A 56,281-nucleotide genomic window follows, 5' to 3' on the forward strand; every position below is an offset into this window, starting at 1 on the left:
ACGCTGCGACAGAATGATCGCGTCCTCGTAGTTGTGGCCTTCCCACGGCATGATCGCGACGAGCAAGTTCTTGCCCAGCGCCATCTCACCGTTCTCGGTGCAAGGGCCGTCGGCCAGAACCTGGCCGGCCTCGACACGCTGTCCCTCGTCCACGATCGGACGCTGGTTGGCGCACGTGCCCTGGTTGGAACGCGCGAACTTGCGCATCCGGTACGTCTTGCGGCTTCCGTCGTCAGCCATCACCGTGACGTAGTCCGCGGAGATCTCCTCCACGACACCGGTCTTCTCGGTGATGATGACGTCGCCGGCATCCACAGCTGCACGCAGCTCCATGCCGGTACCAACGAGAGGTGCCTCGCTGCGAACCAGCGGGACAGCCTGACGCTGCATGTTCGCGCCCATCAGGGCACGGTTTGCATCGTCGTGCTCGAGGAACGGAATCATCGCGGTTGCGACGGACACCATCTGACGCGGCGAAACGTCCATGTAGTCGATATCCGAGGACGCGACGAACTCGACCTCGCCACCCTTACGGCGGACGAGAATCTTCGAGTCGGTGAAGCGACCCTCGCGGTCGATGGCCGAGTTGGCCTGCGCGACCACGTGGCGGTCTTCTTCGTCAGCGGTCAGGTAGTCGACCTCGTCGGTCACCTGTCCGTCGACGACGCGACGGTACGGGGTCTCGATGAAACCGAACGGGTTGACGCGGGCGTAGACCGACAGCGAACCGATCAGGCCGATGTTCGGGCCTTCCGGGGTCTCGATCGGGCACATGCGGCCGTAGTGCGACGGGTGAACGTCGCGTACCTCGAGGCCGGCGCGCTCACGGGACAGACCACCCGGGCCGAGGGCGGACAGACGACGCTTGTGCGTCAGCCCCGACAGCGGGTTGTTCTGGTCCATGAACTGCGACAGCTGGGAGGTTCCGAAGAACTCCCTGATCGCAGCGACGACGGGACGGATGTTGATCAGCGTCTGAGGCGTGATTGCCTCGACGTCCTGTGTGGTCATGCGCTCACGAACCACACGCTCCATGCGGGACAGGCCCACGCGGATCTGGTTCTGGATGAGCTCGCCGACGGTACGCAGACGACGGTTGCCGAAGTGGTCGATGTCGTCGACCTCGACGGGAACCTCGACGCCGCCCGGAGCCGTCATCGAGGTGTCACCTGCGTGCAGACGCACGAGGTACTCGACGGTGGCGACGATGTCTTCTTCGGTGAGCGTGGATGCAACGATCGGCTGACCCGCGTTCAGGCCGAGCTTCTTGTTGATCTTGTAACGACCCACGCGAGCGAGGTCGTAGCGCTTGTCCTTGAAGAACAGGTTCTCCAGCAGGGTCTGCGCGCTCTCCTTGGTGGGGGGCTCGCCCGGACGCAGCTTGCGGTAGATGTCGAGCAACGCCTCATCGGTGCCGGCGGTGTTGTCCTTCTCCAGCGTGGCCATGAGGATCTCGGAGAAGCCGAAGCGCTCCGTGATCTGCTCGGTGGTCCAGCCGAGTGCCTTGAGCAGGACGGTGACAGGCTGACGACGCTTGCGGTCGATACGGACACCAACGGTGTCGCGCTTGTCGACGTCGAACTCGAGCCATGCGCCGCGACCCGGGATCACCTTGACGCTGTGCAGATCCTTCTCGGTGCTCTTGTCGACGCTCATGTCGAAGTACACACCGGGGGAACGCACGAGCTGCGAGACGACCACACGCTCGGTGCCGTTGATGATGAAGGTGCCCTTGTCGGTCATCATCGGGAAATCTCCCATGAAGACCGTCTGGCTCTTGATCTCACCAGTGTTGTTGTTGATGAACTCCGCGGTGACGAACAACGGCGCCGCGTAGGTCATGTCCTTGTCTTTGCACTCGTCCGTCGAGGCCTTGACCTCGTCGAATCGAGGGTCGGAGAAGGACAGCGACATAGTGCCGTTGAAATCCTCGATCGGAGAAAGCTCCGCGAGGATGTCCTCGAGACCACCGGACACTGCATTGTCGCCGAGTGCCGCTGCTCGTTCACGCCAACTCTGCGCGCCGATCAGCCACTCGAACGAATCTGTCTGTACGTCAAGAAGCCCGGGAACTTCGAGGGGTTCGCGAACTTTCGCGAACGAAACCCTCTTCGGGGCTCCGGGGATTCCGGAAACTGCCTTGGTCTGGCTAGAGACTGCCAAGATGCGTCCTTCCAGCACCTCACGCGGGCCGCTCCGTGCTGTTGCGACCGCCGCTGTATCTGCTTCGAATTTCGCTGGTTACAACCCGAACGAAACCCGTCGCAGAAAGCAAGAAGTACTTGACTTCGCAGCGGTTGAGACGAGGGGTGGACAGGAGGCAGCCAGCGCAACGTCCAAAAGTACACCCTTACTCTGGAAATGTCGAGTCGGGTGTAACTGAGGGTCGAATTCAGATACTGACGTGAGACTGCCGATCACTCGTCCGTGCATGTTCACCGATCAGAGTGGACCTTGCGGACCGCTCCGTCAAGGGCGAGAGCGCGTGTCGCAGCATTCGAACATTCGTGACGCGCATTCGAACACTGCCACCGGGAGTGTAGCCAGCAACGGCGTCACATACGAAAAATCTGGACCGACATCGTGCGTCGATCCAGATCTTCGCGCTGGTGCGCAGGTGCTACTGGTCGCGAATCTCCGAGCTACTGGTCGCGAATCTCCGAGATCAGCCAGTTTCCGTCCTGCTTCTCCAGACTCACGATGACCATTCCGGAGCGAGAGTCTGCCGCCACGCCGTTCTGCGTCGAGCTGACGTTCAGTTGGGCGAGCAACTGCGCCCGGTCCTTCTCGAGCCGTGTGATCCCGATCAGCGGGACATCAGCGGTCGTTGCCGTCTGGGTTTGTTCGACGCCGGCCTTCTGCGTGTCCTTGTACTGCGTCAGCTGATCGCGCATCGACTGGTTCAGGCCCTGGACACCCTTGTCGAAATCGGCGTCGAAGGTGTCGGGAGAAAACGTGAAGACTGCAGCCAACGCCGACGGCGTCACACGAAGAACTTCAGCCGTGGCGCCTTCGTCCACCCAGGCGATGTCGTCCGTCTTCGCGCCGACTTTGAAGAAGGCGATGCCGGCGAGGATCGCGACGATGACCGCTGCGGCCCCCAGGATCGCGACCAGGCGCCAACCGGCCTTGGATTGTGTAGGTGTTGTCGCCGACTCCCCCGCGCCCGTCTCCGGGGTAGCAGGGGCCTTGGGCTCGTCTGCGACGGTTTTCGCCGGTTTGGTCAGATCGGGGCCCGGTGTGGATTCCGGAGCGTCGGTTTCCGTCTTCGGCGGCTCGATGTCTCCGGACTCTGCCTTCGTGAGCGTCGGCTTCGCAACCTCCGGCTTCGCAACCTCCGGCTTCACAGCCTCCTGTGTTTCCTCTTCCGGCTGTTCGATCGTGGGCTCGACCGGATCCGAATCGGACGTCCCCGCGGGGACGTTGAGCGAGCGAGCGCTTCCGGCGATCTTCGGCCGACGGTTCTGCGGGGAGGACGGTCCGCCGGTACGACGTTTGGGTGGCATTACGCGCTTCTCCTTCGAGGGATGTCGGTGTGCAGGTTCGACGAACTACTGGCCACCGGAATCACCACCCTCGGTTGTCGGTGCGGGAGCACCGGAGGCAGGTGCCTCGGTCCCCGAACCGGGTGCGGGCGTTGCGTCAGGAGCAGGCGTGGAGCCGTCGGTGGCCGGCAGGGTGCCGGAGCCGAGATCGAGCCGAGAGCCGATCGGATCAGCCGACTGAGCCTTCCAGACCCCGTCGACCTCGACCATGCCCAGCCGCATGCCGAGCTGATTCTTGACGAACTGGTTGCCCTGGGTCGTGGTGACTCGAACGACGACCAGTGCCGTGGCGGTTCGGTCATCGGTATTGAGCTCGGTCAGCGCGGACTGAACGACTTCGGTGTCAGCCTTCGAGCCCGAGTTACGCAACTCGTCTGTGATGGAATCCTGAACGGTCTGCAGATACGTCGTCATCTCGTCACCGGTCACCGAAGAACGCATGTTCTCGATCGACTGGTCGAGATTGGCCGAATCCGCGTTGTTGAGGTTGATCGCGACTTGCTGCGCACCGATAAGCGCGTCGTCACGCATCTCGGCGGTGGTGCGGTCGGTGGTGAGCGCCCGAACGTACGGGACGCCGAACACACCGAGCGCAACCACGGCCGCCAGAAGCAAGACACCGAGCGCAATCAGAGACGCTGTCAGCCCCTTCGGTCTACCGGTTGTCGGCGCTCCCGATTCCACTTGCTCGGGCCCGCCGGACTGCGGGGAACTGTTTCTCTGAATCACACTCACTACCCTACTTACCTGTTTTGCCCAGCCTCTGGCCGCGAATCGTCAACTGCCACAACTCAGTAGCCTGAACTGCACAAACTCGACCACATTCGGATCGGTCTACTTCGGTGTCACTCCGAGCAACGGCGCCAACTGCGTCGCGATCGGGTTGAGGTTCAACTTGTCCGGATCGACCTTCGGCTTGAAGTCCCAAGGCTGGATCGTGTCGGGATCGGCGTACACCACGCGGTTGGCACTGCGGACGCCCGTCTCGCTGCCCAGCGGCGTCTCACACGACGCGGCGGTGTTGAGCGGGAAGTCCTGCTGGGTGTCGTCGAAATTGGGATTCTGACGCTTCATCTCGTCCAGGATCGCCATGGTGCCTTCGTAACCCACCGTGCACGAGAGCGGATTGTTGGTCTCCAGCACCAAGCCCTGATGGACCGTTCCGTCGCCGGGAGCAACCGTCGGTGCGGCAGCGGCCAGACCGGGAAGGAAGATCAGGAACGGCTGCAGCGCGATCGTTCGCGGCGCAAGCGTCTTGGTGGTCGCGGCAAGATTGGTCAGGTCAGTCGTCAGGCTCGGGCCCGCCTCGTTGATGAGAGCACCGATCTGATCGCTGGCCGGGATGCCGTTGTCGATCAAGCGACGGATGTCCGGATCACTGGTCCGCAACTGCGCCGTGACAGCATCGAGATCGGTACTGAACTGCTTGATCGCGGAGGACTGATCCGACTGCGTCGTCAATACCGTCTCACTGTTCCGAATCAGCGCGAGCGTCTGAGGCAGAGTGTCGAGCCCGGACTGCGAGAGGCCGGACAGCGAATCGGCCAGGACCTGAATGTCCTCGCCCTTGCCGTTGAACGCTGCACCGAGTTCGACGGCGACGGTGTGGAGCGCGTCGACGGGCACGGACTTGACCAAGCCGTTGGCACTGGTCAGCACATCCTCGATCGGGATCGGAGTTGTGGTGTCCCCCACCGCGATCACCGAGCCGTCCTCGAGAAACGGTCCCTGGTCGGTATCGGGCTGAAGGTCGACGTACTGCTCACCGATGGCGGAGCGGTTGGCCACGACGGCACGGGCCGACGCGGGAATCTCCGGAGCACTGTTGTCGATCTTCAGGTCGACCTGAATTCCGTCCTCGGTCAACGACATGTCGCCCACTCGCCCGACCGGCACGCCGCGATACGTCACCTCGGCGTTGGTGAAAATTCCACCGGACGTGGCCAATTCGGTCTTGACCGTGTACTGACCGAACCCCATGAGGTTGTCCAGGCGCACGTACTTGGCGCCGACGTAGATGAGACCCAGGAGCGCAACCACGACAAAGCCGACGAGCTGCCATCTGACCAGAGCTGATCTCACTGTCCATCACCGCCGATTCCGAACTGTTCCAGCATTCCCTGGATGGGGTTGAGTGGGTTCGCCGCGGGCGCCGGCGTTGCCGGGTCACCCGCTGTTGTGGCGGGAAGGCCGGCGACAACGGGAACCTGCGGCAGGATCGGAGCGATCGGCAGCAGTGACACTGTCGGCCACCCCGGTCGCGGCCCGTTGCCGTTGTAGTACGGGTTGGAGGGGTCGACCACCGGCTTGGGATTGCCGAACTTGGGCTGGCGGTATTCCGGTTCTCCCTGCCCGACACCGAGACCCGAGAGTGTATTGCCGATCTGCAGGTCGACACTCAGGAAGAGGTTGACGGAACCACCCTGTGCAATCTTCTCGACACCGTCCGGGAACGGGAACGTCGGAAGGAACGGAAGTGCCCCCACGAAGTCGTCACCGGAGTCTGCGAGCGCCTGCAGCGTCGGACGCAGAGCCTGAAGATCAGCGATCAGATCGTCCTTGGACTGTGTGAGGACGTCGGTTCCCACTGTTCCGAGTCGATCCACCTGAGCGAGCATCTGCGTCAGCTGCGGACGCTGCTCGTTGAGAACCTGTGTCGCAACGGGGAGTTCCTCGAGAATCTTCCCGATCTTCTCGTTCTGATCGTTGACGCGAGTCGAGAGCACATCCAGGCCGTCGAGGGCGCGTGTGATGTCGTCACGCTGCTCGTTGAGTCCACCGATGAGTGTGTTCGCCTGCTCCAGAAGACTTCTCGTCTTGCCTTCGCGACCGTCGAACGCGGCACCGAGTTCTTCGACGATGGGCTGCAACTGGCCCACACCGCCGCCGTTGAGCAGCAGCGACAATGCGCCGAGAACCTGCTCGATCTCCGTGGCGTGGCGAGTGCGATCCAGCGGAATGAGGTCACCGTCGGCCAGCTTCGCAGAGTCCGGTCCGGACGGCGGGGCCGACAGCTGGATGAACTTCTCGCCGAGCAGGTTGGTCTGCTCGACCGCGGCAATTGCGTTGGCGGGCAGATCAACCGACGAGTCGAGGATGATTCCGACGTCCGCGGTCCATCCGTCCGGTCCGACCGACACGTCGTCGACTCGACCGACGGGAACGCCGTCGACCTTCACAGCGGACTGCGGAACCAAGTCGAGCACGTCGTCGAACTGAATGGTCAAGTGCATCGGATCGGAACCCACATCAGGACCGCCGGGAAGCGGGACAGCGTAGATCCCCTCGGACGAGCAGGCGGTTGCCGAGATCAGGACGGCGCACAATCCGGCGCCGACTATCAACGAACGCTTCACTCGCCCTCCCCGTTTCCACTGGTCAGTCGCGGTGACACGACGCCGGGCACAGTGCCCGGAACTACCTGCATCTGTCGTTCGGAACCGGCAAGGATGCCGAAGGGAAGGTTCAGGCCTGCAGCCTGATTGGCTGCGTCGGTCATCGCTGCGACGTTTGCGCACTGGTCGATGGCCGGTTGCATCTGCCGTCCCAACGCCTCGAACCGCGGATCACCGGGCAACAGTTTGCCGAGGTCCATCAACTTGCAGAGAACTCCGGCCGGGTTCTGAAGATCAGGGAACGCCAGACGTGAAGCCAGCACACCTGATTCGGCGTCGTACGAGTTGACCAGGTTGGAGATCGCCAACGGAAGCATGGTGAGCGTGTTGGCCAGGGCTTCCTTGTTGTTCGCCAATGTCTGTGTCGGTTCGACGAGACCTTCGGTTGTCTGGACCAGTTGATCGCGGTTGTCGGCCACGAACTTCGCGACGTCGCCGAGCGCAATCGAGAGCTGGTTCAGAGCGGCACCGAGATCGTCGCGCTCACCTGCCAGGAATCCGGTCAGGTCCGACAACTGCGTGTTGAACTGGCGCACCTGCTGATCGTTGGCCGCGAGAGCGCCCACAAAAGTATCCAGGTTCTTGATGGTGAGCGAGATGTTGTCACGCGAATCGTTGAGCGTCCGTGCGGCATCCGAGAGGTTGGTGATGCTGTCTCCCAACGCTTCACCGTTGCCCTCGAGGTTGGCCGCACCTGTCTCGACGAAATCGGACAGTGCTCCGTTCTTGTTGGCACCTTCAGGACCGAGAGCCGACGCGAGTTCGTCGATGCTGGAGTACAACTGGTCGACCTCGACAGGCGTCGCCGTCTTCTCGATCGGAATTACTGCACCGCTGGCCATCTTGTCGCCGCCGGTGAAGACCGGTGTCAGCTGGATGTAGCGGTCGGCAACCACCGACGGCGTGATCTGAGCGGCACCGGCACCCGCGGGAATGTCGATCCCACGATCGACACGCAGCTCGACCTTGACCTGATCTCCCTGGGGTTCGACGGATTCGACGGTGCCGACCTTGACACCGAGAACACGAACGTCGGAACCGTCGTAGATACCCACCGACTTGTCGAAGTAGGCGGTGATCTTGGTGGTACCGGCGCGAGTGAACACCCACCACAGCGCGCCACCGATTACGAGTAACCCGATCAGAACAGCGGCGATGATCGCGACCGAGCGCTTCTTGGAGCCGCTTCCGGCTTCGGCAGTATCAGCCATCAGTTGCCTCCCAACGTACGAACGGGGTCACGGTAGCCCGGAATGTCCGGCAGACCCGGCGGAAGGAGGTTCACGACGACCTGGTCGAACCAACGGCCGTTGCCGACCACGTTGGCATACAAGCGAATGAAGGGTTCGTAGAGCTTCAGTGCCTTGTCCAGGTTCTCGTTGTTTGCCTTCAGGATGTCGATGACGCCGTTGAGCTGCGTCAGCGCCGGCCCGATTGCCGCCTCGTTGTCACGAACGAGACCGGTGAGCTGCTGAGAGACGCGCTGGGTTCCGGTGAGCAGCTGCGAAATCGCTTGCTGGCGATTGTTGAGCTCCTGCACCAGTAGTCCACCGTCTCGGATCAGCTGGGTGAATTCCTTGTTGCGGTCAGCAAGAATCTGCGACGTCTTCCCGGTGGCGGCGAAGAGCTTCTGCAAGTCCTGATCGCGGCTCGCGATCGTCTGCGACAGCCGACTGACGCCGTCGAGCGAAGCGCGGACATCGCCAGGTGTCTCGGAGAATGCCTGGGACAACGTCTCCATGCTCTTCGCCAACTGGTCGGTGTCGATGTCGCCGACGGTGTCCGCCGCGGCCGAGAAGGCCTGAACGACGTCGTACGGAGAGGTGGTGCGCTCGAGCGGAATCCGATCCTTGGGATCGAGGTTGTCGGTTCCGCGCGGATCTAGGGCGAGGTACTTCTGTCCCAGAATGGTCTTGATCTGAATGGACGCAGAGGTTTGATCTCCCACCCACGCGTCACTGACCTTGAAGTCGACGAGAACACGGTCACCGTCGAGATCGACGGAAGTGACCTTGCCGACCTTCACGCCGGCGATACGAACCTCGTTACCAGGCTTGAGACCCGCGGCTTCGGAGAATTCGGCGGAGTAGGACGAGCCTGCTCCCACGAACGGAAGCGAATCGAGGAAGAACGCGGACAAAGTGGCCAGCAGCACCACGAAGATACCGATGGCTCCGGCCATTGCCGGACTGCGACGTTTACTCATCGACCTTGCAACTCCCTCATACCGTCTTGAGTGCATCGCGTGGCCGCGTTGGTGTAAATCGGCTGATTGACCGTCGGCAGGCCGGTGGGCAGATTCAGCGAGGCAGACTGTCCTGGACCGGCAACGATGTCGATTCCGCACAGATAGAACTGGAACCAGGAACCGTAGCTCGCTACGCGTGCGAGCTTCTCGAGCTTGACCGGCAAGGTCTCGAGCACCGCGTTGACGTCGTCACTCCGACGATTGAGTGTGGTCGCCAGCGTGTTGAGTGCCGTGATCGAGCCCTGAATCGACGGCCGCGTCGGCTCGAGCAGGTCTGCCGTCGCGTCGGTCAGGCCGGCGAGTGAGGTGACGGCCGAACCGACCACCCCACGCTCGTTGGCCAACCCGGTGACGAGTTGCTGGGTGTTGACGATCAGTGAATCGAGGTTCTTGTCGTTCGCGTTGACGGTGTCGAGAACGTCGTTGAGGTTCTTGATCACCGCGCCGATGACCGCGTCCTTGTCCGCGACGGTGTTGGTCAGGCTCGCGGTGTTGCGCACGAGCTCACTGATGGTGCCCGATTCGCCTTGGAAGACCTGGATGATCTGGTACGACAGCTTGTTGACGTCGTCCGCGCTCAGGGTGGTGAACAGCGGCTTGAAGCCGTTGAAGAGTGTCGTGAGGTTGACTGCCGGGCGCGTCTGAGACAGCGGCAGGGTATCGCCGCCGGTGATCTTCTTGCCTTGGCTGCCTTCACCCTGCGAGAGCGAGATGTACCGCTGCCCCACCAGGTTGCGGAACCGGATGGTGGCGATGGAACTGGCCGGCAACCAATCACGGTCGGATACCGAGAACTGGACCTCGGCCTGGTTGTCGTTGACGATGGCAATCTTCTCGACCTGGCCGACACGAACACCGGCAATGCGAACCTCGTCGCCCTCGTTCAACGAAGTGACGTCGGAGAAGACGGCGTTGAACTTGGTGCCGCCACCGCCGCCGAGGTTGGCGATACTGGCTGCCAGCAGTCCTGTCGCCAGGACCGTCACCACAACGAAGATGATGAGCTTTGTCAGCGGAGCTGCGAGTCCTCTCATTGGACGCTCACCTCCGCACCTGCGAATGCCGGAGCGCTGACCATCGTGGTCCACGCCGGAACATCGTCCGGCGCAACACCGTTGGCCTGTCCGTAGATCACCTTCAACGTATCCTCTTCGAGTTTCGAGCCCGCGTAGCCGGCCTGCTGAGCCGGACCGCTGTTGTTGGTCGAGAACAACTGAGGTCCGGAGCCCTCAGGTGCAGGCAGGAATTCCATGGTGGCGGGACCTGGATTGCGGGAAGGAACCTGGTAGGAACCGTCACCGTACGAACCGCCGGGGTACTGCGGGAACGGACGACCGGGCTCGGTGACGTTGTCGTAGCAAACCGGGCCGCGGTTGTCGACGAGCCGTGGCTCGTCCTGGTTGGGCAGGTAGCGACCCTTGGGGTTCACGATCTGAATACTCGCACGCACACCAGGATTGGGCGCGTCGGTGGACAGGATCTTGGCAGCTTCCGGAGCGGTGTCCGAGAAGCCCTTGAACGTGCACCCGAAGGTCGGAGAGTACTGGGCCAGAAGCTGGAGAGCTTCCTTCGAATCCGCAGCGAGCGTGATGATCGAGGACGAGTTCGCTTCGAGGAAGGCTGCGGTGTCCGACGATGTCACGGTGAGCGACGCCAGCAGTGTCCGCAACTGGTCCTGCTTCTGCACCACCGTGTTACCCGTGGTCCGCAGATTGTCGAGAGCGTTGATCAGATCGGGCGCAGCGTCCGAGTACGTCTGGGAGAAGTCCGCGAACTTGCGCAGATCCTCTTGCACCGCGGGCAGTTCGGTATTGACGCCGCGGAAGATCTCCTCGAGACGATCGACCGTCAGACCGAGCTCGGCGCCGCGTCCCGTCAGACCCTGCGCGAGAGAACCGAGAGTGTTCGCCAGATCCTGCGGCGGAATCGCCTGCAGAAGTGGGAGCAGTCCGTCCAGAACGTCGCCGACCTCGACAGCATTGCCGCTCTTGTCCTGGTGGATCACCGTTCCCGCGGAAATCGGGGTCGCGGTGGTTCCCTCCGGAATGATCAGGGAGACGTAGCGCTCACCGAAAAGCGTCTTCGGGAGCAGACGCGCCGTGACGTTGGACGGAATGAGATCAGCCTTGTCCGGCTCGATCGCGAGGACCGAGGTGACCTGGCCGTCTTTCGTCGACGCGGATCGCACCTCGCCGACCAGCAGCCCACGGACCTTGACGTCCGCGTTGGGTGGCAACGCATTTCCGACTGTGTCGGTCACGAGGTCGATCTTCACGACGTCCTTGAACGTCTTGTTGAAGGTTCCGATGGTGAAGGCCAGGAACAATGCCAACACCACGAAGAACACGAGTCCGAGCACACGGCGGCGCAGGACTGACGGAGCCTCGATCATCCGGCCACCCTCACTGTCGTCGTGGTGCCCCAGATTGCGAGGCTGAGGAAGAAGTCGAGAACGGCGATCGTCACGATTGCGGCGCGAACAGCGCGGCCGACGGCCACGCCGACACCTGCGGGACCACCTGAGGCATGGAACCCGTAGTAGCAGTGGATCAGGATCAGCACGAAGGCGAATACCAGGACTTTCGCAAACGAATACAGCACGTCCTGCGGTGGCAGGAACAGGTTGAAGTAGTGGTCGTAGGAACCCGTCGACTGCCCGTTGAAGACCGTGCTGATCACTCTCGAGGCGAGGTACGCCGCAAGCAGACCCACGATGTACAGCGGGATGACGGCGACGAAGCCGGCGATCATGCGCGTCGTGACCAGGAACGGCACCGACGGAACTGCCATGACCTCGAGCGCGTCGATCTCTTCGGAGATTCGCATGGCACCGAGTTGAGCGGTGAAACCACAACCCACCGTGGCCGAGAGCGCAAGAGCCGCAACGATCGGAGCGATCTCACGGGTGTTGACGTATGCGGAGAGGAAGCCGGTCAGGACCGAGCTACCCAACTGCTCCAGAGCGGCGAAGCCCTGGAGGCCGACGACGACACCCGTGAATCCGGACATCATCGCGATGACGCCGATGGTTCCGCCGATCACCGCGAGCGCACCGCTACCGAAGGTCACTTCGGCGAGTAGTCGAAGCGTCTCCTTCCGGTACCGATGCAGCGTGCGAGGGGTCCACGCGATGGCGCGCGCGTAGAACGACATCTGCTCGCCCGCGCGGTCCAACGCGTTCACTGGAATTCTGGCTACTTTGCGACTCTTCAGCAGGAACTGATCGCCGCGGCCTCGTGCGATGGTCATTTAGGTCAAGATCCCTTCGCCGGCACGATCTGGAGGTACACCATCGTCAGAATCAGATTGGCGAAGAACAACAGCAGGAACGTGATGACGACGGCCTGGTTCACCGCCTCACCGACGCCCTTCGGGCCACCGGACGGGTGGAGTCCCTTGTACGCGGAGATCACACCAGCGATGACACCGAACACCGCGGCTTTGATCTCACCGCTCCAAATGTCCGGTAGCTGCGCAAAAGCTGAGAACGACGAGATGTAGGCACCGGGGTTACCGCCCTGCAGGATCACGTTGAAGAAGTAACCACCCGCGATACCGACGACGGACACCAGTCCGTTGAGCAGAACAGCGATCAGCACCATCGCGAGTACACGCGGAACCACCAGGCGCTGAATCGGATTGATTCCGAGGACTTCCATCGCGTCGATCTCTTCACGGATGGTTCGAGAACCGAGATCGGCCGTCACGGCCGATCCGGCCGCACCGGCGACCAGCAACGCTGTCACCAGGGGGCTACCCTGCTGGATCACCGCCAGGACGCTGGCAGCGCCAGTGAACGATTCTGCACCCAACTGCTTGATCAGCGAACCGGTCTGCAGTGAGACGACGGCGCCGAAAGGGATGGCTACCAATGCCGTCGGCAAAATTGTCACGCTGGCGATGAACCAGGCCTGCTCGATGAACTCACGGAACTGAAATGGACGCCGGAACGTATTCCTGACGACGTCGACAAACAGTTCGACGATGTTTCCGGCCTGAGTTAATGCTCCGTTGACCGGACTCAGAACCGAGTTGCGGGTAACCCCCATCCGATATGCCTACCCTTGCCCGTGTGTCGTGTTTCCGTAGGGATCGCCCTCGTATGCAGGAATGACCTGCGTGTCTTGCGAGTTGTCGTTCCACTCCCCCTGATAGCCGCTCGCTTCGGCGTACTGGGGATCGTACTGCCCAGTTCCGTCAACCTCGTCGAGGCTGTCCTGAATCGCCGCCTGTGCGTTAGCTGGGAGGGTGTGCATGATCTGACGGACGCGCTCCTGGCGACGACGAACAGCCTGACGCTCCGGGTTTCCGGGGGTGGCCTTCATCTGCGGCACGATGCCCTCGACGTCGTCGACACCACCGGCGTGGTGACCGGCGTCGACGAGCGCCTGCTCGTGCGCCATCTGAGCCTCGTCCTTCTCCTCCGACATACCGATCGGACCGATCATCGTTCCGTTGAGGAACTGCTTGACGACGGGCTCGTCCGAGGTGAGCAGCACCTCACGAGGACCGAACATCACCAACTGACGACGGAAGAGCATGCCGATGTTGTCCGGCACCGTGCGTGCGAGGTTGATGTTGTGCGAGACGATCAGAATCGTCGCGTCCGACTGGGCGTTGATGTCGATCAGCGTTTGGCTGATGTACGTCGTACGCACCGGATCCAGACCGGAGTCGGGCTCGTCGACGAGGATGATCTCGGGATCGAGAACGAGTGCACGCGCCAGACCGGCACGCTTGCGCATACCGCCGGAGATCTCACCGGGAAGCTTGTCCTCGGCGCCGACCAGACCCGTGAGGTCCAACTTCTCCATCACGATCTTGCGGATATCGGATTCCGACTTCTTGGTGTGCTCACGAAGCGGGAAGGCGATGTTGTCGTACAAGTTCATCGAGCCGAACAGTGCGCCGTCCTGGAAGAGAACGCCGAACAGCTTGCGGATCTCGTAGAGCTCCTTGGAGGAGCACTGCAGGATGTCCGTGCCGTCGATGACGATGGAGCCTTGTTCAGGGCGGAGCAGTCCGATCAGGGACTTCAGGAACACCGACTTACCGGTACCCGAAGGCCCGAGCAGTGCGCTGACCTCACCCGCGGGAAGTGTCAACGACACGTCCTGCCAAATCCTCTGCGACCCGAAAGACTTTGTCAGTCCTTGTACCGCTACCTCGACTCCCACCATTACCTCCGCGACGTCCGTTGCATGCATGCACCCGTGTGGGTTGGGTCACTCTATCGCATGGGAGTGGTACCCGTGACTGCGAATACTACTAACGAGTAGGGAAGAAGCATAATTCAGATCACAGCCTAGTTCGGACACCCCTCCCACCTGCATGAATTCCGGCATATCACCCGCGAAAAAAGTTCAAAAAAAGAGGGCCACTCCCCGTGGGGAGTGGCCCTCTTCGTTACTACTCGCGAAGAGCAGCGGGAAAACCGTCTTACTTGATGACGATCTTTGCGCCGGCAGCTTCGAGCTTTTCCTTGGCAGCCTCTGCGGCGTCCTTGGCAACCTTCTCGAGGATGGCCTTCGGAGCGCTCTCGACGAGATCCTTGGCTTCCTTCAGGCCGAGGCCGGAAACGACCTCACGGACGACCTTGATGACCTGGATCTTCTTGTCGCCAGCCGACTCGAGGACGACGTCGAACTCGTCCTGCTCTTCAGCAGCTTCTGCGCCGGCAGCCGGTGCGCCTGCAGCGGCGACGGCGACGGGAGCAGCAGCGGTGACCTCGAAGGTCTCCTCGAATGCCTTAACGAACTCCGAGAGCTCGAGGAGGGTGAGCTCCTTGAACTGGTCCAACAACTCTTCGGTGCTGAGCTTCGCCATTGTGGCGGTCCTTCCTGTAAGTCCCATGTCGCTGATCCGCGACCGGGCGGGGTTATAGCAGTGATGCGCGGGTGCGGATCAGCTTTCGGCTTCGGCCTCGGCCGGAGCCTCGATGGCAGCCTCTGCGGGGGCCTCTGCGGCTCCGCCTTCTGCAGCCTTCTTCTCCTGCAGGGCAGCGGCCAGACGGGCCATCTGCGAAGCGGGAGCATTGAACAGGCCTGCGGCCTTTGCCAAGTTGCCCTTCATCGCGCCGGCAAGCTTTGCCAACAGGATTTCGCGGGATTCGAGATCCGCGATCTTGTTGACCTCTTCCACGGACAGCGCAGCGCCGTCCATGTAGCCGCCCTTGATGATGAGCGCCTTGTTGTCCTTAGCGAAGTTCTTCAGAGCCTTCGCAGCGTCGACCGGTTCGCCCTTGATGAATGCAATGGCGGTCGGACCAACGAACAGGTCATCAAGGCCCTCGATGCCAGCCTCTGCGGCGGCACGCTTGACCAGGGTGTTCTTGGCGACGGAGTAGGTGGCACCTTCTCCGAGAGCGCGTCGCAGTGTCGTGATGTTGCCAACCGAAAGGCCACGGTATTCCGTAACCACAGCGGCGGTCGAACCCTTGAACTGCTCGGTGATTTCCGCAACTGCGGAAACCTTCTCAGGCTTTGCCATACTTCGCCTCCTCTCGTGACAGTCGTTGTCCCACTCAGGAACCGCTGCACCTCATCGGGGTGAACCCGAGAAGACACAGTCCGCGACATGCAAAACGCCCCGGCGCAAGCGCACGGGGCGTACAGAGGAAACATGAAGAAGAGGCTTACGAATCAGCGTAACGATGCAAAGCGAGGCAGTGCATAACCAGGCAAACTGTAGAACCACTACATCAAGCTATCCCCCTACCTCGTTCACCTACGTGGGCCGCCGGGCACTCCCGGACTTTCAACCACACCCATCACTGAGTGCAATCACCAACGGTCTTGGGTAGAACATGATTTTGGGGTGAAGTTCATATCCAGCACTGAACTCCGCGTCGAAGACTACCTGACTGCTCGCTGCATAACCAAATCGGGTTCGTCACGCACCCGGTTTCTTCAAGCACCGATAGCCCTGGCGATCTTGTGTTCGATTGCTGCCCGAGCTCGGTCCGGCAACACCAGCAGTCCATCGAGTTCCTTGTGGGCCTTCCGATACGCACTCTGACGTTCCTGTGGCGTCGCGCCCTCGTCCATGGCCAGTCGCAGCAGACGTTGCGCCCGTACCAGGCGTTCTTGTTCGTCGAGGGTGAATCCGCTCCGTCGGCGGCGCTTCGCCTCAGCTTCCGCGATTTCGAAGGCGATCGAGTAAGCGTGCACCGCCTCGCGGTACTCGGTTTGTGCCTGCTGGTTGCCGATCATCGTCTCCGGATTGCCTGGGCGAAGCAGATCGGCACGATATTTGGCTCGATGAAAATCGGCCGTCAAAGGCTCACGCATGTCCGTCATCATCGGAGTGTCGAGCAGTGTGACCGGATCGAGCTCGTACGAGAACCATCGGGCGTCGACCGCATCGTGCTGCTCGATTGCCTTGGCCAGCTCTCGGCGCTGTGTTTCTTCGTCGGCGTGATGTTGTGCGTTGGCCTGCGCGATGGCGACCTTGGTCTCCTGCTTGAGCCGGAAGCGCTCTTGCCGGCGCTCGATCCGCCTTTCGTTGGCAACCGCGACACCTTTCAGCGCCCCACCGATGGTGCCGCCGAAAACGAAGATCAGCCACCAAAAGTTTCCGAGGAACTGGAACGCTTCGTGCATACCCCGATGATGCCACCGTTAGATCGATACCACCGATGGACCGATACCACCGGCAGGGATCACCCTCTCCCGAAACGACAAGAAGGCCGGCAGGGAGTGATCCCTGCCGGCCTTCTTGTTCGTATGCGGACTGCTTACGCGTCTGCAGCATCCTCGAGGAGGTTGCGAGTACGGTTCGGATCCACCGGGATGCCCGGACCGGTGGTGGTCGAGACCGTGATCTTCTTCACGTAGCGACCCTTGGCCGACGAGGGCTTCGCACGCAGGATCTCGTCCAGGGCTGCGCCGTAGTTCTCCACCAGCTTCTCATCGTCGAACGATGCCTTGCCGATGACGAAGTGCAGGTTGGCCTGCTTGTCGACGCGGAAGTTGATCTTTCCGCCCTTGATGTCGTTGACAGCCTTGGTGACATCCGCCGTGACGGTGCCCGTCTTCGGGTTCGGCATCAGGCCACGGGGTCCGAGGACACGGGCGATGCGGCCGACCTTGGCCATCTGATCAGGAGTCGCGATTGCGGCGTCGAAATCGACCCATCCACCCTGGATGCGCTCGATCAGGTCTTCTGCACCGACTACGTCAGCGCCTGCAGCCTCGGCTTCTGCTGCCTTCTCGCCAACAGCGAACACGATGACGCGAGCGGTCTTACCGGTGCCGTGGGGCAGGTTGACCGTTCCGCGGACCATCTGGTCAGCCTTACGGGGGTCGACGCCCAGACGAACTGCAACCTCAACGGTTGCATCCATCTTGGTGGACGACGTCTCCTTGGCGAGCTTTGCAGCCTGAAGCGGGCTGTAGAGCTTGTCTGCGTCGATCTTCTCAGCGGCGGCGAGGTACGCCTTGCTGCGCTTTGCCATTTGTTCTGTCCTTACTTGTCACTGCAGCGAATTACCTGTGCAGTGGTGAATGGTTCAGTTGTGGTCGGGGCCTGGCCGGCCCTCCCACGTAATGCTGTGGAGCGGACTATCAGCCCTGGACCGTGATGCCCATGGAACGAGCGGTGCCGGCGATGATCTTCGCGGCCTGCTCGATGTCATTGGCATTGAGGTCTTCAGCCTTGGTCTTCGCGATTTCGCGCACCTGATCCATGGTCACCGAGGCAACCTTGGTCTTGTGCGGTTCGCCGGAGCCCTTGGCGACGCCGGCTGCCTTGAGGAGCAGCTTGGCGGCGGGAGGGGTCTTCAGCTTGAAATCGAAGGTCCGGTCTTCGTAGACCGAGATCTCGACCGGCACAACGTTGCCGCGCTGGGACTCAGTCGCCGCGTTGTAGGCCTTGCAGAACTCCATGATGTTCACGCCGTGCTGACCGAGCGCGGGACCCACGGGAGGTGCAGGGTTAGCCTGACCTGCCTGGATCTGCAGCTTGATGAGCCCGGCGAGCTTCTTCTTCTTTGGGGGCATCTCTAGTTCCTAGTTTCTAGCTTGGGTGTGTGTCTTGCGTCGAACAAATTGCAAGTTTTGGGGTGGTCAGATCTTCGCGACCTGGTTGAAGTTGAGCTCAACCGGGGTTTCACGACCGAAGATCGACACGAGAACCTTGAGCTTCTGCTGCTCGCCGTTGACCTCGCTGATGCTGGCCGGAAGGGTTGCGAACGGGCCGTCCATGACGGTGACCGACTCGCCGACCTCGAAGTCGACCTCGATGAGGGGCTTGCCGAAGGACTCGGACGGTGCCTCGCCTGCTGCGACGGCGGCCGCTGCAGCCTGCTGCTTCTTCTGCTCCTGCTGCGGGAGCAGGAACTTGACGACCTCGTTGAGGGTCAGCGGCGAGGGACGCGACGTGGCACCGACAAAACCGGTGACACCAGGCGTGTTGCGCACGGCGCCCCACGACTCGTCGTTGAGCTCCATGCGAACGAGGATGTATCCGGGCAGAACCTTGCGGTTGACCTGCTTGCGCTGGCCGTTCTTGATCTCGGTGACCTCTTCGGTGGGAACTTCCACCTGGAAGATGTAGTCGCCGACATCGAGGTTCTGAACGCGAGTCTCGAGGTTGGTCTTGACCTTGTTCTCGTAACCGGCGTACGAGTGGATGACGTACCAGTCACCCGGGGCGCGGCGCAGCGCAGCCTTGAGTTCGGCAACGGGATCCTCGACCTCGAGCTCGGCGGCGGGAGCGGCCTCGTCGGAGTTCTCGGCATCGTCGGAGATGACGTCCTCGGTCGCTGCAGCGTCTGCATCAGTGCCTTCGGCAACGTCTGCATCGGTGCCTTCGGCAACCACGACGTCTACTTCGGCTGCCGCCTCGGCAGAAACACGCTCTTCGGCCAAAGCCTCATTCGTGTCGTTCTCGGGGGTGCTCACTGGGGCACTCGCTTCCTCTCGTTACTCGGACCCGGGTCGGGTCTTGTCGCGCTCGCAGGCAAAGACGCCCGACTGCTACGGCGATCAGCCGAACAGCCAGGTGACACCCTTGATCACAGCGATATCGACGCCGCTGATGAAAGCGACCATGAAGACCACGAACGTCAGCACGACGCTGGTGTAGGTGATCATCTGCTTGCGGTTCGGCCAGATGACCTTACGGAGTTCTGCGATGACCTCGCGGAAGAATTTGCGCAGGCGCTTGAAGATGTTGTCCTTCTTCGCCTTGGGCTTCTTGCCGGGGTTCGTTGCAGTCGGCTTGGCCGAAGATGTCCGGGATGCCGTCCGGGCCGGAGTCTTCACGGTGGACGCGCTGACCGAGGCGCCGCGTGCAGCGCGCTTGCCGGTCGGCTTGTTGGAAACCCCACTGGATGCGGAGGGAGCCTTTTCGGCAACGTCCTTGTCCAACGAAAGATCGGAACGCGTAGTCGCGTCAGCTGCAGTGTCGTCGACACCGGTCGAATCGGCAGACGGTGAAGTCTCCGCATCCGAAGTGTCGGCGTCGCGCTTGGCGCGCTCCTCGCTCACGTCGTTCCTCTCAGTCGCTGGCATCCGGGGGCAGGGGCGACAGGACTTGAACCTGCAACCTGCGGTTTTGGAGACCGCTGCTCTGCCAGTTGAGCTACGCCCCTTTGGTTGACCTCGACAGGTAGACCCTGCCTGAATCAACCGTTCTGCGATCACACAACATACGCGCTACCCGAGGTGAATGTCTTGCAACATTCAGGGCAGCGCGCAGCGCTGAGGAATCCCAGAAATCTCAGTGTACTTCAAAGCCCCGGAACAAACACAATCCGCCCTGCGATCAGGCTAGACGGACCGTGGCAGTGGCACGACCGAAGATCTTCTTACCTTCGGACTTGGCCACAATTGCCAGTACTGCGGTCTTGCTTTCTTCGTCGATCGACTTCACCTTGGCGGTGAACTCGATCTCGGCAGCCTTGTCGGCTGCCACGATCACCGGGCTCGTGAACCGTACGTTGTACTCGGTCACTGCGCCCGGATCTCCCAGCCATTCGGTGACGTAGCCGGCACCGATGCCCATGGAGAGCATGCCGTGCGCGACGACGTCCGGCAAGCCGGCAAGTCGTGCGACCTCGTCACTGAAGTGAATCGGATTGGGATCTCCCGAAACACCCGCGTAGTTGGCGAGGTTTCCACGCGTCAGGGTGACGGACTTCTCGGGGAGAAGTTCGCCGACACTCACGTCGGAAAATTTACGAAGCGACATGCATCATCACGTCCTTGACTGCGTGGGCGATGTTCTCGTCCACTTCCCCACCCGTTCGAGCAACAAGCGTCGTCCACGTGGTGACGACGGCTTCGTCGTTCTGATCGGTGATGATGTTCTTGGTCACGATGATGTCGCTACCTGCGGCCTGCCTGAACGAATCCAGGAAGACGTCGCAGAAGAGTCGGTCACCGACCTGCATGGGCTTGTGCAGCACCAAGCGCTGATCGGTCTGAAGAATCTGACTCAGGTCGTAGCCTGTGACGATCTCTTCGAACAGACGTCGCTGAGCAATGGCACCCACGATGGCGACGAACGTGATGGGAGCGATCAGGCCGTCGTATCCGAGGCCCTTGGCTGCCGACTCGTCGTAGTGCGCGGGATGGGCGTCCTGGACGGCGCGAGCGAACTCGCGTACCTTCTCGCGTCCGACCTCGTAGAAGTCTTCGACACGATAGTGGTGACCGACCATCTGGACGGCATGAGCGGCCGGGTCCGTAGGGACCTCGGCCGCTGCCTGGTTCTCTTGCAAATCTGTCACGCGGTGAGACTCTCTTCTAGCTAGGACCCGAAGACGCAGGCCCAGAGAGGGTCTTCCGCGAAAATCGTCGTCCTGTTAAGGACTTACTACTTCGACTCGCGATGCGACTGGTGGGTTCCGCAGTTGGGGCAGAACTTCTTGAGCTCCAGGCGATCGGGGTCGTTGCGCCGATTCTTCTTGGTGATGTAGTTGCGGTGCTTGCATACCTCGCAGGCCAAGGTGATCTTGGGCCGAACGTCGGTCGAGGAGGCCACGGGATGCCTTCTTTCGGGTGTATCTGATTACGAGCAATCAGGGTGGATCATGCATATTGTGTAGCGGTGACCGGACTTGAACCGGCGACGCAACGATTATGAGTCGTTTGCTCTACCAACTGAGCTACACCGCCTCGGTGTCGAGTGTCGCGCGGAAAGCACGGCACCACAATCCAGCGAGCCCCCTAACGGAATCGAACCGTTGACCTTTTCCTTACCATGGAAACGCTCTACCGACTGAGCTAAGGGGGCGTGGCTCAGGAGCGCGTTGCCGCTCTCTTGAAGCCTCCGAAAGATTACACACGAACGAGCGCCAGCACCAAATCCGCTGGTCATCGGGGCAAAAATGGTGCCGGAGCCCATTGTTGCACCGATCGGGGCCGCTGGCGAGGGCTTTGCGGGAACCAACTTGACCCCGCACTCCCCCGAAGGCATCCCCAGAAGCACTCCCGAGGCCCCTGAGCCGCAGCCGACGCCGGCGTCACCAACGCCCACCCGACCTCGGAACAAGCACAAAAAAGTCAGCCCCGACTCTCGTAAAGAGAATCGGGGCTGACTTGGTGTGGCAGATGTAGGATTCGAACCTACGTAGGCATAAGCCGACGGATTTACAGTCCGCTCCCATTGGCCGCTCGGGCAATCTGCCGTGCTTGCACCAGGCTTCGATCCGGCGCATTCGCAAGTATATCGCGACGTGCGGCGGCCGAAAACGGCTTCCTCGGTGCGGTGAGAAGAATACAACGAACACACCCCCATTTTGCAAACCGGGTGGTAACGGGCGGTGCCGACCCGATAACGTCGAGGTGTCCACCGGTATGGAAGGTGGGCGGAACTCGATGTTCGTGAACTACCGGAAAGCGGGAGTGTGAAGTGGCTGATTCGTCCTTCGACGTGGTGAGCAAGGTTGACCGTCAAGAGGTGGACAACGCCCTGCATCAGGCTGCCAAGGAGTTGACCACGCGTTTCGACTTCCGAAACACGGGAGCGTCGATCGAGTGGTCTGGTGAAGAGACGATCACGTTGAACGCCGACACCGAGGAGCGACTGCTGGCCGCCCTCGACGTGTTCAAGGAGAAGTTGATCCGTCGCGACATCTCGCTGAAGGCATTCGATGCCGGCGAGCCGGCGCAGTCCGGAAAGATCTACAAGCTGTCCGGAACCTTGGTCCAGGGCATCAGCAGCGAGAACGCGAAGAAGATCACCAAGAAGATTCGCGACGAGGGCCCCAAGGGCGTCAAGGCGCAGATCCAGGGTGAGGAACTTCGTGTGAGCAGCAAGAAGCGCGACGACCTCCAGGGCGTCATCTCCCTGCTCAAGGGTGAGGACTTCGGGATCGCCCTGCAGTTCGTGAACTACCGGTAGTAGGGGCTGCGCCCCTGTGCGCCTTTTTGGTAGTTCCGACGACCAGAAAGGCGCACAGGGGCCGAAGGCCCCTACATCCCCGCCATCTTCTCCAAACGCTCGATCCGGTCCGCCATGGGCGGATGCGTCGAGAACAGCTTGCTGACCTTGTCCCCCGCTCTGAAGGGGTTGGCGATCATCAGGTGGGACTGCGCCGCGAGCTTGGGCTCAGGCGGCAACGGCGCGGCTGCGACGCCCGACTCGAGCTTGCGCAGCGCCGACGCCAACGCCAGCGGGTCACCGGTGAGCTCGGCTCCCGATTGATCCGCCTGGTACTCGCGAGAGCGCGAGACGGCCAGCTTGACCACGGTTGCCGCGATCGGTCCCAGTAGGGAGACGAGCAGCAGCGCGATCGGATTGCTTCCCTGCCCGTTCCCTCGGCCGCCGAAGATGCTCGCGTACATCGCGAAGTTGGCCAGGCCAGAGATGACGCTGGCCATCGCGCCGGCCACGGACGAGATCAAAATGTCCCGGTTGTAGACGTGGGAGAGTTCGTGCCCGAGCACGGCACGCAGTTCGCGTTCGTTCAGGATCTGCATGATGCCGCTGGTCACGCACACCGCGGCATGCCGAGGGCTACGACCGGTGGCAAACGCGTTCGGGGCGTTCGTGGGGCTGACGTACAGCCTGGGCATCGGTTGGTGCGCCGTCGTGGCGAGTTCGCGCACGATCCGGTAGATCGCCGGTGCCTCGACCTCGGTGATGGGCTGGGCGCGCATCGATCGAAGCGCCAGCTTGTCGCTGTTGAAGTACACGTAGGCATTCATGCCGACGGCAAACAGAACGGATCCCCACAGAAGGAACGGGCTGTTGAACAGCGAGCCGATGAAGACGATCAGCGCCGACATCCCCACCAACAAGCCGAATGTCTTCGCACCGTTCGCGTAGCCGTGCAAACCGCTCACCTCTTGCCTCGCTGGAGCCGAAGGCTCACCCGAACTCCCCGGTGTATGCACCGGTTCTGTTCAGTCAACGAAGGACAGGGGCATCAGGGTTCCCACCCAGTGACTGTCGGGGTTTCCACCCGGTAGCCCCGATTCGCCGAGGTGTCAGCCGACTCGTTCGATCGTGTAATCGACGAGACGCACGAGCGCTTCGTTGGCCGGTCCCTGCGGGAGCTCAGCCAACTGAGCTTTCGCCGCGACGGCATACTCGCCCAGCTTTGCCTTCGCCTTGACCATGCCCGGCGAACGCTCAAGCAGTTCGAGGGCCTCTTCCACCAGGGCATCTTCGGTGACCGGGCCCGCGAGAAGCTCCCGCAGGCGATCTGCGTCGGCTCCTTCTTCGCGGAACGCGTACAGGACGGGCAGGGTGTGGACACCCTCGCGCAGGTCGGTGCCGGGCGTCTTGCCGGACTGCGCCGATACGGACGAGATGTCGATGATGTCGTCGGAGATCTGGAACGCGGTGCCGACGGCATCACCCAGGCGCTCGAGGCGCTCGATGTGAGCTGCGTCGGCGCCGGAGAAGGTGCCGCCGAAGCGTCCCGAAGCAGCGATCAGCGAACCGGTCTTCTCCCACACGACCTTGAGGTAGTGCTCGACCGGATCCTGCTCCTTCTTGACACCGATCGTCTCGCGCATCTGGCCGGTGACCAGTTCGGCGAATGTTTCGGCGATGATCCGAACGGCCTCGGGTCCGAGCGTCGACACCAGTCGTGATGCGTGCGCGAACAGATAGTCGCCGGCCAGGATCGCCACACTGTTTCCCCAGCGGGCGTTGGCGCTGGGTGCTCCGCGCCGCATGGACGCCTCGTCCATGACGTCGTCGTGATAGAGCGTCGCCAGGTGAACGAGTTCGGTGACAGTCGCTGCGGTGATGATCGACGGATCGTTCGGCACCGGTCCGAGTTGCGCGGTCAGGATCGTGAACAACGGACGGAAGCGCTTTCCACCAGCTCGCGCGAGATGCAGCGCGGCCTCGGTGAGGAAGTCTTCTCCGTCGGACAGCTCGCTGACCAACAACTCCTCGACATCGGAGAGTCCACCACGCACTACTGCGGCGAGCTGTTCGTCGCCCAGGTCGATGCCTGCAACGACGGTGCTCGATGCGGTTGCGTCGGCAGCAGTCTTTTCGGTGCTCACGATGTCAGTACCCATTCCTGTCGTCAGTGACGGCTCGGTTCCCACGGTAGTGAACCTAGCGGTTCGCACTCGGGACGGCCTCGCCACGGTGGCGATCGCGAGCCTGGGAAGATGTGAGTGTGTCCGTAGAAGAGCAGTCCCCCGTCGTCGATTCGCTTCCGAACGAAAACGACATTGTCGTCATCGGCGCAGGTCCCGCGGGTTCTTCGGCCGCGGCGTGGGCCGCCCGCAGCGGCCGAGACGTCGTGCTGGTGGACGCTGCCGTCTTCCCGCGAGACAAGACTTGTGGTGATGGACTCACTCCGCGCGCCGTGGCCGAACTGGATCTCCTCGGCCTCGGCGAGTGGGTTCGGTCACACACGACGAACAAGGGACTACGGTTGTCCGGCTTCGGACAAGAACTCGAACTCGAGTGGCCGGGGACGTCGTTCCCGCCGATCGGCAGCGCCATTCCCCGCACCGAACTCGACGACGCCATTCGCCGGTGCGCCGTCGAATCCGGCGCGGTCATGGTCGAGGGCACCAAGGCCGTCGACGTCGAACTCGACGGTGATCGAGTAGCCGCCGTCGTACTCGCCGGCCCCTCGGGACGAAGCACTCTTCGTTGCCGGACGCTGATCATCGCCGACGGCGTTCGCTCGACGCTCGGCAAGAAGCTGGGACGGCAGTGGCACCGGGACACCGCGTACGGCGTCGCGGCACGCGCGTATGTCGCTACGCCGCGCAGCGCCGACCCGTGGATCACCTCGCATCTGGAACTGCGGGACGCGGAGGGCACGTTGCAGGCGGGGTACGGCTGGATCTTCCCGCTCGGCACCGGCGAGGTGAACATCGGCGTCGGGACACTGGCGACGTCCAAGCGCCCGGCTCCAGGTGCCCTGCGACCCTTGCTCGACCTCTACACCGATCAGCGCCGAAGCGAGTGGCAGTGGAGCAGCGAAATACATTCCGTCGCTTCGGCTTTGCTACCCATGGGTGGAGCAGTTTCCAACATCGCCGGACGCAACTGGGCCGTGATCGGCGACGCCGCAGCGTGTGTGAACCCGCTCAACGGTGAGGGCATCGACTACGGCCTCGAAGGCGGACGTCTGGTGGTCGAACAGCTCGGCGCCGACGATCTGACGGAGCTGTGGCCGACCGTGCTTCGGGAGCACTACGGGCAGGCGTTCTCGGTCGCGCGCCGGCTCGCAGGCCTGCTGACGGTTCCGCAGTTCCTGCCCGCGTCGGGTCCGATCGCGATGCGCTCACGGGCACTGATGACGGTCGCCGTTCGGGTGATGGGGAACCTCGTCACCGACGCCGACGCCGATCTGACGGCGAAGGCCTGGCGGGCGTCGGGGGCCGCGTCGAGAAAGATCGACTCCCGACCGCTGTTCGGTTGAGCAAGTGCTGTGCGCCTTTATTAACCGCCGGGGGTTGATAAAGGCGCACAGCAGTTCAGGCAGTGGCGTAATGCAGCGCCACGATGCCGCCGGTGAGGTTGCGCCACTTGACGTTCTTCCAGCCGGCAGCCTCGATCTTGCGGGCCAACTCTTCCTGGGTCGGCCAGGCGCGGATCGATTCGGCGAGGTAGACGTAGGCGTCGGGGTTGCTGCTGACGGTGCGTGCGACCTGCGGGAGCGCCTTCATGAGGTATTCCATGTAGACCGTGCGGAAGGGCCCGAAGACGGGCGTCGAGAACTCGCTGACGACGAGACGTCCGCCCGGCTTGGTGACGCGGGCGATCTCACGCAGTCCGGCTTCGAAGTCGGAGACGTTGCGCAGACCGAAGGAAATCGTCGCGGCGTCGAACACGTTGTCGGCGTAGGGCAGGTACATCGCGTCACCTGCGACCATCGGGACCTTGCGCGAGATTCCAGCCTTGAGCATTCCCTTGGAGAAGTCGGTGGCGACGCACCAGGCACCGGAGCGCCCCAGTTCGACGGTCGAGACTCCGGTTCCGGCGGCGAGGTCGAGCACCTTCTCGCCCGGCTTCAGATCGAGGGCTTCGCGGGTGGCCTTGCGCCAACCCTTGTCCTGGCCGAAGGACAGCACGGTGTTGGTGAGGTCGTATCGCTCCGCGACGTCGTCGAACATCGACGCTACTTCGTGCGGTTGCTTCTCGAGAGTTGCTCGGGTTCCGTGTGTAGTGGCCACACCCGAAACGCTACCAACCCTCGTGCAGCGAGGGCGTTCAGGCTGCTCTGGCACCCGTTCGCCGCCCGAGGCCCTGCACGTCCTCGTAGTGACGGAGCAACTCTTCGCAGATTGCCGGCCAGGTCCGGTGCAGCACCGAGCGCCTCGCCGCGGAGCCGAACTGCACCCGCAGATCACGCTGACGAAGTGCGTCGACTGCGCTTGGCAGGAGTTCGGTGAACCTGTCCGTCGGCAGGAGGTAGCCGTTGCGGCAATGCGAGATCAGGTCACGTGGTCCGCCGGCGTCCGGTCCGACGACAGGCACACCGCTCGCGAGGGCTTCCTGGACCGCCTGGCAAAAGGTCTCGTGCTCGCCGGGGTGAACGAACACGTCCAGGCTCGCGTAGGCGTCGGCCAGCGCGGTACCGCCCAGTTGTCCGGTGAAGATCGCGTCCGGCATCAGTCGTCGTAGGTTCTCGCGATCCGGGCCGTCTCCGACGATCACGATCTGCACGCTGGGATCGGCCGCCAGCACCGCCAGTCGCTCGACGTGCTTTTCGGGCGCGAGGCGACCGACGAAGCCGACCACCAACCGGTCGCTGTCACCGATCCAGGACCGCCGCAACACCGAGCTACGACGCGAAGGCGCGAATCGTTGTGCGTCGACGCCGCGGGCCCATCGGTGCACGCGCGGAATGCCGTGCTCTTCGAGGGCGTCGACTGCCGACGTGGAGGGCGCGAGTGTCCTGTTGCAGCTCTTGTGGATTCGACGGGTCCACGCCCATGCGGCGCGGCTGGTGACGCCGAGACCGTAGCTTTCGGCAAATCCGGCGACATCGGTTTGGTAAACCGCGACGGTCGGGATCCCGAGCCGCTTGGCGACGGCCACTCCCCCGGCGCCGAGCAGGAACGGTGACGCCAGATGGACGACGTCGGGCGCGAAGGTCCGCACGGCCGTGGTCAATCGTGGTTGCGGCAGGCCGACGGGAAGTGAACTGACTTTGGGCACCATGACGGCTGGCACCCGAACCACCTGAACGCCTTCGTGTTCGGTGGCGGCAGAGGTGTCGGATCCGACAGTGTCCGGCGCAATGACCATGGCGTCGTGGCCAGTGCGATCGAGGTGTTCGAGCACGCGTAGTACCGAGTTGGTGACGCCGTTCATGTTGGGCAGGAATGACTCCGCAACGATGGCTACTCTCACACCGAGAACGGTGACAGGGCCAGGAAAAGTCCACGTCATGTTCGTGTGAAGTTCGGGCGAAGCGCGAACTAACTCGAGGCGACCGGCGCCGAACTTGCCGCCTGCGCTTCCCGCTTGCGCAGGTACCAGATCGACGGTCCAGCCAGGAGCCACGTCACGACGATCACCGATCCGGCCGGGATCAGTGCCACCGTCGCGTTACGTCCTGCTACCCGAACCAAATCGGGCTCGGTCTTGTAGTACTCCACCTCGATGCGCTGTCCCACAGTCAGATTGGTGGGGTAGAGAACGCCGAGTTCAGGGTTGTGATTCGCGCCGTCCGGTGTCACGAAGCTGATCGCCGAACGTAGCGAGCCCGCCGAGAGCACCTCGGCGGTTGCGGTCCCCATGTTCGATTCGATGGTCCGATCGTTGCGCCAGGCACCGAGAACCAGAATCACCGCGAGCACGGAAATGCCGACCGCAACCACCAGCACACCGATGCGGAGGCGACGCAGAACCGTTTGCGTCACAGCTGTGCCCGCACGGAAGCGTGGAGTTCGCGCAGCCCACTGCGATCCGTCGCGACCTCGAGCACACGAATGCCGTTGGCCGGTTGCGCCAGCGTCGTTGCCAGGGCGTCGACGGCGACCGCTGCGTGCGGCACGCGGTAGGCCGCGCACAGCGCAGCGAGGTCCATGCCGTGTGGTGTTCCGAACACTCGCTCGAAGACGCCGGCGTACTGCGGGTCGCCTTGTTCGAGGAGCTCGAAGATACCGCCGCCGTCGTCGTTGGCGACGACGATGGTGAGGTCGCTCGGCCTCGGCTCACCGGTCCCGATCAGCAGCCCGGAAGCGTCGTGCAGGAAGGTCAGGTCGCCCATGAGAGCGACGGTCCGGCCACCGTCGTACGCCAACGCAGCACCGACCGCCGCCGAGACGGTGCCGTCGATACCTGCGACGCCACGATTCGACAGCACCCGCACGGCGGGCTTGGGGTAGCTCACGAGTGCCGCGTCGCGAACAGGGTTGGATGCGCCGAGCAGAAGCTGGTCGCCGTCCGCGAGAGCATCCATCACAGCAGCGGCCACGTGCAGGCCGGTGGCCTTGGGGTGGGCGTCGAGTTGCTTGCGGACGGCAGTTTCGGCGTGTTCGGTCAGCGCGGCGCATCGAGCGATCCAGGCGGGATCGGGAGTCCCGGTGACCACTGCTCTGGTTCCGGTGGCGAGTACGTTGCCGGATACGTCCGGCCAGCGCGGCCCGGTAGTCAGCGCGTAGACGTCGACGCCCGGGTCGGCCAGCACCTTCGAGACCTGACGATGCAACGTCGGGCGGCCGGTGATGATCGCCTGCTTGGGCTTGAGTTGCGAGAGCGCGAGTGGATGCAGTGCGATCCCGTGCATCGGAGCCGTCGGCTCGGCCACGGTCGGCAGGCCCGCCAGCTCAGGCCGAAGCGCACTACCGTGTCCGGAAATGACCACCGTATCTGCGGTGAGATCCAGATCGACGGGAACGTCGAGCGTCGCATTCTGGGTGGTGGTCCAGGCCGCACCGCCGGGACGGCCCTCCGGAACCGGTCCCTGGACGTGAACGTCCGGCACCAGCGGCTCACGGAGCGGGATATCGAAATGCACCGGACCCGCGTTTCCGGATCTGGTTCCGCGGGCAGCGGCGAGGACCCGGCAGACCGCCGAGCGCCACTGGCTGTTCTGCGTCGAATCGTCCTCCGCCAGGCCCAGGCTGATGGTTGCGCGGACTTGACTGCCGAAGAGCCCGAGTTGCTCGACGGTCTGGTTGGCGCCGGTGCCGAGCATCTCGTACGGCCGGTTGGCGCTCAGGACCACCAGCGGCACTCGCGCGTAGTTGGCCTCGAGGACAGCGGGTCCAAGATTCGCGACGGCGGTCCCGGAAGTCATCACGATGGGGACCGGTCGTTTCCCGGCGATTGCCAGTCCGAGTGCCAGAAAGCCTGCTGTCCGCTCGTCGATCCGCATGTGCAGACGCAACCGGCCGTCGAGATCGGCGGCCTGGAGGGCGAATGCGAGGGGCGCGTTGCGAGAGCCTGGACACAGCACGACTTCACGCACGCCACCACGAACCAGTTCGTCGACGACGGCTGTGGCTTGTGCAGTGGACGGATTCACGCCTTCAAGAGTGTCAGATGTTCGGGCGCAAGCATGCCCAGGGGCGGGGACAGCGGCATTATGTGTGGGTGCGCACACTCTTCGATCCAGCCGAGCTCGAACCCCGCCGGTTCTATCAGTTACTCACCGCTTCGGTGGTCCCCCGGCCGATTGCCTGGGTGTCCACGCTGTCGGCGGACGGCGTCGGCAATCTGGCTCCGTACAGCTTTTTCACCGTGGCAAGTTCGGCGCCGCCGATCGTGCAGTTCACGTCGGTCGGACGCAAGGACAGTCTGCGCAACATCGAAGCGACCGGCGAATTCGTGATCAACCTGGCGACTGCCAGGCTTGCCGACGTGGTGAACCAGAGTTCCGCCTTCTACGACGCCGAGGCCGACGAGTTTCTCGAGTTGAACATCCGTAGCGAGCCGAGCGAGCGGGTTCGCCCCGTACGGGTCGCCGACTCCCCGATCGCCATCGAATGCACGCTCCACCAGGTCATCGAGGTCGGCAATTCATTTGTCGTGATGGGAAATGTGGTGGCGGTCGCCGTACGTCCCGAGGCTGTCGCCGACGACGGCCTACCGGACTTCGCGGCAATCGCACCGATGAGCCGACTTGGCCGAGCGCAGTGGGGTCTTCCTCCCGAAGTCGTCGAAAAGGACAGACCCACCACTCCACAGCGACCGTAAATCAGGTTAGGGTTACCTGATTAGGTACGAGTAACAGATAATCAGGGAGCAACCAGTCATGGCCAAGCGCGCCATGTTCGTGAAACCGGCCTCACGCAGCATCGTGTCGGCGCAGGTCGTGGCGAACAAACGAATCAGCCCCAGCTTCATCCGGGTGACCATTGCCGGCGAAGAGCTGTCCACCATCGCTCCGATGGGTGCCGATCAGTGGTTCCGCATGTTCATCCCGCAGGTCGGCCAGAGTGAACTCCGGTTGCCGAGCGCGGCCAGCAATCTCTGGTATGCGCAGTACCTGTTGATGTCCAAGGACACGCGACCCGTCGTGCGCAACTACACGATTCGCGCCTACCGTGCCGCCGGATCCGGTCTCTTCGGCGAGACCACGGAGATCGACATCGACTTCGCTTATCATGGCGACATCGGCCCGGCATCCGCGTGGGCGGACACCGCGTCGGCCGGCGACGAGGTCGCTCTCTTGGACGAAGGCTGCATCTACAACCCCACACCCGAGGCCAAGTGGCAACTGCTCGTCGGCGACGAGAGTGCACTTCCCGCGATCATCGGCATTCTGGAATCCGCGCCCGCAGACCTGCGTGCCGAGGTCTTCGTCGAGATTCCGAACATCGAAGACAAGCAAGACATTCCGGAGTTGGCGAACGTCAACGTGCATTGGCTCGTTCGCGAGGACGAACACGCGACGCCGGGTGTTCTGACCCTCGAGACCGTCCGCGCCGCCGAACTGCCCGAGGGGCCGTCGTACACCTTTGTCGCCGGCGAACAGGCACTCACCACCGGGCTGCGTCGGCACCTCGTGAACGACCGGAAGTTCGCCAAAACCGACATCACCTTCACCGGCTTCTGGCGCCACGGACATTCGGCTCACTGACAAACGCACCGAAAACGACGAGTGGCCCGAGAGAAACTCCCGGGCCACTCGTCGTTTTACGTTCGCTTATGCAGCGTGCTTCTGGATCACATCGCCCAGACGCGGCAAAGCTGCAGTCACATGCTTCTTCGCCGAACCGCGCAGCTTCGAGTACATCGACTTGACGACGGCCTTGTCGCTGCCCTCGATACGCTCGTCCGTCACCTCGAGGAGGGAATCGGCAACCGCGTCACCGCGGGCGCTGATGAAATCGGCGAAGCTGCCTTCGCCGGAAGCCGAGAATTCCTGCCAGTACGGCTCGAGCTTTGCCACGAAAGCCGGCAGAAGCGCGGTGACGGCGTCCGGCACGATGGACGGGCTCACCTTCTTGACCGCGCCGTAGCCACCCTTGAGAGCCAGCCCTGAGGCCCCCGACTTATCCGAAACCTCTGCGTCGATCAAGGTCTGCACGTCCGCGACGACCGCGGGAACCCGTGATTCCTCGAGCAGGGTTTCGTTCAGAGCTGCAACCACTTTCGATCCCTTCATTCTTCACTGATGTTCATCAGGTCGCGCCCGAGACTATACGAAATTCGGCTGGTCCCTACTGCCGAGTATCCGATGGCAGCGCCTGGCCCTCTCCAACCACCAGTCGCGCCGGTCCGCGGGCGCGGCCAGCGTCTCGAGCAGAACCGGATCAGGCTCGACGGCACCCACCGACAAAGCACCGTCGACAGCTGCCCCGGTGACCGCGACATCCCGGACGAACAGGCCGCCGGTACCGAGTCCGCAGGCAAACGGAAGGGTGGGCAAGGCTGCCGCGGCCGCCAGTCCCGCGGACATCCCCACAGCCGTGTCCAGAGCGCTCGAGACCACCACCGGCACCCCGTAGTCCGCCAGCTGCGCCGACAGCGCCACCACAGCACGCATTCCGCCCAGCGGCGGCACCTTCACGACGGCGACGTCCGCTCCGCCCGCTCGTACGACGCGCAGCGGGTCCTCGGCACGGCGAATGCTCTCGTCGGCAGCGATCCGCACACCGGTCCCCGCGGCGCGGACCCTGACCAGTTCCTCGACGCTTGCACAAGGCTGCTCGGCGTATTCGAGTTCACCGTCATCGGTGATCGCTCGCAAGGCCGTGATCGCCTCGTCCACGCTCCACCCGCCGTTGGCGTCGACGCGCACGTTCGGGATGTGCCGACGCACCTCGTTCACCCGGGCGACGTCCTGCGCCAGCGACTGTCCCTTCTCGGCGACCTTGACCTTGGCTGTCCGGGCGCCGGGGAAGCGCTCCAGCAATTCCGGAACGGCAGACGCGTCGATCGCCGGCACGGTCGCGTTGACGGGAACTGCGTCACGAAGCGCCGGCGGCGGACCCAGCCACGCCGCCTCGATCCCGGCGAGCAGCCACTGCGACGCCTCGTCGTCGTCGTACTCCACGAACGGGGCGAATTCTCCCCACCCGGCCGGGCCGCGAACGAGCAGGGCCTCACGAGTCATGATGCCGCGAAAGCGAACTCGCATCGGTAGTGCGAGCACCACGGCGTCCGCGATCAGATCGTCGAACGAGGGGAACATGTCAGGGCTGTCCCGGAAGCAGTTCGATCATGAGCGCCTCACCGTCGGCGAGGAGCTTGCCGTCGAGATCGGTCAGGCGCGCGCTGACAAAAGTCTTGCGACCCTCGACCCGATCCACCTGCCCCTCGATCACCAGTTGTTGATTGAGCGGAGTGATCGCGCGGTAATTGATGTGGAGGTAGCCGGTGCGGGAGATCGGACGGCCACCCGCGTGGACCGTCATCCCGAAGACGTCGTCGAACAGCAAGGGCAGGACACCGCCGTGAGCGGCGCCGTTGCCGCCCAGGTGGTAGCGACGGAAGACGCCGGTACTGCGGACTCCTTCGGTGTCGAACTTCTCGACCATCCACGGGAGCATGAGGAGGCTGCCGCGTCCGGGCAGTTGGATGTTCGAGCCTGCGGGCGACTTGCCTTCCGGGACCTCGTACGGAGTCAACCGATCGGCAAGCTCCTCGGCTTGCGTAGCGATGTCTGCGAGTACGTCGTCGGGAACATTGGTCGAGACGGCAAGGTCCTGCAACCTGCGCATCGCTTCGACGAAGCGGCCGAAGTCCGGACCTGCGGGAGTGTGCCGGAACCGTGGAAATCCGCCCCGCTTCTCACCGTCTGTGACGATCTCCGTGCCGTCTGCGGTTTGTTCGCTCATGACCTGCACGTTAGCGCGCCCGGGAACGTGTTCTACCTCAGGTATCCGTTAGACGCGCGAGCCGTGCCTCTATCGTGGCTCAGGTGACCTTCAACCCGCAGCTCTGGCGCCCTGTCCCCGGATTCGAGAACCTCACCGACATCACCTACCACCGGCACGTCAGTCAAGGCACCGTTCGCGTCGCCTTCGACCGACCGGAAGTGCGTAATGCGTTCCGCCCGCACACCGTCGACGAGTTGTACCGCGCGCTCGATCACGCCCGGATGACCTCCGACGTGGGAGCGGTGCTCCTGACCGGCAACGGACCCAGCGAGAAGGACGGCGGTTGGGCGTTCTGCTCCGGCGGAGACCAGCGCATCCGTGGTCGCAGCGGCTACCAGTACGCCGAAGGTGAAACGGCGGACACCGTCGACAAAGCACGCGCCGGGCGCCTGCACATCCTCGAGGTCCAGCGCCTGATCCGCTTCATGCCGAAGGTCGTGATCTGCCTGGTCAACGGCTGGGCTGCGGGCGGCGGCCACAGCCTGCACGTGGTGTGCGACCTGACGCTCGCCAGCCGCGAGCACGCACGGTTCAAGCAGACCGACGCCGACGTCGGAAGCTTCGACGGCGGCTACGGCAGCGCCTATCTGGCAAAGATGGTGGGCCAGAAGTTCGCTCGCGAGATCTTCTTCCTGGGTGAGACGTACACCGCCGAGGAAATGCATCAGATGGGCGCGGTCAACAAGGTTGTCGACCACGCGGAACTCGAAAACGTCGCGATCGACTGGGCCGGCAAGATCAACGGCAAGTCGCCGCAGGCACAGCGGATGCTCAAGTACGCGTTCAACCTGCAGGACGACGGGTTGGTCGGCCAGCAGCTGTTCGCCGGTGAGGCAACACGTTTGGCGTACATGACCGACGAGGCCGTCGAGGGTCGTGACTCGTTCCTCGAAAAGCGTGATCCCGACTGGTCACCATATCCCTGGTATTTCTGACACAGTAGGTGCGAGAGGGAGGTCGGACGTGGAGATTCTGAGCAGTCGGACGATTTTGCGCCCGAGCGAGTACGAACGAACGCTGAGCTTCTACCGAGACACCCTCGGTCTGGCGATCGCTCGTGAATATCCCGGCGGCACAGTCTTCTTCGCCGGCCAAGGGCTGATCGAAGTCGCTGCGCACGGCGGCACCGGCGAGGGCGGCTTTCGCGGCGCGATCTGGCTGCAGGTCCGGGACCTCACTGCCGTTCAGACCGAACTGGTTCTCGCCGGGGTCAAGATCGCGCGCGAGGCAAGACAGGAACCGTGGGGTCTACACGAGATGTGGATCGCCGACCCGGACGGGACACCGATCGTGATGGTGCAGATCCCGGAGGACCATCCCATCCGACGCGATTCCCGGCCACCGTCCGCGTAGTCGAGACACCGCTGTAGCCGAGACACCGCTGTAGCCGAGCAATGACAGATGCCCGCCACGACTTTCGTGGCGGGCATCTTTCGGTTCTTCACAAAGATCAGTTGCGCGTGCTCAACGCCTGCGAGATCTGATCTGTCTGTGCCTGGCCCTCGAGCAGTTGGCGAACCAGCCACAGCCGCAGCACCTTTGCCACCGATGCGGCCAGGAAGAGAGCGGCACCGACCACTGTCAGGGCGAGGAAAACCACGGTGAGGATCTGGTACGACACCAGATCCCGCAGGTCCGAGAGCGTCAGCGAAGAGATGTAGACGACGAAGGCGCCGACCACACCGACGACCATGAGCACCAGGCCCGCGATGCGCGTCGCCGCGTCGCCGCCTGCCTGCTTCTTGTCCAGCTTCAACTCTGCGATGTTCTTCTTGAATTCCTCACGGCGATCTTCGGCGAGAGTAGTCATCGTCATCCTCCTAGATAACTGGTAGAAAGTTCGTTTTCGATGTCGTGTGGATCGCCGGTCTTGACGACGCGTCCCTGCAACATCAGTGCGGCCGAGGTCGCGATGGGCAGCACCGCTCGTGCGAACTGCTCGGCGACGAGAATGGAAATGCCTTCGGCTGCAAGCGAGCCGACGACGTCGTACATCTGCGAGACGATTCGAGGTGCGAGACCCATCGACAGCTCGTCGAGCAGGAGCACCGTCGGGTGAGTGCCGAGTGCCCGTGACAGCGCCAGCATCTGCTGCTCACCACCGGACATGGATCCGGCCAACTGTCCGCGCCGCTCCCCCAGGATCGGGAACCTGCCGTACGCAACCTCTTCGAGTTCGGCCAGCCCGACGCCCGTTCCGGTGGCGATCCACAGGTTTTCCCGCACAGTGAGGTTGGCGAAGATCCCGCGTCCTTCGGGGATGGAGCAGACCCCCAGCCGAGCCAACTCCGAAGGCTCGACTCCGTTCACGACCTGGCCCGCGAGCCGGAACTCGCCGCGGGTGACCGGAAGGACGCCCGAGCAGATCTTGAGCGTCGACGTCTTGCCGCCGCCGTTGGGTCCGAGTAGCGCCACCACGGCGCCCGGTTCGAGTACCAGATCCACCCCGTGCAGAACTTCGATGGATCCGTAACCGGCGCGGACACCGGACAGTTCGAGCAACGGTTCGGCGCGGTCGGGGCTGCGTATACCCTCGTCGATTTTCGCCTCGCCAATTTTCGCTGACGTCATACCGCCTCCTCCTCGGTCCCGATGTAGGCCGCGATCACTTCCGGATCTGTCCGGATCTTCTCCGGATCACCCGAGGCGAGGACTGCGCCGTAGTCGAGCACGTGGATGGTCGAGCACACTTTCATCACCAGCGGAATGTCGTGCTCCACCAGACAGATTCCGAGTCCACCCGCAGCAAGTTCGGTGAGCATCTCGGCAAAGACCTCGGTTTCCTGCTCGGTCTGACCCGAGGCCGGTTCGTCGAGCAGCAGCACTCGCGGGTCGGTCATGAGCGCCCGTGCAACTTCGACGACGCGGGCGCGTCCGGTGGGGATGTCCGCGACGTCCTTGTCCGCGACATCCGTCAGCCCGGTCAGCTCCAGCAGACGATCCGTCTCGCTGTCCACGTCGATCTTGTTGCGGCCGTTCGCCTTGTGGATGTCTCCGGCGACGCGCAGGTTGTCACGCACCGACAGCGAGACGAACAGTTCGAGCCGCTGGAAGGTACGTGCAAGCCCGCGACCTGCCCGCTTGTGCGGCGGTAGCTTCGTCACGTCGACGCCGCCGAGGAACACCTGACCGGACGTGGGTTTCTGCAGCCCGGTGATGGTGTTGAAGAGCGTCGTCTTGCCCGCACCGTTCGGTCCGATGAGTCCCGTCACCGTTCCGGGTTGCACGGTGAGCGAAACGTCCTTGACCGCGACGTGTCCACCGAAACGAACGCTCACACCGCGCGTTTCGAGAAGTGGTGTATCAGACATGGACGGTCAACTCCTTCGGCGAGCCACCCTGGTCCTGAGGAATCCCCAGTTCGCGGTCGATCTCGTCACGGATCTCGGGGCTGTAAGGGACATCGATCCCGATGTCCTCGGGAACGACTGTCGCTTTGGCGGCCAGTTCCTCCGGAGTGAGAACCGCGCTGGGCATGACCATCTCACCGATCACCGGCAGCATGAACACCACCGCGATCGTGATGGACGCGAACCACCAGTTGCCGAGTACACCGGTCAGAGCAAGGACGTAGGTCAGCAGAACGACTGCGGCGCCGCCGATCAGAACAGGCTTGGCACCGGCGAGCCGTCGGTAGCCCTCGATCACGCTGTGGACCGTTCCGCTGGGGTTCGCGCCGACGCCGATGCCGATCAGTGCCGGGCTGACTGCCGCGATGTTGCCGAAGAGCAGCCACATTCCCTCCAACTCCGGTTGCGCCGAAGCCAGATTGGTGAACGAGACCATGATGACCGCAAACCCGATTCCGGCCATCAGTCCACCGAACAGGGCGCCGGTGACGTATCCGATACCCGCGACGACGGTCAGCATGAGCAGCGAGAGGCTGACCATGATGGCAAAGCTCTCGCCCGAGACAGACCCCATGGCGCTCGACATCAGAATGCCGCCGAGACCGGCGATCCCCGAAGAGATCATGAAGACACTCAGCTTGAGCCGAACCAGGCTCTGTCCGAGCATGGCCGAACCGGCCGGGCTATCCTTCATCGCAGCGAGTCGGCGCCCGTAGCCGCTGTTACGCAACGCGATGACGCCGACGCCGAGTACCGAGAACAGCGCGGTCACGGTCATCAGGAACACCGTCTCGTTGCTCAGATCGAGCGGACCGATCTTCAGCGGAGGGAGGGCGATGTTCCCGTCCTTGAACAGCGAGTACTTCATGCCGAACATCTCGTGTTCGGTGGTGTCACGAAGAACCATGTTGGAGAGGAACACTCCGAAGGCCATGGTTGCCAGCGCGAGATACAGCCCTCTCAGCCGCAGCGCCGGTAGGGCGACGAGGCCACCGATGACTGCGGTGACGAGGACTCCGACGACGATGCCCCACAGGTTGAGGTGCGCAGCCAACCCGGAACCGGAGATCCCGAAATGGAAGGCCACGATGGTCGCGATAGCGCCGAAAGACACCGGCGCCAAGTTCAATTCACCCGCGTAGCCGGTGAGGAGTGTGAGCGAGAGCGCGATGATCGCGAACGTCATTCCGATGGTCAGTGTGGTGACGGCGGAGGTCACCATCAGCAGACGGATCAGGTAGACGATGACGATCAGTGCCACGCCCCAGACGACGGCCTTGCGCACGCTCGGCACGTGGTAACGCTCGCGAGTACGGGTGACCGCTCCACGCAACCGGTCCTGTGGGAGCACGATCAGCACCACGAACAGCGCGATCATCGGCAGGGAGACACGGAAATTCGACGTCCAACTCCAACTCGTCGGGAAGTACGCCAATACGTACGTACCGGCAAGCCCGAGGGCCACGGCGCCGACGAACGTGCGCGGAATGCTGCGCAACCGGCCGAACATGGCCGCGGCAAACGCGTCGATCACCAAGAGTGTCAACATGTTCGCCTCGAGTGTGCCGCCACTGATCGGGGTGATCAGGATGCCGGCCAGGACTGCGAGCGTCGAACCCATCGCCCAGGACAGGGCCGCAAGACGCTCCGGATTGTGGCCGTTGAGGCGCAACAGTTCCGGATCGTCGACGACGCCGCGCATCGCGACACCGGCGCGGGTGCGCGTGAACAGGATGCGCAGGCCGACGGCGATGGCGATCGCAACGAGGATGCAGATCAACTCGTGGTAGCGGATGCTCGCGCCGAACACCGTGATCTTGGACTGGTCGCCGAAGAACATCTGCATCGTCCGAGCGGTCTCGGGGTGCCAGAACCAGTGCGAGATCGAGAGCATTCCGAGCAGGATCGAGACCGTCACAACGATTTTGGTGACCTCGGCGGTATCGCGCAGACCCTTCATGATCAGGACGTAGAGGCCGAGGCCCATCAGTGGCCCGACCAGGACGAGTGAAATCAGCAAAGCGACGACGGTGGGAAGTTCCCAGCCGTAGCGCAACTGCCAGTAGATGAACGCACCGAGCATTGCCTGTGCACCGTGCGCGAAGTTGAAGATGCCTGACGTGTTGTACGTGAGTACCAGCCCGGAGGCGGCGATCGCGTACACCGACCCCAGGACCAGGCCCAGGATCGTGAAAGTGACAAAAGTGTTCATGGCTGAACCCTCGTTAGGGACTCGGGCGGCGGTTGGCGCTCGCCGCCCGAGTCGGAAGAATCAGGACTGCGGCTTGATGACGTTGGCGTTCTGGTACTTCGTCGACACGCGGTCAGCGCCGAGTTCGGTCCCCCAGGTGCTCTTGTCGGTCGCGACGAGGTACTTGGGGTCACACTTGAATTCGCCCGCGGTGGACGGGAACGCCTGCGCGTAGCTACTGCCCTTCAACGAGGTCATGAGTCCGCAGGTGGCCGGCATGTTCTTGCCGGGATCGGTGACGGCGTGCAATCCGCCGCCGTCCCACTCGTGAATGTTCGAGAGTTCGTTCACCATGCACTGACGCGTCAGATCGCTACCGCACTCGTCCGCGGCGGCCGCCCACAGCAGGAAGGACGACGCCGCCTGCATACCGAGGAGCGCGGTCTTGCCACCCTGCTCGGAGACCAGATCGACGTACTTCTTCACTGCGGGCACCTTGTCCGCGTTCTCGAGCATCTGGAAGGTCATGCCCGCGTTGAGGTTGTCGAGCAGTCCGGTGTCCTTGTTCCAATCGGAGACGGTCGCGCCGTACCAGGTGGCTTCACCGAAGAAGATGGGATCGATCCCGACCTGGTCGAGGGCCTTCACGAAGTTCAGCTCCGACGGGCTTGCCGATCGTGACGTCCAGATCCCCTTCGCGCCGCACTCCTTGTACTTCTCGGCGAACGGCACATAGCTCGATTCCCCCTCGTAGTTGAGTGTGACGCCGCAATCCTTGAGCTTGAAGCCCGCAGCCTCGGCGATCGAGCGAATCTTCGTGGTGGAGCTGATGATCGTGGGCATCGTGCTGTTGACGACGTCGAAGTCGTTCACCAGATCGGGGTGCATCTCGGCCATCTGGAACCACTGCGAACCGTTCGCGTAGTCGACCGGGAACGGGACACCCTGGAATGTCATCGGTCCGTTGGCTGCGTCGGGTGACACGGTGAAGCCTGGCACGGACACCAGGTTGCACGCGACACGCGTCTGCTCGGCGGTCTGATCCATCGCGAAGCCGTAGCCGACCATCATGAACTGGCTCGCGCACGCTTCCTGCATGACCGAGTTGGCCTGCGTCATCGCGGCGTCGTAGTCGGTACCGACAACCTTGCGGCCGTTGATGCCGCCCTGATCGTTGCACCAAGAGATGAGCGCGTTCACCGCATCGCTCATTTCCTTGTTCAGCCCAGGAGACTTCACATAACCGCGGTCGTCACCGAACCCGATCTTGATCTCGGTGTCGCTGACGCCTTGATCGGTTGCGCCGGTGGCGTCGCCTTCACCACAGGGCGAATCGAGGGTGCCGAACTTCGCGTCGGATGTGCTCGACGCAAGGTCTGCGCTGACGCCGGGTCCGCCGACAGCGACGGCGTAGGGATCGTCACCACGATTCGATGCGCAGGCTGACGCCAGAACGGCGGTCGCGGCGAGTGCCACGATCAGCTTCGTGGACTTGTTGGGCTTCACGGTCGGAGCTCTCCTTCTCACTGACAGACACCGAGAAACAGGGGTGAAACCCCTGTTCCGGTGCGCTCGGTGCCCGTAGGTAATCAGCGTTTAAAACGGTCCGAATGTGCCTTCCCGGTGAGTGAGACCAAAAAGTGAGGTCCCACACAGGGTTCCGATTTCGTGGCGCTGAACACATCGCGAACGGCAGCGCCGCAGCCCACGCGCGGGGACGTACTCCGCGGAGCCCCTGTTCGCATCCCGTTCGCTGTACTTTTACGCGTTCGATACGCACAATTCACGTTGTGACCGCAGAGCTCGTAATCCTCCTGGTGGTAGTTGTCACCGCCCTCGCGTTCGATTTCACGAATGGTTTTCACGACACCGGTAACGCAATGGCCACCTCCATCGCGACCGGAGCACTCAAGCCCAAAGTTGCGGTCACACTTTCCGCGATCCTGAACCTGGTCGGTGCGTTCCTGTCCGTCGAGGTCGCTGCGACCGTGGCCAAAGGCGTCGTCAACCTCGGCGCGGTCAGTGGGCAGGATCTGCTGCTGATCGTCTTCGCCGGTCTCGTCGGCGGAATCATCTGGAATCTGGCGACCTGGCTGCTCGGATTGCCGTCGAGCTCCTCACACGCACTGTTCGGCGGATTGATCGGCGCCGCAATCGCCTCCATCGGTATGGGCGGCGTCGAGTGGGGTGGAGTTCTGACCAAGGTCGTCGTCCCCGCGATCCTCGCGCCGGTCGTCGCGGCCCTGGTCGCAGGCGTCGGTACCAAGCTCGTGTACCGAATCACCGCATCCGTCAAGGAAGACGAGCGTGAGCGCGGTTTCCGTTTCGGCCAGATCGGCACCGCCTCATTGATCTCACTTGCGCACGGCACCAATGACGCCCAGAAGACTATGGGCGTCATCTTTTTGGCCCTGGTCGCTCACGGCACCATCACCGCCGAGACCGAGATGCCGTTCTGGGTGAAGTTCACCTGTGCCGTCGCGATCGCTCTCGGCACCTACCTGGGCGGTTGGCGCATCATCCGCACCCTGGGCAAGGGCCTTGTCGAGATCGCCGCGCCGCAGGGTCTGGCAGCCGAAGCGTCGTCCGCCGCCATCATTCTCACGTCGAGCCACCTCGGACTCCCCCTCTCGACCACCCACGTCGCCACCGGATCGATCCTCGGTACCGGCATCGGGCGCAAGGGCGCCGAGGTCCGCTGGGGCGTCGCAGGCCGGATGGCCGCCGCCTGGTTGATCACCTTGCCGTCGGCCGCAGTGGTCGGCGCCATCTGCTGGGCACTCGCGCATCTGATCGGCGGCCTGGCCGGCGTGCTCGTCGTCTTCGCTGCCCTCATCGCGTTCGCGATCTTCATGTACCTGCGTTCGCGTAAGGAACCCGTAGACGCCGCCAACGTGACCGCCGAATGGGACGACAATCCGGATGCGACGGCTCGCGAGATTCCGACTGCTGATCCCACTCCGTCCACCGAACCCACTCGCAACTCCTGAAAGGGGCGCAAGAGAATGCATCTACTCACCGATACCCTCGATTCGCTCTGGCAGGTAGTGGCAGTGGGACTGCTCTTCGGAGCCGGACTGCCGGCGATCTTCGCCTTCGGCCTCAAGTCGCTGAGTCTGCCGAACGCCGACGGCACCGAAGGACCGTCCACCCTGGGTAAAATGGGTGCGTACCTCTGTTTTGCGGTCGTGCTCGTCACGATCTTCGCCGGAATACTGTTGTTGATGAAGAACTTCTTGGCCAGCACGTTCGGAATCCACGTCTTCTGAGTGGTCGTCGCGGCACACCACTGAAACCACCGAAACGAAAATGAGGCCGAGGATTTGAGCAAGTATTCATTGCGCAGCGTGCTCGACTGGCTGCGTGCCGGGTATCCCGAGGGCATCCCGGACAAGGATCATTTTGCGCTGCTCGCCGTTCTCCGTCGTCGTCTGACCGACGAGGAGATCGAGCAGGTCGTTTCGATGTCCATCGAGTCGGCACACGAAGTGCCGGACCGCCATGTCGACTACGACACCATCCGCGCCATCATCGAGGGAATCCTCAACGAGGAGCCGTCCGAGGACGACGTCGATCGTGTCACCGAAAGGCTGCGCGCAGGTGGGTGGCCGGTCATCGAAGACGTGGACACCGACAACGAAGTTCGAGACGTGAGCTGACGTCATGGCCCTTCCGCCCTTCCTCACGTCGATAGTCGGCTGGTTGCGGGCCGGCTATCCCAATGGCGTCCCCGAGCAGGACTACATCCCACTTTTCGCGCTCCTCACTCGCAGACTCTCCGAAACCGAGGTCGACGCCGTCGCCGATGCGTTGATCGAGGACGGCGATCTGCCCATCGAGAAGACCGACATCCAGGTCCTCATCACGAAGATCACCAACGAGATGCCACTCGAAACCGACGTCGACCGCGTACGAAGCCATCTGGCTGCCGGTGGTTGGCCGCTGGCCGGGCCGGACGTCCGGTGAACGTTCTTCGCACACTGGCCGTTCCACAGGGTGAGGCGGTCTTCGAGGTACTGCCTGCCATCGCGCAGATCCTGGACGGCGTGCACGACGCCGTGCTTCCCGTCCCGGCGGCCGACGCACGCGAGACGGCCCGACTGAGCGACGCTCTGCACCCCGATCAGCCAATCGACGACGGCATCTCGCTGGTGGTCGCCACGTCGGGGACCACCGGAACCCCGAAGGGCGCGATGCTCACCGCGAGCGCACTGCGAGCCAGCGGCGACGCGACCCACGAACGCCTCGGCGGCACCGGATCCTGGTTACTGGTTCTCCCCCCGCACCACATCGCCGGGATGCAAGTTCTGTTGCGCAGTGTCCTCGCCGGAACACAACCGGTGATCGTCGACGTCAGTGCGGGTTTCGACCCTGCCGCATTGCCGGGCGCTGTCGCCGCGATGAGCGGACCGCGCCGCTACACCTCGTTGGTGCCGACGCAGTTGGTCAAGGCACTCGGTGATCGCACCGCGGTCGAGGCTCTGGCTTCGCTCGACGCGGTTCTGCTCGGCGGCGCTGCTACTCCCGCACCGGTACTCGCGCAGGCCACCGAAGCGGGCATCACCGTCGTCCGCACCTACGGGATGAGCGAAACGTCCGGGGGTTGCGTCTACGACGGAATCCCGTTGTCCGGAGCACAGATTCGTATCGACGACGGCCGAGTACTGCTGGGCGGTCCGATGCTCGCGTCCGGGTACCGCGGGCTTCCCGACCACCCTGCCTTCGCCGAACCCGGATGGTTCCGGACCGACGACGCCGGATCAGTGGTCGACGGGGTCCTTCGCATCACCGGCCGGTTGGACGAGGCAATCTCCACCGGTGGGCTGACCGTCGTACCGCAGGTGGTCGAGGCCGCGCTGGCCGATCACCCCGCCGTTCGCGAGTGCGCGGTGATCGGCATCGAGGACCCGCGGCTGGGGCAGCGGGTGGTGGCCGTGGTCGTACCCGAGGGCGAAGCTCCGACGCTCGACGAACTGCGCGCACATGCTCAGCGGACACTCGACGTCACCGCGGCGCCGCGGGAACTCTTCGTCGTGGACGCGCTCCCCCTGCGTGGACCGGGCAAGCTCGACCGCGCCGCCCTGGTGGCTCGGTTCAGCTAGCAGCCGCAGCCCGATTGTTCAGCCGCAGGCCTGATCAGCGCCGCGGCTGCACAATCAGCGCGCGGCTCCGCGGAGGCAAGCCCGCTCGAACCTTTCGCGGACACGTTCGAAGTCGCGAAGATCCGCCCATACCCACCGGAACACCTCGAACCCCGCGTCCCGGATCGCGTCCTCCCGCAGTTTCTCGCGCTCTACCGCCCTCCCCGGATTGTCGCCGCGATACTTGACCATCCCGTCGAACTCGCCCACCACACCGTGCTCTTTCCAGAAGAAATCGACTCTCCCGATGAACCGGCCACCGTGACGGATCTCGTGCTGCAGGGTCGGCATCGGCCAACCGTCGTCGCGCATGCGTACCCGGCTGATGGACTCCCCCGGACTCTCGGCACCTGGTTCGATGAACGTCGCCGCCACTCGAGCGCGACTCATTCCCAGCCGTCCGCGCGCATGATCGAGCGAAGCGTCGACGTTCTCACGCCTCATCCCACGTCGCAGGGCGCAATCACCGATCACCACGGCGGTCTCGAACGGCGTCGTCCGTGCGAGGTCGACGAACATTCGCGCAAGCGACGTGGTTGCGACGCCGTCGATCAGCACGACCTCCTCGGCCGGGACCACTGCCGGATGAAGATGCAAGGTTTGACTCTTCCGCCCACCCGAGCACCGGTTACGCGTCATGTGCACGGTGTCCAATCGCAATCCGCCGCAATCCAATCCGTGCATGACCGCTGCCGAAGCGTGGCTCACGATTGCGCCTGGTCCACAGCTTTCGGTGGCTACCATGACAGCGCAGCGGTGGCGTGCTCTCGCATCGAGTTCGCGGAAGTGATCGGCGCGCATGTAGATCCCCGCTGCGATTCGGTGCAGCTCGCCGCGCCTGACCGCTCGCTGCAACTGCGCGTCGCTGGTGCCGTCCCGGTGAGCCTGTGCCCGCGTAAGAATCTCCATGCAGCGAGCGTGATGCCGCCGCGCCCGCACACCGACAAGCAAGATCCGTCTGGGGATTGTTTGCCGGTTGTGGAGCACCGACCTCGCGCACTGTGCAAGTAACCGCAAGTTCCACGCAAGGTCCATGCAAGATCGGTCTGCCAAGCTTCATCCCATGAACCACACAGCTTCGCCTCTTGCCATCGAGGCCGACGGACTCGTCAAGAAGTTCGGCGAGCACCGCGCGGTCGACGGCGTCAGCCTCACCGTCCCCACCGGCTCGGTGTTCGGCGTCCTCGGGCCGAACGGCGCCGGCAAGACCACCACCGTCCGCATGCTCGCCACTCTCCTTCGCCCCGACGGCGGTGAGGCGCGCATCTTCGGCCACGACGTCAGCCGTGAACCCACCGCGGTCCGATCCCTGATCGGCGTCACCGGTCAGTACGCCTCCGTCGACGAGGATCTGACGGCGACCGAGAACCTCGTGATCTTCTCGCGGCTGCTCGGCCTGAGCCGCCGCGATGCGCGCACCAAGTCCCTCGAACTCCTCGAGGAGTTCGATCTGGTCGAGGCCGCGACCAAACCGCTGAAGAACTTCTCCGGTGGCATGCGTCGACGCCTGGATCTGGCGGCAAGCCTGATCGCGCGCCCGCCGCTGCTGTTTCTCGACGAGCCCACCACCGGCCTCGATCCGCGCACCCGCGCCCAGATGTGGGTGACCATCCGGCGACTCGTCGCCGAGGGTTCGACGGTGTTGCTCACCACGCAGTACCTCGACGAAGCCGATCAACTGGCCGATCGCATCGCGGTGATCGACCGCGGCCGCGTGATCGCCAACGGCACCGCCGACGAACTCAAGGCTTCGGTCGGGATCTCCTCGCTCCAACTCAAGCTGGTCGATCGTGATCGCACCGAGGAGGCTCGCTCGCTCATCGCCGCTGCGCTGAGCGTCGAGGTGGGTGTCACTCCCGAGGTCGGGCGGATCACCGCCCCGCTGAGCGACCCGTCGATCACGGCGGACCTGTTGATCCGTCTGCGTGAGCAAGGTATCGCCGTCGACGAGATCAACGTACAGAAACCCAGCCTGGACGAAGTGTTCCTGACCATCACCGGGCACCAGCCCGAAGACGGTGGACGCAACGACGCCCAGTCCGACAACGACTCCGATCGGAGCGTCGCATGACAACCACCCTCACCAAACCCCGGTCGCCGATAGCCCAGCCGGATGCCGCACCCCGCCGCATCAGCCTGCAGCAGAGCTTCGCGAACACGTTCACGATGGCGTACCGCGGAATTCTCAAGATCAAGCACAACCCCGAGCAACTGTTCGACGTCGTCATCCAGCCGATCATCTTCACGTTGATGTTCACTTACATCTTCGGCGGCGCGATCGCCGGTGACGTGACGGCATATCTGCCGACGATCATCCCCGGCATCCTCGTCCAGACCGTCATCACCGGTTCCATCGTCACGGGCACGCAGCTTCGTGAGGACATGGACAAGGGCGTGTTCGACCGCTTCAAGTCCCTTCCCATCGCTCGTATCGCCCCGCTGTCCGGTGCATTGCTCGCCGACGTCGTGCGCTACGGCATCGCCACGACCATCACGTTCATCGTCGGTTTCGCGATGGGTTACCGCCCCGCAGGCGGCGTGGTCGGCATTCTGTCTGCCGCGATCCTGGTCATGGTGTGCGCCTTCTCCATCAGCTGGATCTTCGCTCTCATGGGCGTGCTGATGAACAAAGCGTCCACGGTGCAGGGTGTTTCGATGCTCGTGCTGTTCCCGCTGACGTTCCTGTCGAATGCGTTCGTCGATCCTGCCACCATGCCGAGTTGGCTTCAGAAGTTCGTGAACGTCAATCCGGTCTCACACCTGGTGACCGCGGTTCGCGAGCTGGCCAACGACGGCCACTTCGGTATCCACGTCGTGTGGTCGCTGGTGGGCGCCGCGGTGATCGTTGCCGTCATGGCACCTTTGACCGTGCGGATGTACATGCGCAAGACATAAGTCCCGCACCATCGTCCAGACCTAATCCAGCACCGGTCCGCGAAGCGCAGCCAACACTGCTTCGCGGACCGCTCTGCGTGAGTAACCCGATACCTTCTCGGTTTCCACAGACCACCTGTCGGCTCCGACCAGACCAACCGCGAAGTCGGAGAGGCGCGCGTGATGGAGCGAGACGAAGTCTTGTCTCCCCGGCATTTTCAACGACAAAGCCATCAGTTCGACTCCGCGTTCGATGTTGCCCGTGACAAGATCGAACGACCCGATCGCCGACGCCAACGAACCCGCGAGCGGCAGGTCCGCGTAACCGTTGGGATCGAGCTTGAGTGCACTCGACTCCTTCATCTGCAGAACGCGGCCTGCCACCAGTTCGTGCCTGCCGTGAACTGCGTGAGCGCACACAGCCGCGGCACCGAGCAGAACGACGAAGGGATCACCGAAAATGTTCTCGATCGCAGAACCCAACAGCTCCAGCGCTTCTCGATACCGAGCCAAGCCCTCGTCGATACGGCCGTCCGCGAGATCCGCCTCGGCGATACTCGCTATGAGCGCTGCGCGCCGTTGATCGGTTTCGATGGCCCCGGTCCCACCCGAGTGCGCCAATGCCGGACGTGCACGATCGAGAAGCACCCGACCACCAGCGGTGTCACCGGCCGCGATCATTGCTCCGGCTTGAAAGCAGATGAGCTGCATCGCCTCGTCACGCGCACCGAGGCGTTCCATCGACGCCGCCGCGATCGCGTAGAACTCGATGGCCTCGCCATAGCGGGCGGATTGGCTGTGAACCGACCCGACATGTTGGGCCGCCATCGCCAGACCCCACTCGTCACCGATGCTGGTGGCGTAGTCGAACAGAGTCTCCCCGTCCAGCAACGCACCGCGCAGATCTCCGATGTTCTCCCGCATGTTCGAACGCGCGGACAACGCCGCCATGCGGGTCTCGGGATCGGAACTGCGAACGCCTTCGGCCACCAACCGCGCAAGTTTGTGGTTGGCGATCCCACTCGTGGTCAGCTTGATCAGAAATGCGAACAACGGACCGAGATCATCGCGCTCACGCAACAGCTTTCGAAGTCGGATCCGCGCACGGGCATGGTTTCGATCGGCCTCTCCGAAGAAGAGATGCATCGCCACCAGGATGAACGTAGCGCCCACCAGTTCTGCATTCACGTCGCGCAGATCGTTGTCCGCGGTCGCCCCGACGATCTTCGACGCCCAGTTCGAGATTTCCGAGTTCGATCCTCGTACGGCCCACAGAATCGCAAGGACGGGGAAGACGTTGGCTACGGTCACCGCGTCGCCGCGTTCCACGGCCCAGCGCAGTACAGCCAGAAGGTTGTCGTGCTCGGCGTCGAGGTCGGCAATCAGACGGAGCTGATCCGTCCGTGCACGCACGACGGCATCCTCGGCGATCGCAATCGCCCAGTCGTCGAGGCGCCGAATCACTTCCGGTCCCTCCCCGGACGCGGCGAGTTGCTCCTCGCCGTATTCACGGACAGTCTCGAGCATGTAGTACCGAAGATCTCCCTGCCCGTCGCTGACGGAAAGAAGTGACTGATTCACCAGCGCTTCGACGGCACTTGCCACATCGGTCAACTCGCCCCACCCGGCAACGGCTTGCGCCGAAGAAAGGGTGAAGCCGGCCGGGAATCGGCACAATCGACGCAACGCAATCTGATCCCCGCTGCCCAACAGATTCCAGCTCCAGTCGATCACCGCGTGCAGGGTGCGATGCCGATCCGGAGACGTCGGATCATCGGAGCGCAACAACGCGAACCTGTCTCGCAGTCTCGAACCGATTTCGTCGACGCTCATGGTGCGGACCCGCGCGGCAGCGAGCTCGATCGCCAGCGGGAGTCCGTCGAGCGTCGTACACAGCTTGACGACCGCGTCGACGTCCAGATGAACAGACGGCCGCACCGCACGGGCTCTCGCCGAGAAGAGTTCGACTGCCGAGCCGGTTCCGTCTTCGATCGCCAACGGCGGCAACGGGTACACCGCCTCGGCACTGATCATGAGCGGAGAACGACTGGTGGTCAGTACCGTCAGCTGACGACCGGCCGCGATCATCTCGGCCACGATCTCCGAACACGCGCCGATCACGTGCTCACAATTGTCGAGGATGAGCAACATCGGACCGGCGGACAGCGCCTCTTTGAGTCGCTCTCTCGCCGAATGCGTTCGGCCGACGGTCAATTTGCCTGGCGCCAGATCGGATTCGCTGATTCCGAGGGTGCCTCCGATGGCCGCGATGACATCTTCGCTGCTGCGCAACGACGCCAACTCCACGAGGACCACCGAGACGCCCGGCTGGTTCACGGATCCGCGCAGGCCCAATTCGTGTGCGAGACGGGTCTTTCCGGCGCCACCAGGTCCGAGAATGGTGACGACGCGCGAGCGGGCGAGCAAGGATTCGATCTGGTCGATGTCGTTGTCGCGACCGAGCAAGGTGTTGGGGGCAGCGCGCAGACCGATCGCACGCGCGGCCCGCGGTGTAGCCGCAGGTGCCCCGAGAAGTTCCGCGTTGAGAGTCACCAGTGCGGGTGACGGATCAGCGCCCAGGCGATTGGCGAGGTGGTTGCGGAACTCCGCGAACACTTCGAGTGCCTCGTTGACTCGGCCTGCTCCGGCGAGCGCACGCATCAACGCCTCGGCCGCTGTGTCGTCGAATGGGCTCGCCAGATGGCGTCCGCGCACCAGGGGAATGGCTGCCGCGTACTCCCCCAATGTGAGCAACGCGTCGATCTGCGCCGTCTCCAGTTCGTCGTACACCCGGCCTGCGTCGAGCGCCAGACGATCTGCAACGTCGCCGACGACGTCACTCCCGGGGGTACCGCGCCACAGGCGCAATGACGCGGTCGTGACGGCGAGCGCTTCGGACGCGTCGGCGCCGACGGTGCGCAGACCACGGGCGGCGTCCGCTGCCCTGGCCAGGTCGACACGCTCCCGAGCGAGAGTGAGCCGGTATCCGGCCGCCGTGACTTCGAGGGCCCCGTCCGGGAGTGCAGATCGCAGGCGCGAGACCTGAGTGTGGAGGGCGTTCATCGGTGAGCGCGGCGGCTCCAGCCCCCAGACGTCGTCGATCAGGCTCTGCGCGGTACGTGGCTCACCCGGATTGCGAGCCAGCGCAACCAGCAGAGTTCGAGCTCGCGGACCCGGCAACGGAACCAGACGACCGCCCACTTTGGTCGAAACGGGTCCGAGCAAGGCAATGTCTGCCAGGTCTTCGCCCGACTGCGCGTACCTGGCGCGCTCACTCACGTCTCGAGTCATGTGCTGATCCACCGCGTTCGATCGTATTGCACAGTGCAAAGATCGTTGTATGGCAACAGCTGCTCAATGGATCGAAGGCGCGAGGCCGCGCACACTCCCGAACGCGATTGCGCCCGTGCTGGTCGGCACCGGAGCCGCGGCGTCCCTGGACCTCGCAGTGTGGTGGAAGGCGCTCCTGGCACTGATCGTCTCCTTGGCCTTGATCGTCGGGGTGAATTTCGCGAACGACTACTCCGACGGAATCCGCGGAACGGACGACGACCGCGTCGGGCCACTGCGCTTGGTCGGATCGAAGTTGGTCAGTCCCGGAGCCGTGAAGGCCGCGGCGATCAGCTGCTTCACCGTTGCCGCGGTAGCCGGGTACGTTCTGGCGGCGACCACAGCCTGGTGGCTGGTTGCGGTCGGCGTGTTCTGCATCATCGGTGCCTGGTTCTACACCGGCGGCAAGAAGCCGTACGGATACAGCGGGTTCGGCGAGATCGCCGTGTTCATCTTCTTCGGACTGATTGCAGTGCTGGGAACTCAGTTCGTACAGGCCGAGCGGGTGGATCTGGCCGGGCTGGCCGGCGCGATCGCCATCGGTTCGTTCTCGAGTGCGGTGCTCGTTGCCAACAATCTTCGAGACATCCCGACCGACACCGAGTCCGGAAAGATCACTCTCGCAGTCCGGCTCGGCGACGCCAGGACCCGCACGCTGCACGTGATCCTGCTGGCCGTCCCGTTCGTCGCGACCCTGCTGCTGATCCTGCGCACTCCGTGGGCATTGCTCGGATTGCTGGCGTTGCCACTGGCAATCCGAGCCAACGCCCCACTGCGTTCGGGCGGGCAGGGTATGGCCCTGATCCCCGCGTTGCGCGACACCGGACTCGCCATGCTCGTCTGGGGTGCCGCGACCGCAGTTGCGCTCAGTCTCGCCTGAAAGTCGACGGACTCAACGGTTGTCCGGGACGAACGCGCTGAGCAGGAAGTTCACGATCGAGATGATCAGCGCGCCCCAGACTGCCGTCCAGAAGCCGTCGACTGTCAAGCCGTAGGACGTTCCGGACGAGATCCACGCCGTCAGCATCAGCATGAGGGCGTTGATCACGAGCGTGAACAATCCGAGAGTCAGGATGAGCAGCGGTAGCGAGAGAAGTTGCACTACCGGCTTGATGAACGCGTTGACCACCGTGAAGATCAAAGCGATCACCGCGATCACGAGAACCGTGCCCCAGGTGCCGTTGTCGTGGTTGGCGATCGTGATGCCGGTGACCCACGCCGACGCCAGCCAGATGGCTATGCCGTTGATGATGAGACGTGCCAGAAATGTCATGTCTGAATGCTGGCACATCCCGCCCCGTGCATGCGGAGCCGTGCCGAATCTAGGCGGCGCGATTCATCTTCGCTTCCAAGCGCTCACGGATCACCGACATCGTGACCTGCGTTTCGAGGGCCTGACGGGTAGGCCCGTCGGCGACACGCAGGATGCCGAGCAGGATGTGTTCGGCACCGATGCGATTGTCCTTGTGCGCGAGCGCTTCACGGAGCGAGAGTTCCAACACCTTCTTGGAGTCCTTCTCGAATCGTGAACGAGGGAACCCGAATCGGCTCTTGCGAGAAGTGTCGACGCCGTCCGGCACAGGTGTCTCGTCCAGCACACCTTCGCCGAAGGACTGCTCGAGACTCTCCCGAACCGCATCGAGATCGATGCCGATCGACTTGAGTATCTCGGCGTCGTCGTCGAAATTGTTGGAGCTACCTTCGTTCGATCCGGCGCCGGCGTGGCGGATCACGTCGAGCGTGACACCAGACTCGGTGAGCACCTCGGTGGCGATGCCCCGATCAGAGGTGAGCAGCGCGGTCAGAAGTTCCATCGGCGTGACAGGACCGGAGCAGGCGACAGCATCGACAACGACGCCTCGAGCCTGTGCGGAGAACCTTTCGAACATGGCAATTACCTGCCCTTCTCGCGCAGTGAACGCAGCATCGATTCCGACTGCGCGGACGCGTATTTCTTGTGGACGGCTTGACGGCTGACCTCGAGAGCTTCCGCGATCGCCTGCCAGGACCATCCGTGACGGCGCGCATTGGCGACCTGAATGGCCTCGAGTTTTTCGAGAAGACGACGCAGCGCTCGAACAGCACGCAATCCCTCGGTGGGATCCGGGCTACCGGCGGCAGCAGCGAGAGAGGTTGCTTCGGTCATGATGTCAATTTAGGTTGACAACCGGAATCTGTCAACCAAAATTGACAGGCGCGCCTAGTATCCGGCGACGGCCCCGTTCACTGCCACCTGCAAATCCGCCTGCACAGTTCGGGCGATATCCATCGGCTTGTCCGGAAGTTCGGTCACCGGCATTCCGACAAAGACACTCGCAGCCTTGACGTCGCCGGCCACCGGACCGTAGTTGATCCCGATCGACACCAGAGCCGGTGAGCATCCCAATTTCTCGGCGCGCGCGATGATGTGGCCGATTCCACTGTTGACGTGCTGCAACCGCGTCGGATCTTCGGTGTTGCACGTCCCTTCCGGGAAAATCGCCAGACAATCCCCGTTGCCCAGACGCTCGGCCGCGACGTCCATCATCACTCGGCCGGCATCCGAAACAGCCCGGAGGCCGTAGTTCTTGCTGCGAAAAACCGGGATGCTGCCCATCATGTCGACCTTCTTGCGCTGTGAAGGATCAACGAAGAGTTCGTCTTTGGCGAGGACCCGGGTCCGTCCGATCACTCGACGCAACGGAGTACGCCACGCGGTCGCGGCGAGCGTGAACTGGTCGCTCTCGGTCAGATGATTGACCGCCACGACCAACTGCGTCTTACGTTCCAGCAGAGTCTTCAGCGCAGCTTCCGCACCCGGCGCGTACCTCACTCGCGGGCGGTACTTCAGCGCCAATGCGGCATAAGCGAGCTTCGCCACGAATCGGTTCTGCTGATGACTGCGGTAGTACTCGTACACAGCCTCGTAATTGTCGAGTGAAACTTCAGGATTGCCCATGGTCCGCCCTCGCTGGAGAAGTGCCCCTTGACCAAACGATACACAACCTACGGTTGCGTAGGTTTGCGTTACAGAAGGCGTAGCGCTGGGAGAAACTCCACTCTCGAGGTAAAACGGTTTCTGTGATCCGCTCGGCCATATCCACCGACCTACCCGCACTGCAACAGATCGAGATCGCCGCGGGCGAACCGTTCCGAGACATCGGGATGGACGCCATCGCAGACGATCCACCGCCGACGCTCGACGAGTTGAACGATTTTCTCGCAGCCGAGCACATCTGGGTTCAGACCGACGCAAACGACGTACCCGTTGCGTACGCGCTCGTCGAGATCGTGGACGGCGGTGCGCATATCGAACAGGTCTCCGTTCACCCCGATCATGCCCGCAAAGGCCTCGGAGCTCAGCTGATCGACGCCGTCACCGAATGGGCGGCGGACCATCACCACGATCTCGTGACTCTGACGACGTTCGTCGACGTTCCGTGGAACGCGCCGTACTACGAGCGACTCGGGTTCGTGCGTCTGGCCGAGAACACGCTCTCTCCCGGCCTGATACGCATCAGAACGGACGAGCAGTCGTCCGGGCTGGACGCCTGGCCGCGGGTGACGATGAGCCGCCCGTCACACGGTCCGGCGCCGGCGATTCAGGAACTGGCCGTCCACGCACCCGAACGGACGAACTCGTCCAGCACTGCCGTCGGACCGAGCAGGTCGATCCCTTCCGACGCCACCCATTCGTCGTTGTAGTACGTCCCCGAGTAACGCTCTCCGCCGTCGCACAGGAGGGTGACGACGCTGCCGCTGCGCCCGGCCGCCATCATTTCGGCAATCAACGCAAAAGCTCCCCACAGGTTCGTCCCCGTCGAGCCGCCCACTTTGCGCCCCAGGGCCGCGCTGGCGTGCCGTGCGGCCGCGATCGAGCCTGCGTCCGGCACCTTGATCATTCGGTCGACCACCTGACCGACAAACGACGGTTCGACGCGCGGACGGCCGATGCCCTCGATCCGGGAACCTCGAGTACCGACGATCGACGGATCGCTCGCTCGCCACGCGTCGAAAAACACGGAGTGCTCCGGGTCCACCACGCACAGCCCCGTGTCGAATTTCCGGTAACGAAGAAAGCGGCCGATCGTGGCACCGGTTCCGCCCGTCCCGGCTCCGACGACCACCCAGTCGGGAATCGGATGTTCCTCGTGTTCGAGCTGAGTGAAGATCGATTCGGCGATGTTGTTGTTTCCGCGCCAATCCGTCGCGCGCTCGGCGTGGGTGAACTGGTCCATGTAGTGACCGTTCAACTCACTCGCGAGCCGATGCGATTCCGAGTAGATCGACGACGGATCGCTCACGAAATGACAACGTCCCCCCTGCGCCTCGATCAACGCGATCTTGGCGGGACTCGTGCTCGCGGGCATCACCGCGACAAAATCCAGGCCCAGCAACTTCGCGAAATACGCCTCGCTGACAGCCGTCGATCCGGACGACGCTTCGATGACAGTGGTCTCTTCGGTAACCCAGCCGTTGCAGATCGCGTAGAGGAAAAGCGACCGTGCGAGTCGATGCTTGAGACTCCCCGTGATGTGGGTCGACTCGTCCTTCAGATAAAGCTGGACGGTCCAGTTACTCGGCAGCGGATAGCGCAGCAGGTGAGTGTCCGCGCTGCGTTGCGCGTCGGCTTCGATCAACCGCACCGCGTTGTCGACCCACTGGCGTGAGGTCCGACGGTCGACGTCGAGCGACCCCGTGGTCACCGCCCGTCTCCGCGCAGCTTGGAGCGAAGATCGTCACGATCGGACCGACGCTGGGCGTCGACCGCCGCAATGCCCGCATTGACACGCTTGCGCAGTTTCGCGAAGAGCAGCAACGACAGCGGCAGCGCGATCAGAACTGCGAACAGCGCCGCGACGATCAAGGGAACGTCCGTGCCGGCGAGCTTTCCGCCACCGATGATGACGGCACCGATCACGACGACAAGCAGCAGCCGAGCGACCGAGTACAGCACCACGTCGCGGGCTAGTTGACCCTTGGTCACCGGCCCGGAAGCCGACATTGCTTGCCCAGAGTTTGCGGAAGGTTTACTGGCCTTGACCGGCTCAGAAGGAACATTTTCGGGGTTTTCAGACAACTGACTCACCCTCTCAGGTTACCCATTCCGAATACAGGTGGGACCGAGCCCGCTATATCCATTTTGTCCTTTACTTAAACATTACTTTTTCTTGAAAGATCGACTACCCGGCTATATCTGTGCAAACATTGCGCTACCACTCAGAAAACGGTCGAATGTGAGCGAAGGACTTCGAAACAAACTCGACGCAGGTTTTTGGCAACTGGTCGACACACCGGTTCGGAACCAAAGTTCGGAATCACTGCTCGGTTCGGAATCACTGTTCGTCAAACGTTCGACATCAACATGGAGGACCTCACAATGAGCGCACCAACCTTCAATACCGCCGCAGACGCACTCATGACGCCCGGACAGGTAGCGGCATTGTTTCATGTCGATCCCAAGACCGTGACCCGCTGGGCACACGCAGGACGACTGGGCTCGCTTCGCACG

Annotated in this window: 60 protein-coding genes and 4 tRNA genes (1 of these 64 cut by a window edge); 16 read left to right on the forward strand and 48 right to left on the reverse strand. The window is 63.1% G+C overall.

Annotated elements, in window-relative coordinates:
• From ATN37_RS32855 to ATN37_RS30755, 26 genes are all read right to left on the reverse strand, one after another.
• On the reverse strand, positions 1-2,181 hold a 2,181-nt coding region (locus ATN37_RS32855; RefSeq protein WP_308125243.1), incomplete at its 3' end, for a DNA-directed RNA polymerase subunit beta.
• Positions 2,182-2,642: 461 nt separating this feature from the next.
• The gene (locus tag ATN37_RS30635; protein ID WP_007728432.1) at positions 2,643-3,506 is read right to left on the reverse strand and encodes a hypothetical protein; all 864 of its coding nucleotides are present in this window, start codon (positions 3,504-3,506) and stop codon (positions 2,643-2,645) included.
• Positions 3,507-3,551: 45 nt separating this feature from the next.
• The gene (locus ATN37_RS30640) at positions 3,552-4,280 is read right to left on the reverse strand and encodes a hypothetical protein (RefSeq protein ID WP_218696052.1); all 729 of its coding nucleotides are present in this window, start codon (positions 4,278-4,280) and stop codon (positions 3,552-3,554) included.
• A 99-nt stretch (positions 4,281-4,379) separates the two neighbouring features.
• Positions 4,380-5,627: an MCE family protein gene (locus tag ATN37_RS30645; protein ID WP_003942085.1), complete on the reverse strand. Its 1,248-nt coding sequence runs from the start codon at positions 5,625-5,627 to the stop codon at positions 4,380-4,382.
• On the reverse strand, positions 5,624-6,901 hold the full coding sequence (locus ATN37_RS30650) for an MCE family protein (protein WP_003941859.1): 1,278 nt from the start codon (positions 6,899-6,901) through the stop codon (positions 5,624-5,626). The genes ATN37_RS30645 and ATN37_RS30650 overlap by 4 nt, the downstream gene beginning before the upstream one ends.
• Positions 6,898-8,151 carry an MCE family protein gene (locus ATN37_RS30655; protein ID WP_218696053.1) on the reverse strand — a complete coding sequence of 418 codons (1,254 nt, stop codon included), beginning with the start codon at positions 8,149-8,151 and terminating at the stop codon, positions 6,898-6,900. Before ATN37_RS30655 ends, ATN37_RS30650 begins: the two co-directional genes overlap by 4 nt.
• Positions 8,151-9,146: an MCE family protein gene (locus ATN37_RS30660; protein ID WP_003942053.1), complete on the reverse strand. Its 996-nt coding sequence runs from the start codon at positions 9,144-9,146 to the stop codon at positions 8,151-8,153. The genes ATN37_RS30655 and ATN37_RS30660 overlap by 1 nt, the downstream gene beginning before the upstream one ends.
• Positions 9,143-10,222, reverse strand: a complete 1,080-nt coding sequence (locus ATN37_RS30665; RefSeq protein ID WP_003941932.1) for an MCE family protein — start codon at positions 10,220-10,222, stop codon at positions 9,143-9,145. Before ATN37_RS30665 ends, ATN37_RS30660 begins: the two co-directional genes overlap by 4 nt.
• Positions 10,219-11,580, reverse strand: a complete 1,362-nt coding sequence (locus ATN37_RS30670) for an MCE family protein (RefSeq protein ID WP_003942007.1) — start codon at positions 11,578-11,580, stop codon at positions 10,219-10,221. The genes ATN37_RS30665 and ATN37_RS30670 overlap by 4 nt, the downstream gene beginning before the upstream one ends.
• Entirely contained in the window at positions 11,577-12,437 is an 861-nt protein-coding gene (locus ATN37_RS30675; protein ID WP_003941894.1) for an ABC transporter permease, read from the reverse strand. The genes ATN37_RS30670 and ATN37_RS30675 overlap by 4 nt, the downstream gene beginning before the upstream one ends.
• Positions 12,438-12,442: 5 nt before the next feature.
• Positions 12,443-13,237 carry an ABC transporter permease gene (locus ATN37_RS30680; protein ID WP_003942038.1) on the reverse strand — a complete coding sequence of 265 codons (795 nt, stop codon included), beginning with the start codon at positions 13,235-13,237 and terminating at the stop codon, positions 12,443-12,445.
• A 9-nt stretch (positions 13,238-13,246) separates the two neighbouring features.
• Positions 13,247-14,368, reverse strand: a complete 1,122-nt coding sequence (locus ATN37_RS30685; RefSeq protein ID WP_007728450.1) for an ABC transporter ATP-binding protein — start codon at positions 14,366-14,368, stop codon at positions 13,247-13,249.
• A gap of 259 nt (positions 14,369-14,627) precedes the next feature.
• Positions 14,628-15,014, reverse strand: a complete 387-nt coding sequence (gene rplL, locus ATN37_RS30690; protein ID WP_003941857.1) for a 50S ribosomal protein L7/L12 — start codon at positions 15,012-15,014, stop codon at positions 14,628-14,630.
• Between the two features lie 78 nt (positions 15,015-15,092).
• Positions 15,093-15,677: a 50S ribosomal protein L10 gene (rplJ, locus tag ATN37_RS30695; protein WP_165639675.1), complete on the reverse strand. Its 585-nt coding sequence runs from the start codon at positions 15,675-15,677 to the stop codon at positions 15,093-15,095.
• 419 nt (positions 15,678-16,096) lie between these two features.
• A complete protein-coding gene (locus ATN37_RS30700; RefSeq protein ID WP_165639676.1) occupies positions 16,097-16,789 on the reverse strand; it encodes a hypothetical protein in 693 nt (230 codons plus the stop codon).
• A 134-nt stretch (positions 16,790-16,923) separates the two neighbouring features.
• A complete protein-coding gene (gene rplA / locus ATN37_RS30705; RefSeq protein WP_003941982.1) occupies positions 16,924-17,643 on the reverse strand; it encodes a 50S ribosomal protein L1 in 720 nt (239 codons plus the stop codon).
• A 109-nt stretch (positions 17,644-17,752) separates the two neighbouring features.
• A complete protein-coding gene (gene rplK, locus ATN37_RS30710; RefSeq protein WP_003941896.1) occupies positions 17,753-18,187 on the reverse strand; it encodes a 50S ribosomal protein L11 in 435 nt (144 codons plus the stop codon).
• A gap of 66 nt (positions 18,188-18,253) precedes the next feature.
• Entirely contained in the window at positions 18,254-19,090 is an 837-nt protein-coding gene (nusG, locus tag ATN37_RS30715) for a transcription termination/antitermination protein NusG (RefSeq protein WP_003942049.1), read from the reverse strand.
• 84 nt (positions 19,091-19,174) lie between these two features.
• Positions 19,175-19,678, reverse strand: a complete 504-nt coding sequence (gene secE, locus ATN37_RS30720) for a preprotein translocase subunit SecE (protein ID WP_054781361.1) — start codon at positions 19,676-19,678, stop codon at positions 19,175-19,177.
• A 31-nt stretch (positions 19,679-19,709) separates the two neighbouring features.
• Positions 19,710-19,782, reverse strand: a tRNA-Trp gene (locus ATN37_RS30725).
• Between the two features lie 173 nt (positions 19,783-19,955).
• Positions 19,956-20,381, reverse strand: a complete 426-nt coding sequence (hadB, locus tag ATN37_RS30730) for a (3R)-hydroxyacyl-ACP dehydratase subunit HadB (protein ID WP_003941909.1) — start codon at positions 20,379-20,381, stop codon at positions 19,956-19,958.
• Positions 20,368-20,922 (reverse strand): (3R)-hydroxyacyl-ACP dehydratase subunit HadA, encoded by a 555-nt coding sequence (hadA, locus tag ATN37_RS30735; protein WP_019744315.1) that lies wholly within the window; start codon positions 20,920-20,922, stop codon positions 20,368-20,370. Before hadA ends, hadB begins: the two co-directional genes overlap by 14 nt.
• 86 nt (positions 20,923-21,008) lie before the next feature.
• Positions 21,009-21,176, reverse strand: a complete 168-nt coding sequence (rpmG, locus tag ATN37_RS30740; RefSeq protein WP_003941903.1) for a 50S ribosomal protein L33 — start codon at positions 21,174-21,176, stop codon at positions 21,009-21,011.
• Positions 21,177-21,237: 61 nt separating this feature from the next.
• Positions 21,238-21,310, reverse strand: a tRNA-Met gene (locus tag ATN37_RS30745).
• A 45-nt stretch (positions 21,311-21,355) separates the two neighbouring features.
• Positions 21,356-21,428, reverse strand: a tRNA-Thr gene (locus ATN37_RS30750).
• A gap of 311 nt (positions 21,429-21,739) precedes the next feature.
• Positions 21,740-21,822, reverse strand: a tRNA-Tyr gene (locus tag ATN37_RS30755).
• Positions 21,823-22,046: 224 nt separating this feature from the next.
• Here ATN37_RS30755 and ATN37_RS30760 point away from each other — a divergent pair.
• Complete coding sequence (locus ATN37_RS30760) at positions 22,047-22,538, forward strand: YajQ family cyclic di-GMP-binding protein (protein ID WP_003941854.1); 492 nt, start codon at positions 22,047-22,049, stop codon at positions 22,536-22,538.
• A 71-nt stretch (positions 22,539-22,609) separates the two neighbouring features.
• Here the strand turns inward: ATN37_RS30760 and htpX are convergent, their stop codons facing one another.
• Together htpX and ATN37_RS30770 are read right to left on the reverse strand one after the other, a co-directional pair.
• On the reverse strand, positions 22,610-23,473 hold the full coding sequence (htpX, locus tag ATN37_RS30765) for a zinc metalloprotease HtpX (RefSeq protein WP_007728460.1): 864 nt from the start codon (positions 23,471-23,473) through the stop codon (positions 22,610-22,612).
• A 153-nt stretch (positions 23,474-23,626) separates the two neighbouring features.
• Positions 23,627-24,676, reverse strand: a complete 1,050-nt coding sequence (locus tag ATN37_RS30770) for a polyprenyl synthetase family protein (protein ID WP_037129929.1) — start codon at positions 24,674-24,676, stop codon at positions 23,627-23,629.
• Between the two features lie 104 nt (positions 24,677-24,780).
• Between ATN37_RS30770 and ATN37_RS30775 the strand changes: the two genes are divergently transcribed.
• Positions 24,781-26,043, forward strand: coding sequence for a geranylgeranyl reductase family protein (locus ATN37_RS30775; protein WP_371748382.1), 1,263 nt, complete (start codon positions 24,781-24,783; stop codon positions 26,041-26,043).
• Between the two features lie 55 nt (positions 26,044-26,098).
• Here ATN37_RS30775 and ATN37_RS30780 read toward each other — a convergent pair whose 3' ends face one another.
• The 4 genes from ATN37_RS30780 to menD all read right to left on the reverse strand — a co-directional run bounded on the left by ATN37_RS30780 (position 26,099) and on the right by menD (position 30,102).
• The gene (locus ATN37_RS30780; protein ID WP_003941879.1) at positions 26,099-26,797 is read right to left on the reverse strand and encodes a demethylmenaquinone methyltransferase; all 699 of its coding nucleotides are present in this window, start codon (positions 26,795-26,797) and stop codon (positions 26,099-26,101) included.
• Between the two features lie 37 nt (positions 26,798-26,834).
• Positions 26,835-27,980, reverse strand: coding sequence for a glycosyltransferase family 1 protein (locus tag ATN37_RS30785; protein ID WP_217018581.1), 1,146 nt, complete (start codon positions 27,978-27,980; stop codon positions 26,835-26,837).
• Positions 27,981-28,048: 68 nt separating this feature from the next.
• Positions 28,049-28,492 carry a DUF3592 domain-containing protein gene (locus tag ATN37_RS30790; protein WP_042453078.1) on the reverse strand — a complete coding sequence of 148 codons (444 nt, stop codon included), beginning with the start codon at positions 28,490-28,492 and terminating at the stop codon, positions 28,049-28,051.
• The gene (menD, locus tag ATN37_RS30795; RefSeq protein WP_218696054.1) at positions 28,489-30,102 is read right to left on the reverse strand and encodes a 2-succinyl-5-enolpyruvyl-6-hydroxy-3-cyclohexene-1-carboxylic-acid synthase; all 1,614 of its coding nucleotides are present in this window, start codon (positions 30,100-30,102) and stop codon (positions 28,489-28,491) included. The genes ATN37_RS30790 and menD overlap by 4 nt, the downstream gene beginning before the upstream one ends.
• A gap of 68 nt (positions 30,103-30,170) precedes the next feature.
• Between menD and ATN37_RS30800 the strand changes: the two genes are divergently transcribed.
• On the forward strand, positions 30,171-30,773 hold the full coding sequence (locus ATN37_RS30800) for a flavin reductase family protein (RefSeq protein ID WP_039972961.1): 603 nt from the start codon (positions 30,171-30,173) through the stop codon (positions 30,771-30,773).
• Positions 30,774-30,831: 58 nt separating this feature from the next.
• Positions 30,832-31,659 carry a siderophore-interacting protein gene (locus ATN37_RS30805; protein WP_218696055.1) on the forward strand — a complete coding sequence of 276 codons (828 nt, stop codon included), beginning with the start codon at positions 30,832-30,834 and terminating at the stop codon, positions 31,657-31,659.
• Between the two features lie 66 nt (positions 31,660-31,725).
• On the opposite strand, the gene ATN37_RS30810 is transcribed toward ATN37_RS30805, so the two are convergent.
• From ATN37_RS30810 to ATN37_RS30820, 3 genes are read right to left on the reverse strand one after another with little or no spacing between them, the layout of a single operon-like run.
• Positions 31,726-32,172 (reverse strand): hypothetical protein, encoded by a 447-nt coding sequence (locus ATN37_RS30810; protein WP_003941973.1) that lies wholly within the window; start codon positions 32,170-32,172, stop codon positions 31,726-31,728.
• A gap of 48 nt (positions 32,173-32,220) precedes the next feature.
• Positions 32,221-33,216, reverse strand: a complete 996-nt coding sequence (locus ATN37_RS30815; RefSeq protein ID WP_218696056.1) for an o-succinylbenzoate synthase — start codon at positions 33,214-33,216, stop codon at positions 32,221-32,223.
• 1 nt (position 33,217) lies between these two features.
• The gene (locus ATN37_RS30820) at positions 33,218-33,862 is read right to left on the reverse strand and encodes a PaaI family thioesterase (protein WP_037129937.1); all 645 of its coding nucleotides are present in this window, start codon (positions 33,860-33,862) and stop codon (positions 33,218-33,220) included.
• Positions 33,863-33,945: 83 nt separating this feature from the next.
• On the opposite strand from ATN37_RS30820, the gene ATN37_RS30825 reads away from it, so the two are divergent.
• Positions 33,946-34,839 (forward strand): 1,4-dihydroxy-2-naphthoyl-CoA synthase, encoded by an 894-nt coding sequence (locus tag ATN37_RS30825; protein WP_024487301.1) that lies wholly within the window; start codon positions 33,946-33,948, stop codon positions 34,837-34,839.
• 28 nt (positions 34,840-34,867) lie between these two features.
• A complete protein-coding gene (locus ATN37_RS30830; RefSeq protein ID WP_003941917.1) occupies positions 34,868-35,257 on the forward strand; it encodes a VOC family protein in 390 nt (129 codons plus the stop codon).
• Positions 35,258-35,354: 97 nt separating this feature from the next.
• On the opposite strand, the gene ATN37_RS30835 is transcribed toward ATN37_RS30830, so the two are convergent.
• The 5 genes from ATN37_RS30835 to ATN37_RS30855 are packed head-to-tail and all read right to left on the reverse strand — an operon-like array spanning position 35,355 to position 40,951.
• Entirely contained in the window at positions 35,355-35,714 is a 360-nt protein-coding gene (locus tag ATN37_RS30835) for a hypothetical protein (protein WP_003942018.1), read from the reverse strand.
• A 2-nt stretch (positions 35,715-35,716) separates the two neighbouring features.
• The gene (locus tag ATN37_RS30840; RefSeq protein ID WP_054187821.1) at positions 35,717-36,475 is read right to left on the reverse strand and encodes an ABC transporter ATP-binding protein; all 759 of its coding nucleotides are present in this window, start codon (positions 36,473-36,475) and stop codon (positions 35,717-35,719) included.
• Positions 36,472-37,215 (reverse strand): ABC transporter ATP-binding protein, encoded by a 744-nt coding sequence (locus ATN37_RS30845; RefSeq protein WP_007728482.1) that lies wholly within the window; start codon positions 37,213-37,215, stop codon positions 36,472-36,474. Before ATN37_RS30845 ends, ATN37_RS30840 begins: the two co-directional genes overlap by 4 nt.
• A complete protein-coding gene (locus tag ATN37_RS30850) occupies positions 37,208-39,466 on the reverse strand; it encodes an ABC transporter permease (RefSeq protein WP_218696057.1) in 2,259 nt (752 codons plus the stop codon). Before ATN37_RS30850 ends, ATN37_RS30845 begins: the two co-directional genes overlap by 8 nt.
• A 60-nt stretch (positions 39,467-39,526) precedes the next feature.
• Positions 39,527-40,951: an ABC transporter substrate-binding protein gene (locus ATN37_RS30855; RefSeq protein WP_063314760.1), complete on the reverse strand. Its 1,425-nt coding sequence runs from the start codon at positions 40,949-40,951 to the stop codon at positions 39,527-39,529.
• A 284-nt stretch (positions 40,952-41,235) separates the two neighbouring features.
• Between ATN37_RS30855 and ATN37_RS30860 the strand changes: the two genes are divergently transcribed.
• From ATN37_RS30860 to menE, 5 genes are read left to right on the forward strand one after another with little or no spacing between them, the layout of a single operon-like run.
• The gene (locus ATN37_RS30860; RefSeq protein ID WP_063314761.1) at positions 41,236-42,435 is read left to right on the forward strand and encodes an inorganic phosphate transporter; all 1,200 of its coding nucleotides are present in this window, start codon (positions 41,236-41,238) and stop codon (positions 42,433-42,435) included.
• A 15-nt stretch (positions 42,436-42,450) separates the two neighbouring features.
• Complete coding sequence (locus ATN37_RS30865) at positions 42,451-42,714, forward strand: hypothetical protein (protein ID WP_003942079.1); 264 nt, start codon at positions 42,451-42,453, stop codon at positions 42,712-42,714.
• Positions 42,715-42,768: 54 nt separating this feature from the next.
• Entirely contained in the window at positions 42,769-43,104 is a 336-nt protein-coding gene (locus tag ATN37_RS30870) for a DUF3349 domain-containing protein (RefSeq protein ID WP_003941853.1), read from the forward strand.
• 4 nt (positions 43,105-43,108) lie between these two features.
• On the forward strand, positions 43,109-43,411 hold the full coding sequence (locus ATN37_RS30875; RefSeq protein ID WP_003941976.1) for a DUF3349 domain-containing protein: 303 nt from the start codon (positions 43,109-43,111) through the stop codon (positions 43,409-43,411).
• A complete protein-coding gene (menE, locus tag ATN37_RS30880) occupies positions 43,408-44,547 on the forward strand; it encodes an o-succinylbenzoate--CoA ligase (RefSeq protein ID WP_218696058.1) in 1,140 nt (379 codons plus the stop codon). The genes ATN37_RS30875 and menE overlap by 4 nt, the downstream gene beginning before the upstream one ends.
• A 54-nt stretch (positions 44,548-44,601) precedes the next feature.
• Here the strand turns inward: menE and ATN37_RS30885 are convergent, their stop codons facing one another.
• Entirely contained in the window at positions 44,602-45,495 is an 894-nt protein-coding gene (locus ATN37_RS30885; protein WP_256933581.1) for a hypothetical protein, read from the reverse strand.
• 154 nt (positions 45,496-45,649) lie between these two features.
• On the opposite strand from ATN37_RS30885, the gene ATN37_RS30890 reads away from it, so the two are divergent.
• Positions 45,650-46,657, forward strand: coding sequence for a daunorubicin resistance protein DrrA family ABC transporter ATP-binding protein (locus ATN37_RS30890; protein WP_003941960.1), 1,008 nt, complete (start codon positions 45,650-45,652; stop codon positions 46,655-46,657).
• Positions 46,654-47,481, forward strand: a complete 828-nt coding sequence (locus ATN37_RS30895; protein WP_003941848.1) for an ABC transporter permease — start codon at positions 46,654-46,656, stop codon at positions 47,479-47,481. The genes ATN37_RS30890 and ATN37_RS30895 overlap by 4 nt, the downstream gene beginning before the upstream one ends.
• A gap of 21 nt (positions 47,482-47,502) precedes the next feature.
• Here the strand turns inward: ATN37_RS30895 and ATN37_RS30900 are convergent, their stop codons facing one another.
• The gene (locus ATN37_RS30900; protein ID WP_218696060.1) at positions 47,503-50,751 is read right to left on the reverse strand and encodes a BTAD domain-containing putative transcriptional regulator; all 3,249 of its coding nucleotides are present in this window, start codon (positions 50,749-50,751) and stop codon (positions 47,503-47,505) included.
• Between the two features lie 49 nt (positions 50,752-50,800).
• Here ATN37_RS30900 and ATN37_RS30905 point away from each other — a divergent pair, with 49 nt between their 5' ends.
• A complete protein-coding gene (locus tag ATN37_RS30905) occupies positions 50,801-51,670 on the forward strand; it encodes a 1,4-dihydroxy-2-naphthoate polyprenyltransferase (RefSeq protein WP_218696061.1) in 870 nt (289 codons plus the stop codon).
• Between the two features lie 12 nt (positions 51,671-51,682).
• Here ATN37_RS30905 and ATN37_RS30910 read toward each other — a convergent pair whose 3' ends face one another.
• The 4 genes from ATN37_RS30910 to ATN37_RS30925 are packed head-to-tail and all read right to left on the reverse strand — an operon-like array spanning position 51,683 to position 53,728.
• On the reverse strand, positions 51,683-52,063 hold the full coding sequence (locus ATN37_RS30910) for a phage holin family protein (RefSeq protein ID WP_003941998.1): 381 nt from the start codon (positions 52,061-52,063) through the stop codon (positions 51,683-51,685).
• 49 nt (positions 52,064-52,112) lie between these two features.
• Positions 52,113-52,679, reverse strand: a complete 567-nt coding sequence (locus ATN37_RS30915; protein ID WP_218696062.1) for a Clp protease N-terminal domain-containing protein — start codon at positions 52,677-52,679, stop codon at positions 52,113-52,115.
• 5 nt (positions 52,680-52,684) lie between these two features.
• A complete protein-coding gene (locus ATN37_RS30920) occupies positions 52,685-52,936 on the reverse strand; it encodes an HTH domain-containing protein (RefSeq protein ID WP_003941869.1) in 252 nt (83 codons plus the stop codon).
• A gap of 54 nt (positions 52,937-52,990) precedes the next feature.
• The gene (locus ATN37_RS30925) at positions 52,991-53,728 is read right to left on the reverse strand and encodes a 1-acyl-sn-glycerol-3-phosphate acyltransferase (protein ID WP_054828445.1); all 738 of its coding nucleotides are present in this window, start codon (positions 53,726-53,728) and stop codon (positions 52,991-52,993) included.
• A gap of 122 nt (positions 53,729-53,850) precedes the next feature.
• Here ATN37_RS30925 and ATN37_RS30930 point away from each other — a divergent pair, with 122 nt between their 5' ends.
• Complete coding sequence (locus ATN37_RS30930) at positions 53,851-54,474, forward strand: GNAT family N-acetyltransferase (RefSeq protein ID WP_063314764.1); 624 nt, start codon at positions 53,851-53,853, stop codon at positions 54,472-54,474.
• Here ATN37_RS30930 and ATN37_RS30935 read toward each other — a convergent pair.
• Positions 54,372-55,475 (reverse strand): PLP-dependent cysteine synthase family protein, encoded by a 1,104-nt coding sequence (locus ATN37_RS30935; protein WP_063314765.1) that lies wholly within the window; start codon positions 55,473-55,475, stop codon positions 54,372-54,374. The two genes, ATN37_RS30930 and ATN37_RS30935, sit on opposite strands and share 103 nt — an antisense overlap.
• A complete protein-coding gene (locus ATN37_RS30940) occupies positions 55,472-55,774 on the reverse strand; it encodes a DUF4229 domain-containing protein (RefSeq protein ID WP_256933582.1) in 303 nt (100 codons plus the stop codon). The genes ATN37_RS30935 and ATN37_RS30940 overlap by 4 nt, the downstream gene beginning before the upstream one ends.
• Positions 55,775-56,149: 375 nt before the next feature.
• Here ATN37_RS30940 and ATN37_RS30945 point away from each other — a divergent pair, with 375 nt between their 5' ends.
• Positions 56,150-56,281: the 5' portion of a BldC family transcriptional regulator gene (locus ATN37_RS30945; RefSeq protein ID WP_003942029.1), read on the forward strand. The gene runs 81 nt beyond the window's last position; the window shows 132 of its 213 coding nt (coding positions 1-132); the start codon lies at positions 56,150-56,152; its stop codon lies beyond the right edge, outside the window.

Origin of the sequence: Rhodococcus sp. MH15 (assembly GCF_019266045.1) — a bacterium.
In the GTDB taxonomy this organism is placed as follows: Bacteria; Actinomycetota; Actinomycetes; order Mycobacteriales; family Mycobacteriaceae; genus Rhodococcus_F; species Rhodococcus_F qingshengii.

Bases quoted from the DNA above. Each gene is read 5' to 3' on its own strand.
- ATN37_RS30900 (WP_218696060.1), bottom strand. From the start codon at position 50,751: ATGACTCGAGACGTGAGTGAGCGCGCCAGGTACGCGCAGTCGGGCGAA.
- ATN37_RS30865 (WP_003942079.1), top strand. From the start codon at position 42,451: ATGCATCTACTCACCGATACCCTCGATTCGCTCTGGCAGGTAGTGGCA.
- ATN37_RS30925 (WP_054828445.1), bottom strand. From the start codon at position 53,728: ATGGGCAATCCTGAAGTTTCACTCGACAATTACGAGGCTGTGTACGAG.
- ATN37_RS30770 (WP_037129929.1), bottom strand. From the start codon at position 24,676: ATGGGTACTGACATCGTGAGCACCGAAAAGACTGCTGCCGACGCAACC.
- rplJ (WP_165639675.1), bottom strand. From the start codon at position 15,677: ATGGCAAAGCCTGAGAAGGTTTCCGCAGTTGCGGAAATCACCGAGCAG.
- ATN37_RS30875 (WP_003941976.1), top strand. From the start codon at position 43,109: ATGGCCCTTCCGCCCTTCCTCACGTCGATAGTCGGCTGGTTGCGGGCC.
- ATN37_RS30700 (WP_165639676.1), bottom strand. From the start codon at position 16,789: ATGCACGAAGCGTTCCAGTTCCTCGGAAACTTTTGGTGGCTGATCTTC.
- ATN37_RS30845 (WP_007728482.1), bottom strand. From the start codon at position 37,215: ATGTCTGATACACCACTTCTCGAAACGCGCGGTGTGAGCGTTCGTTTC.
- ATN37_RS30910 (WP_003941998.1), bottom strand. From the start codon at position 52,063: ATGACATTTCTGGCACGTCTCATCATCAACGGCATAGCCATCTGGCTG.
- ATN37_RS30655 (WP_218696053.1), bottom strand. From the start codon at position 8,151: ATGGCTGATACTGCCGAAGCCGGAAGCGGCTCCAAGAAGCGCTCGGTC.
- ATN37_RS30850 (WP_218696057.1), bottom strand. From the start codon at position 39,466: ATGAACACTTTTGTCACTTTCACGATCCTGGGCCTGGTCCTGGGGTCG.
- ATN37_RS30885 (WP_256933581.1), bottom strand. From the start codon at position 45,495: ATGGAGATTCTTACGCGGGCACAGGCTCACCGGGACGGCACCAGCGAC.
- hadB (WP_003941909.1), bottom strand. From the start codon at position 20,381: ATGTCGCTTCGTAAATTTTCCGACGTGAGTGTCGGCGAACTTCTCCCC.
- ATN37_RS30940 (WP_256933582.1), bottom strand. From the start codon at position 55,774: ATGTCGGCTTCCGGGCCGGTGACCAAGGGTCAACTAGCCCGCGACGTG.
- rplA (WP_003941982.1), bottom strand. From the start codon at position 17,643: ATGGCAAAGCGCAGCAAGGCGTACCTCGCCGCCGCTGAGAAGATCGAC.
- ATN37_RS30815 (WP_218696056.1), bottom strand. From the start codon at position 33,216: ATGTTCCCCTCGTTCGACGATCTGATCGCGGACGCCGTGGTGCTCGCA.
- ATN37_RS30835 (WP_003942018.1), bottom strand. From the start codon at position 35,714: ATGACTACTCTCGCCGAAGATCGCCGTGAGGAATTCAAGAAGAACATC.
- ATN37_RS30665 (WP_003941932.1), bottom strand. From the start codon at position 10,222: ATGAGAGGACTCGCAGCTCCGCTGACAAAGCTCATCATCTTCGTTGTG.
- rplL (WP_003941857.1), bottom strand. From the start codon at position 15,014: ATGGCGAAGCTCAGCACCGAAGAGTTGTTGGACCAGTTCAAGGAGCTC.
- ATN37_RS30635 (WP_007728432.1), bottom strand. From the start codon at position 3,506: ATGCCACCCAAACGTCGTACCGGCGGACCGTCCTCCCCGCAGAACCGT.
- ATN37_RS30680 (WP_003942038.1), bottom strand. From the start codon at position 13,237: ATGGGGGTTACCCGCAACTCGGTTCTGAGTCCGGTCAACGGAGCATTA.
- ATN37_RS30840 (WP_054187821.1), bottom strand. From the start codon at position 36,475: ATGACGTCAGCGAAAATTGGCGAGGCGAAAATCGACGAGGGTATACGC.
- ATN37_RS30820 (WP_037129937.1), bottom strand. From the start codon at position 33,862: ATGAGCGAACAAACCGCAGACGGCACGGAGATCGTCACAGACGGTGAG.
- ATN37_RS30905 (WP_218696061.1), top strand. From the start codon at position 50,801: ATGGCAACAGCTGCTCAATGGATCGAAGGCGCGAGGCCGCGCACACTC.
- ATN37_RS30660 (WP_003942053.1), bottom strand. From the start codon at position 9,146: ATGAGTAAACGTCGCAGTCCGGCAATGGCCGGAGCCATCGGTATCTTC.
- ATN37_RS30890 (WP_003941960.1), top strand. From the start codon at position 45,650: ATGAACCACACAGCTTCGCCTCTTGCCATCGAGGCCGACGGACTCGTC.
- ATN37_RS30915 (WP_218696062.1), bottom strand. From the start codon at position 52,679: ATGTTCGAAAGGTTCTCCGCACAGGCTCGAGGCGTCGTTGTCGATGCT.
- ATN37_RS30675 (WP_003941894.1), bottom strand. From the start codon at position 12,437: ATGACCATCGCACGAGGCCGCGGCGATCAGTTCCTGCTGAAGAGTCGC.
- ATN37_RS30895 (WP_003941848.1), top strand. From the start codon at position 46,654: ATGACAACCACCCTCACCAAACCCCGGTCGCCGATAGCCCAGCCGGAT.
- ATN37_RS30685 (WP_007728450.1), bottom strand. From the start codon at position 14,368: ATGGTGGGAGTCGAGGTAGCGGTACAAGGACTGACAAAGTCTTTCGGG.
- ATN37_RS30805 (WP_218696055.1), top strand. From the start codon at position 30,832: ATGGCCAAGCGCGCCATGTTCGTGAAACCGGCCTCACGCAGCATCGTG.
- ATN37_RS30920 (WP_003941869.1), bottom strand. From the start codon at position 52,936: ATGACCGAAGCAACCTCTCTCGCTGCTGCCGCCGGTAGCCCGGATCCC.
- rplK (WP_003941896.1), bottom strand. From the start codon at position 18,187: ATGCCCCCAAAGAAGAAGAAGCTCGCCGGGCTCATCAAGCTGCAGATC.
- ATN37_RS30670 (WP_003942007.1), bottom strand. From the start codon at position 11,580: ATGATCGAGGCTCCGTCAGTCCTGCGCCGCCGTGTGCTCGGACTCGTG.